Annotated in this window: 49 protein-coding genes and 1 riboswitch (2 of these 50 only partly in view); of the genes, 28 read left to right on the top strand and 21 right to left on the bottom strand. The window is 50.5% G+C overall.

Annotated features, from left to right (window positions below; all coding sequences use genetic code 11):
* Both M2277_RS10870 and M2277_RS10865 read left to right on the top strand, forming a co-directional pair.
* A protein-coding gene (locus tag M2277_RS10870) for a TetR/AcrR family transcriptional regulator (protein ID WP_036643796.1) crosses the window boundary here: on the top strand, positions 1-533 show its 3' portion. The gene continues 43 nt to the left of window position 1, outside the view; only the last 533 of its 576 coding nucleotides appear in the window; its start codon lies beyond the left edge, outside the window; the stop codon is at positions 531-533.
* A 107-nt stretch (positions 534-640) separates the two neighbouring features.
* Entirely contained in the window at positions 641-1,132 is a 492-nt protein-coding gene (locus tag M2277_RS10865; RefSeq protein ID WP_006207982.1) for a cytochrome c biogenesis protein CcdC, read from the top strand.
* 150 nt (positions 1,133-1,282) lie between these two features.
* Here the strand turns inward: M2277_RS10865 and M2277_RS10860 are convergent, their stop codons facing one another.
* Both M2277_RS10860 and M2277_RS10855 read right to left on the bottom strand, forming a co-directional pair.
* Positions 1,283-2,296 (bottom strand): NADP-dependent oxidoreductase, encoded by a 1,014-nt coding sequence (locus tag M2277_RS10860; protein ID WP_063478490.1) that lies wholly within the window; start codon positions 2,294-2,296, stop codon positions 1,283-1,285.
* 60 nt (positions 2,297-2,356) lie between these two features.
* Positions 2,357-2,617 (bottom strand): metal-sensitive transcriptional regulator, encoded by a 261-nt coding sequence (locus M2277_RS10855; protein WP_036643802.1) that lies wholly within the window; start codon positions 2,615-2,617, stop codon positions 2,357-2,359.
* A 328-nt stretch (positions 2,618-2,945) separates the two neighbouring features.
* Between M2277_RS10855 and M2277_RS10850 the strand changes: the two genes are divergently transcribed.
* Complete coding sequence (locus M2277_RS10850; protein ID WP_280754755.1) at positions 2,946-4,694, top strand: alpha-glycosidase; 1,749 nt, start codon at positions 2,946-2,948, stop codon at positions 4,692-4,694.
* A 67-nt stretch (positions 4,695-4,761) separates the two neighbouring features.
* Here the strand turns inward: M2277_RS10850 and M2277_RS10845 are convergent, their stop codons facing one another.
* From M2277_RS10845 to M2277_RS10835, 3 genes are read right to left on the bottom strand one after another with little or no spacing between them, the layout of a single operon-like run.
* Positions 4,762-5,634 carry a UbiA-like polyprenyltransferase gene (locus M2277_RS10845; protein ID WP_006207978.1) on the bottom strand — a complete coding sequence of 291 codons (873 nt, stop codon included), beginning with the start codon at positions 5,632-5,634 and terminating at the stop codon, positions 4,762-4,764.
* 21 nt (positions 5,635-5,655) lie between these two features.
* On the bottom strand, positions 5,656-6,954 hold the full coding sequence (locus M2277_RS10840) for an aspartate aminotransferase family protein (protein ID WP_036643805.1): 1,299 nt from the start codon (positions 6,952-6,954) through the stop codon (positions 5,656-5,658).
* Positions 6,944-8,953 carry a peptidase U32 family protein gene (locus M2277_RS10835; RefSeq protein WP_280754754.1) on the bottom strand — a complete coding sequence of 670 codons (2,010 nt, stop codon included), beginning with the start codon at positions 8,951-8,953 and terminating at the stop codon, positions 6,944-6,946. Before M2277_RS10835 ends, M2277_RS10840 begins: the two co-directional genes overlap by 11 nt.
* Positions 8,954-9,193: 240 nt before the next feature.
* On the opposite strand from M2277_RS10835, the gene M2277_RS10830 reads away from it, so the two are divergent.
* The 5 genes from M2277_RS10830 (at position 9,194) to M2277_RS10810 (ending at position 13,843) form a co-directional block, all read left to right on the top strand.
* A complete protein-coding gene (locus M2277_RS10830) occupies positions 9,194-9,943 on the top strand; it encodes an alpha/beta fold hydrolase (protein WP_063478488.1) in 750 nt (249 codons plus the stop codon).
* A gap of 7 nt (positions 9,944-9,950) precedes the next feature.
* Positions 9,951-10,535, top strand: coding sequence for a TetR/AcrR family transcriptional regulator (locus M2277_RS10825; protein ID WP_063478487.1), 585 nt, complete (start codon positions 9,951-9,953; stop codon positions 10,533-10,535).
* A gap of 252 nt (positions 10,536-10,787) precedes the next feature.
* Positions 10,788-11,735 carry a helix-turn-helix domain-containing protein gene (locus M2277_RS10820; protein WP_280754753.1) on the top strand — a complete coding sequence of 316 codons (948 nt, stop codon included), beginning with the start codon at positions 10,788-10,790 and terminating at the stop codon, positions 11,733-11,735.
* A gap of 151 nt (positions 11,736-11,886) precedes the next feature.
* Positions 11,887-12,969 carry a Gfo/Idh/MocA family protein gene (locus M2277_RS10815; RefSeq protein ID WP_280754752.1) on the top strand — a complete coding sequence of 361 codons (1,083 nt, stop codon included), beginning with the start codon at positions 11,887-11,889 and terminating at the stop codon, positions 12,967-12,969.
* 34 nt (positions 12,970-13,003) lie between these two features.
* Complete coding sequence (locus M2277_RS10810) at positions 13,004-13,843, top strand: Gfo/Idh/MocA family oxidoreductase (protein WP_280754751.1); 840 nt, start codon at positions 13,004-13,006, stop codon at positions 13,841-13,843.
* A gap of 135 nt (positions 13,844-13,978) precedes the next feature.
* On the opposite strand, the gene M2277_RS10805 is transcribed toward M2277_RS10810, so the two are convergent.
* From M2277_RS10805 to M2277_RS10780, 6 genes are all read right to left on the bottom strand, one after another.
* The gene (locus M2277_RS10805; RefSeq protein ID WP_280754750.1) at positions 13,979-14,713 is read right to left on the bottom strand and encodes an ABC transporter permease; all 735 of its coding nucleotides are present in this window, start codon (positions 14,711-14,713) and stop codon (positions 13,979-13,981) included.
* 2 nt (positions 14,714-14,715) lie between these two features.
* Positions 14,716-15,432, bottom strand: a complete 717-nt coding sequence (locus M2277_RS10800; protein ID WP_076151173.1) for an ABC transporter permease — start codon at positions 15,430-15,432, stop codon at positions 14,716-14,718.
* A complete protein-coding gene (locus M2277_RS10795) occupies positions 15,429-16,343 on the bottom strand; it encodes an ABC transporter ATP-binding protein (RefSeq protein ID WP_280754773.1) in 915 nt (304 codons plus the stop codon). Before M2277_RS10795 ends, M2277_RS10800 begins: the two co-directional genes overlap by 4 nt.
* 737 nt (positions 16,344-17,080) lie before the next feature.
* Positions 17,081-18,469 carry a sensor histidine kinase gene (locus M2277_RS10790; protein WP_280754749.1) on the bottom strand — a complete coding sequence of 463 codons (1,389 nt, stop codon included), beginning with the start codon at positions 18,467-18,469 and terminating at the stop codon, positions 17,081-17,083.
* Positions 18,466-19,140 carry a response regulator transcription factor gene (locus tag M2277_RS10785; protein WP_006207966.1) on the bottom strand — a complete coding sequence of 225 codons (675 nt, stop codon included), beginning with the start codon at positions 19,138-19,140 and terminating at the stop codon, positions 18,466-18,468. The genes M2277_RS10790 and M2277_RS10785 overlap by 4 nt, the downstream gene beginning before the upstream one ends.
* Before the next feature lie 308 nt (positions 19,141-19,448).
* Positions 19,449-21,143 (bottom strand): alpha-amylase family glycosyl hydrolase, encoded by a 1,695-nt coding sequence (locus M2277_RS10780; RefSeq protein WP_280754748.1) that lies wholly within the window; start codon positions 21,141-21,143, stop codon positions 19,449-19,451.
* Between the two features lie 589 nt (positions 21,144-21,732).
* Between M2277_RS10780 and M2277_RS10775 the strand changes: the two genes are divergently transcribed.
* The 3 genes from M2277_RS10775 (at position 21,733) to M2277_RS10765 (ending at position 25,940) form a co-directional block, all read left to right on the top strand.
* A complete protein-coding gene (locus M2277_RS10775) occupies positions 21,733-22,767 on the top strand; it encodes a LacI family DNA-binding transcriptional regulator (protein WP_006207964.1) in 1,035 nt (344 codons plus the stop codon).
* Positions 22,768-22,893: 126 nt separating this feature from the next.
* Positions 22,894-23,544, top strand: coding sequence for a beta-phosphoglucomutase (gene pgmB / locus M2277_RS10770; protein ID WP_076151177.1), 651 nt, complete (start codon positions 22,894-22,896; stop codon positions 23,542-23,544).
* Positions 23,545-23,636: 92 nt separating this feature from the next.
* Complete coding sequence (locus M2277_RS10765) at positions 23,637-25,940, top strand: glycoside hydrolase family 65 protein (RefSeq protein ID WP_280754747.1); 2,304 nt, start codon at positions 23,637-23,639, stop codon at positions 25,938-25,940.
* Between the two features lie 239 nt (positions 25,941-26,179).
* Here the strand turns inward: M2277_RS10765 and M2277_RS10760 are convergent, their stop codons facing one another.
* Together M2277_RS10760 and M2277_RS10755 are read right to left on the bottom strand one after the other, a co-directional pair.
* A complete protein-coding gene (locus M2277_RS10760; RefSeq protein ID WP_036643831.1) occupies positions 26,180-27,226 on the bottom strand; it encodes an EAL domain-containing protein in 1,047 nt (348 codons plus the stop codon).
* A gap of 209 nt (positions 27,227-27,435) precedes the next feature.
* Entirely contained in the window at positions 27,436-28,965 is a 1,530-nt protein-coding gene (locus M2277_RS10755) for a GGDEF domain-containing protein (protein ID WP_006207959.1), read from the bottom strand.
* Between the two features lie 320 nt (positions 28,966-29,285).
* Here M2277_RS10755 and M2277_RS10750 point away from each other — a divergent pair, with 320 nt between their 5' ends.
* The 6 genes from M2277_RS10750 to M2277_RS10725 all read left to right on the top strand — a co-directional run bounded on the left by M2277_RS10750 (position 29,286) and on the right by M2277_RS10725 (position 34,045).
* Positions 29,286-29,675: a VOC family protein gene (locus M2277_RS10750; protein ID WP_036644123.1), complete on the top strand. Its 390-nt coding sequence runs from the start codon at positions 29,286-29,288 to the stop codon at positions 29,673-29,675.
* 173 nt (positions 29,676-29,848) lie between these two features.
* A riboswitch (TPP riboswitch) is annotated at positions 29,849-29,960 on the top strand.
* 113 nt (positions 29,961-30,073) lie between these two features.
* Positions 30,074-31,105, top strand: coding sequence for an ABC transporter substrate-binding protein (locus M2277_RS10745; RefSeq protein ID WP_006207957.1), 1,032 nt, complete (start codon positions 30,074-30,076; stop codon positions 31,103-31,105).
* Positions 31,106-31,192: 87 nt separating this feature from the next.
* Positions 31,193-31,486 carry a thiamine-binding protein gene (locus tag M2277_RS10740; protein ID WP_006207956.1) on the top strand — a complete coding sequence of 98 codons (294 nt, stop codon included), beginning with the start codon at positions 31,193-31,195 and terminating at the stop codon, positions 31,484-31,486.
* Complete coding sequence (locus M2277_RS10735; protein ID WP_006207955.1) at positions 31,483-32,238, top strand: ABC transporter permease; 756 nt, start codon at positions 31,483-31,485, stop codon at positions 32,236-32,238. Before M2277_RS10740 ends, M2277_RS10735 begins: the two co-directional genes overlap by 4 nt.
* Positions 32,239-32,296: 58 nt before the next feature.
* Complete coding sequence (locus M2277_RS10730) at positions 32,297-33,136, top strand: ABC transporter ATP-binding protein (RefSeq protein ID WP_006207954.1); 840 nt, start codon at positions 32,297-32,299, stop codon at positions 33,134-33,136.
* 93 nt (positions 33,137-33,229) lie between these two features.
* Positions 33,230-34,045, top strand: a complete 816-nt coding sequence (locus M2277_RS10725; RefSeq protein WP_006207953.1) for a TatD family hydrolase — start codon at positions 33,230-33,232, stop codon at positions 34,043-34,045.
* Positions 34,046-34,075: 30 nt separating this feature from the next.
* On the opposite strand, the gene M2277_RS10720 is transcribed toward M2277_RS10725, so the two are convergent.
* The 4 genes from M2277_RS10720 to M2277_RS10705 all read right to left on the bottom strand — a co-directional run bounded on the left by M2277_RS10720 (position 34,076) and on the right by M2277_RS10705 (position 37,957).
* Complete coding sequence (locus M2277_RS10720) at positions 34,076-34,252, bottom strand: aspartyl-phosphate phosphatase Spo0E family protein (RefSeq protein ID WP_006207952.1); 177 nt, start codon at positions 34,250-34,252, stop codon at positions 34,076-34,078.
* 184 nt (positions 34,253-34,436) lie between these two features.
* Positions 34,437-35,990: an extracellular solute-binding protein gene (locus M2277_RS10715; protein ID WP_280754746.1), complete on the bottom strand. Its 1,554-nt coding sequence runs from the start codon at positions 35,988-35,990 to the stop codon at positions 34,437-34,439.
* A gap of 71 nt (positions 35,991-36,061) precedes the next feature.
* Positions 36,062-36,946 (bottom strand): carbohydrate ABC transporter permease, encoded by an 885-nt coding sequence (locus tag M2277_RS10710; protein WP_006207950.1) that lies wholly within the window; start codon positions 36,944-36,946, stop codon positions 36,062-36,064.
* Positions 36,947-36,976: 30 nt separating this feature from the next.
* A complete protein-coding gene (locus M2277_RS10705; RefSeq protein WP_036643842.1) occupies positions 36,977-37,957 on the bottom strand; it encodes an ABC transporter permease in 981 nt (326 codons plus the stop codon).
* Between the two features lie 354 nt (positions 37,958-38,311).
* Here M2277_RS10705 and M2277_RS10700 point away from each other — a divergent pair, with 354 nt between their 5' ends.
* Positions 38,312-40,630 (top strand): helix-turn-helix domain-containing protein, encoded by a 2,319-nt coding sequence (locus M2277_RS10700; protein ID WP_280754745.1) that lies wholly within the window; start codon positions 38,312-38,314, stop codon positions 40,628-40,630.
* 103 nt (positions 40,631-40,733) lie between these two features.
* Here M2277_RS10700 and nfsA read toward each other — a convergent pair whose 3' ends face one another.
* The gene (gene nfsA / locus M2277_RS10695) at positions 40,734-41,474 is read right to left on the bottom strand and encodes an oxygen-insensitive NADPH nitroreductase (RefSeq protein WP_036643848.1); all 741 of its coding nucleotides are present in this window, start codon (positions 41,472-41,474) and stop codon (positions 40,734-40,736) included.
* A 177-nt stretch (positions 41,475-41,651) separates the two neighbouring features.
* Entirely contained in the window at positions 41,652-41,855 is a 204-nt protein-coding gene (locus M2277_RS10690; protein WP_006207945.1) for a cation transporter, read from the bottom strand.
* A 302-nt stretch (positions 41,856-42,157) separates the two neighbouring features.
* Here M2277_RS10690 and M2277_RS10685 point away from each other — a divergent pair, with 302 nt between their 5' ends.
* The 9 genes from M2277_RS10685 to M2277_RS10645 all read left to right on the top strand — a co-directional run bounded on the left by M2277_RS10685 (position 42,158) and on the right by M2277_RS10645 (position 53,161).
* Positions 42,158-42,775, top strand: coding sequence for a DUF5317 domain-containing protein (locus M2277_RS10685; protein ID WP_006207944.1), 618 nt, complete (start codon positions 42,158-42,160; stop codon positions 42,773-42,775).
* 264 nt (positions 42,776-43,039) lie between these two features.
* Positions 43,040-44,896 (top strand): bifunctional diguanylate cyclase/phosphohydrolase, encoded by a 1,857-nt coding sequence (locus M2277_RS10680; RefSeq protein ID WP_040680197.1) that lies wholly within the window; start codon positions 43,040-43,042, stop codon positions 44,894-44,896.
* 129 nt (positions 44,897-45,025) lie between these two features.
* Positions 45,026-45,256: a hypothetical protein gene (locus M2277_RS10675; protein WP_006207941.1), complete on the top strand. Its 231-nt coding sequence runs from the start codon at positions 45,026-45,028 to the stop codon at positions 45,254-45,256.
* Between the two features lie 148 nt (positions 45,257-45,404).
* Positions 45,405-46,532, top strand: a complete 1,128-nt coding sequence (locus M2277_RS10670; protein ID WP_006207940.1) for an ArnT family glycosyltransferase — start codon at positions 45,405-45,407, stop codon at positions 46,530-46,532.
* 167 nt (positions 46,533-46,699) lie between these two features.
* Positions 46,700-47,326 (top strand): SurA N-terminal domain-containing protein, encoded by a 627-nt coding sequence (locus M2277_RS10665; RefSeq protein WP_280754744.1) that lies wholly within the window; start codon positions 46,700-46,702, stop codon positions 47,324-47,326.
* A 55-nt stretch (positions 47,327-47,381) separates the two neighbouring features.
* A complete protein-coding gene (locus M2277_RS10660) occupies positions 47,382-48,143 on the top strand; it encodes a stalk domain-containing protein (protein ID WP_280754743.1) in 762 nt (253 codons plus the stop codon).
* Between the two features lie 273 nt (positions 48,144-48,416).
* Positions 48,417-48,917, top strand: coding sequence for a sigma-70 family RNA polymerase sigma factor (locus M2277_RS10655; RefSeq protein WP_006207937.1), 501 nt, complete (start codon positions 48,417-48,419; stop codon positions 48,915-48,917).
* Complete coding sequence (locus M2277_RS10650) at positions 48,914-50,167, top strand: anti sigma factor C-terminal domain-containing protein (RefSeq protein WP_280754742.1); 1,254 nt, start codon at positions 48,914-48,916, stop codon at positions 50,165-50,167. The genes M2277_RS10655 and M2277_RS10650 overlap by 4 nt, the downstream gene beginning before the upstream one ends.
* A gap of 534 nt (positions 50,168-50,701) precedes the next feature.
* Positions 50,702-53,161, top strand: a complete 2,460-nt coding sequence (locus M2277_RS10645; protein ID WP_280754741.1) for a UvrD-helicase domain-containing protein — start codon at positions 50,702-50,704, stop codon at positions 53,159-53,161.
* Between the two features lie 86 nt (positions 53,162-53,247).
* On the opposite strand, the gene M2277_RS10640 is transcribed toward M2277_RS10645, so the two are convergent.
* Positions 53,248-54,975 carry a phospho-sugar mutase gene (locus M2277_RS10640; RefSeq protein WP_051449343.1) on the bottom strand — a complete coding sequence of 576 codons (1,728 nt, stop codon included), beginning with the start codon at positions 54,973-54,975 and terminating at the stop codon, positions 53,248-53,250.
* Positions 54,976-55,018: 43 nt separating this feature from the next.
* Positions 55,019-56,050: a LacI family DNA-binding transcriptional regulator gene (locus M2277_RS10635; protein ID WP_228029888.1), complete on the bottom strand. Its 1,032-nt coding sequence runs from the start codon at positions 56,048-56,050 to the stop codon at positions 55,019-55,021.
* A gap of 353 nt (positions 56,051-56,403) precedes the next feature.
* Between M2277_RS10635 and M2277_RS10630 the strand changes: the two genes are divergently transcribed.
* Positions 56,404-57,671: the 5' portion of an ABC transporter substrate-binding protein gene (locus M2277_RS10630; RefSeq protein ID WP_280754740.1), read on the top strand. It continues 52 nt past the right edge of the window; only the first 1,268 of its 1,320 coding nucleotides appear in the window; its start codon is at positions 56,404-56,406; the stop codon falls past the right edge of the window.

Here is a 57,671-nt window from a genome sequence, read left to right as displayed (position 1 = left end):
CCGCGGCCGAGCTCGCGGATCAGGGTGGGCTTCACGCTGTGACCTTGGCTGCACTTGCGGGTAAGCTTGGGGTTCGATCCCCTTCCCTGTATAATCATGTAGACGGACTTTCAGGTCTGCATGCCGCTCTGACGCTGCATGGACTGCAGACCCTCCACGAACAAATGCTGAAAGCTGTCGCCGGCCGCTCAGGTGAAGACGCGCTGCGTTTCGTATGCCTTACCTATGTTGACTTTGCAAGATCCCACCCCGGATTGTATGAAGCTGCGCTGCAGCCTCTACGCCCGGACCAGCAAGAGACGCAGCGCGTAGGGAATCAGATTGTGGAGCTGCTGCTGCGGATATTGACTCCTTACCAGCTTAGTGAGCCGGAGGCTCTGCATACGGTACGAACACTTCGCAGCCTTTGTCATGGCTTTTCCTCTCTGGAACGTTCCGGTCAATTCGCACTCGATCTGGATCTGGATGACAGCCTGAATTTCATGATCCGGATATTCATTGACGGGCTCCATCAACAGAACAGCCAGCGATGAAGCGCGGAACCTCCGCATTTGCCTGATTTTGCCTGGCATAAGAATGTGCTATAATCAGAAGAAGCACACTGTCGTGTCATCTTATTTATGGAAAGAGGTTCTGAATTGTGGTTGACTTCGATTCCCCAATTCTTCAAATAGGCTCTACGATCGCCATGCTGGTTATGGCCGTGACCGTGATTTTCATTCGGATGAAAGCGAGTCATCGTCCCGTAACCGTTAAGAAGATTATCATTCCGCCGGTTGCGATGAGCACCGGATTTCTGATGTTTGTAGAGCAGCAGGTCCGCATCCCCTTATGGTGGGCAGGAGCAGCCTTTTTGGTAGGCTGGTTCATCTTCTCCTATCCCCTGATCCGAAGCACGAAATTCGAGAAGGTCGAGGGACAGATCTTCATGCAGAAGTCGAAAAGCTTCGTCTACATCCTGCTTGGTCTGCTGGCTGTCCGGCTCCTGCTGCATGGATATATTGAGCAGCATATTTCCATCCCGCAGACAGCGGCGCTGTTCTTCATGCTGGCTTACGGGATGATTGTCCACTGGCGCATCTCCATGTATCGCCAGTATCAGCAATTCTCGACCCCGGAGGCTGCGATGTAACACGCTCTTCCAACACCATGACAGCAAAAAAAGAGTGCCGAATCACACTGAAGGAAGGCCAATGCCTTCTGGCCCCAAACTCCGTCTTGAGGAGTTTCCTGCAGGCCCCATGTGAATCTGGCACTCTTTTATATTGTAAAACAGAGGTTCCTACTTCTGTTCTTTGCTTACTTTCACCAGCTGTTTTCCCAGGTTCTCGCCTGTGAATAGCCCCAGAAACGCCTCCAGGGTCTTATCAAAGCCATCGACCACATTTTCGGCGTGTTTGATTCTGCCGTCTCTCAGCCATTCGGCCAGCTCATGCAGTCCCTCATTGTACCGGCTGGCGTAATCGCCAACCAGGAACCCTTTCATCAGCGCGGTATTGGTAAGCAGCAAGCTCTGAATTCTCGGACCTGTGTCCGGTTTCTCCAGATTATAAAGTGCGATTTGCCCGCAGATCGGGATCCGCGCGTTTTTGTTAATCAAGCGCAGGACCTGATCGGAAACGTCACCACCCACATTGTCAAAATAGACGTCAACCCCTTCGGGACAAGCCTCGACTAGAGCTGCCTTCAGATCATCCGTCCGATAATTGATCGCCGCGTCGAAACCAAGCTCCTCGGTCAGATACGTTGTCTTCTCATCCGAACCGGCAATACCGACCACCCGGGCTCCCTTGATCTTGGCAATCTGCCCCACAATCATGCCAACGGCACCTGCACCGCCAGATACAACCACCGTTTCACCAGCCTGCGGCTGGCCGATATCGAGCAGTCCAAAGTAAGCTGTCAGCCCCGTCATCCCGAGTACACCGAGTGCTGTCGATACGGGTGCGAGATCCGGGTTGACCTTACGCAGCGTCCCGGTGCTCACAGCGGCAAAGCGCTGCCATCCCCAGCTGCCTGTGACAAAATCGCCCTCCCGATAGGTCGGATCCGTCGATTCCATCACCTGCCCTACTGCGCCGCCTGCAATCACCTGTCCGACCTCATAGGGTTTGGCATAACTTTTGGCATCACTCATTCTGCCCCGCATATATGGATCAACCGATAAGTATACGGTCCGTACGAGTACTTCTCCCGCCTGCGGGACAGGCAAAGGCTGTTCCTCAAACGCAAAATCAGACTCATCCGGCATACCTTGCGGCCGCTTGGCTAGAATAATTCGTTCATTTACCGACATTTGAGTACCCTCCTTAAAAAAGCCGTTATCATACCTTTACCCATTTTGCCCGTTCACAAATTACCTGCTCTTTACAAGCAAATTCACGGCCTCCAGCACAAGCTTCTCCGTATCCTCACCGTTCTCCTCGGCCTTGCGTACACAATCCACCAGATTTGAGCTCACAACAACGCCAATGGTCCGGTCAATCGCCGTGCGTGAAGCGGATAATTGTGTGATGACTTCCCGGCAATCCTTGTTCTCTTCCATCATCTTCAATATCCCGCGAAGCTGTCCTTCAATCCGCTTGATCCGGTTTTTCATCTGATCATCGTACTGCATTTAATTTCCTCCTAAAATACCTGTCTCCATGTTCAGGCCTGTCCTTGTCTCTCCATTATACAACAAACCTCCGCTCTTTCCTCACAAGCCTATCGCTCCAGCCGGACCTCCGGTATCATTCGTTGTCATTCTTCTTGAATGTCCTACGAGGGGCTTGTATACGCTCACAGCCCATGGTATATTTTTAAAGAGCAAATGAAATCATCGACACCTGAGATTCCAAATTCATAATCTAAAGGCAATGTTATCTTACAAAGGTACAACCTCGGCTATTCATAGTCCTGGCTGTGCCTTTTTTTATTTTACTTAATCTAAGGAGGAATTATCGATGTTCTTGGAAGCCATCTATCACCGTCCGCGCAAAAACTGGTCTTATGCTTACGACGGAACGACCATCCATCTCAGAATCCGCACCAAAAAAGATGATATTACCGAGGTGTACGCGCTTGCTGGCGACAAATATTTATGGGATCAGACGATGGAATACATTCCGATGACCAAGCTGTCCTCGGATGAGATGTTCGATTATTGGGAGTGCGAGGCAACCCCTCCCTATCGCCGCCTGAAATACGGCTTTCTGCTCCAGCAGGGCCAGGAAAAGCGCTGGATGACCGAATATGATTTTCTGACGGAGCCGCCGGCCAATCCGGACCGCCTGTTCGAGTATCCGTTCATCAATCCGGATGACGTTTTCCAGCCGCCGGCATGGGTGAAGGACGCCATTTTCTATCAGATTTTCCCGGAACGCTTCGCAAACGGCGACACGAGCAATGATCCGGAAGGCGCCTTGCCTTGGGGCAGCGCAGAGCCAACACCGAAGAACTTCTTCGGCGGTGACCTTCAGGGTGTAATCGACCACCTGGATTATATTAGTGAGCTTGGGGTTAACGCGATTTACTTCACGCCGCTGTTCACGGCAACCACAAACCATAAATACGATACCGAGGATTATCTCGAAATCGATCCGCAGTTCGGCGACAAAGACACGCTGAAGAAACTCGTGGACCTGTGCCATGCGCGCGGAATCCGCGTCCTGCTGGATGCGGTATTCAATCATTCCGGCAAAACGTTTGCCCCATTCGTTGACGTGCAGAAGAACGGCATGAACTCCAAATATAAAGATTGGTTCTACGTTCGTTCCTTGCCGCTGGAAGTCGTGGACGGCATTCCGACTTATGATACCTTTGCATTCGAACCGCTGATGCCGAAGCTGAATACGGAGAATCCGGAAGTCCGGGCTTATCTGCTGAAGGCGGCAGAGTACTGGATTAAGGAAACCGGCATTGACGGCTGGCGCCTGGACGTAGCCAACGAGGTGGGACACAGCTTCTGGCGCGAATTCCGTCAGGTTGTCAAGAAGGCCAACCCGGATGCTTACATCCTAGGCGAGGTATGGCATGAATCCTCGATCTGGCTCGAAGGCGACCAGTTTGACGCTGTCATGAACTATCCGTTCACCAACGCTGTTCTGGACTTCTTCATCAACCGCACCGCAGATGCGGAGAAGTTCTCCTTCATGCTTGGCAAGCAGCTTGCGGGATATCCAAGACAAGCCAGCGAAGTGATGTTCAACCTGCTGGACAGTCATGACACCGCCAGACTGTTAACGCAAGCCAGCGGCGACAAACGTCTGATGAAACTCGCCGCCATGTTCCAGTTCACGTATTTCGGCACGCCATGCATCTATTACGGCGACGAAATCGGCATGGACGGCGGGCACGACCCGGGCTGCCGCAAATGCATGGAATGGGATGAGACGAAACACGACAAGGACCTGTTTACGTTCTACCAAACGCTCATCAAGCTGCGCAAAGAGCATTCTGCCCTTCGGACCGGCAGCTTTAAATTCTTGCATGCCGAGAAGAACGGCGGCAAAATCGCTTACCTGCGTGAGGACGACAACGAAACGATCCTCATTGCCATCAACAACGATAAGGCCGGCAACACGATTACCGTCCCTGTACTGGATCCATCCTGGACCAACCTGTGGAACGGCGAGAGCCTTAATGCGAAGCAAGGCCAGCTGACCGTCAAGCTGCCAGCTTACGGCTTCGCTATTCTGAAAGCCGGGAAGTAATAACAAAACTCCCTTTGATGCCATAACCCGATGTACGGGCTGGCAGTCAAAGGGAGTTTTTTTACTATCACAGCAGAAACTGATCAGCCAATGTAAAGAACAGAATCGTCATACTGATCACCTGATTCAGGTTGTAGGAGGCCAGATTCATCACCTTGCGGCTGGAGGGCTTTATGATACGATGCTCCGTGGCAAGCAGCAGCATGGAGATGATAATTCCTGTCAGATAGAGCCAGCCCAAGCCTTGGATAACATAAAGAGAGACCAGCAGCATAACCATAATGCCATGCAGCGACCTGGAAATGAGGAGAGCCCCTTTTAATCCAAACACGCCAGGGATACTGAACAAACCTGTATTACGATCGAACTCGATATCCTGTGTCGCGTAAATAATGTCAAAGCCTGCAATCCACAGCATCACAACCGTACCGATGATGAACGGGATTATGGCGAATTGCCCCGTTACGGCAAACCATGCCCCGATCGGAGCCGAAGCAATCGTAAAGCCCAGGTACAGATGGCACAACCACGTAAAGCGTTTTGTGTACGAATACGAGCAGATCAGTACAACCGCTACCGGCGACAGCACCAGACACAGCAGATTCAGCATGCCTGCTGCAAGGATGAAGATTGCAAAGTTAACGATGACAAACACATGAACCTCACGAGACAACAGGAGTTTTCTTGGCATGTGGCGGTTAGCCGTTCTCGGATTCGCAGCATCAAACTTCAAGTCGGCGATGCGGTTGAAGGCATTGGCCCCATTACGGGCAGCAACGAGTGCAACGAGTGACCACAGCATGACGCGCCAAGACGGGATGCCACCCGCTGCCCAGATCATGGAAATGATCGCAAAAGGCAGCGAGAACAGCGTATGGGAGAACATCACCAGCTCTCCGAACATTTTAGTCTTATGAACGAACTTATTGATCATCTGCATTAGGATATCACCCTCATCTGTTCACTTCTGGGATAACCCTGCAAGCGCGCTATCCAAGGAGATCAGCATCGCTTCGATTTCCTTCTCCGGGGTAACCATCGCCGGCTGAAAAGCAAGTACGTTTCGGCCCACGCCATTTTTGCCGATGATAAATCCTTCCTCCTTCATACGCTCCAGAAGCATATCCGTCCATGCTGCACTTTCCTGGTCCGACGCGCCGTGGATTTCGGCTCCCGCCATAAGACCCTTGCCTCGAACATCGGCGATAACGCCATATTTGTTCTGTAAGTCCTTCAAACCTTCGATGAGCCGGCTGCCGACTCGGCCGGACCGTTCAACCAAACCCTCCTGCTCGATGTAATCCAAGACAGCAAGCGCTGTTGCGGATGACACCGGATTGCCTCCGAAGGTCGATGCAGAAGGCCGATTCAGACTGGCGGCGATCTCATCCGTTGTGGAGAAGGCGCCGATAGGCACGCCATTGCCCAATGCCTTCGCCATGGTGAGAATGTCAGGCACAATGCCATAATGCTCGATCCCGAACATCCGTCCCGTACGACCGCAGCCTGTCTGAATCTCATCGGCAATCAGCAGAATGCCGTGCTGCTCCAGCATCGCCTTCAACTCGCGGAAATACCAATCCGGCGGCACGATCATTCCCCCGTTGCCTTGGATCGGCTCCACGATCATTGCCGCGAACGTGCCCCCCTTCTCCGCCAATACACTCGCTAATGTATCCAGAGAACGGCGTGCGGCAGCTTCCTGATCCATGTCAGGATCATAGGGACGCGGAATAAACGTAGTCACATCTCCATCCAGGAAGTCGTCGGTACGCCACATGGGGATACCTGTCACATTCATGGTCAGGAAGGTGCGGCCATGAAGGCCGTATTCCAGTGCCAGGAAGTGGCGACGCTTCGTATGCAAACGTGCGACAAGCAGGGCGCCTTCATTCGCCTCGGACCCGCTGTTCACGAAGAACGTTCGCTTCAGATTCCCAGGCAAAATGCCGTCTGCCAACCGCTCCGCCAGCTCCACCATGGGCTGGGTCAGGTAGATGGTTGACGTATGCTGCAGCTTCTGGAGCTGCTCGATCGTACGGGCGGTAATGGCTTCATTGCAGTGACCGCAAGCAACCACCGACACCCCCGTAAAGAAGTCGACATACGATTTGCCATCATGACCGTAGAGCATATGCATTTTGCCACCGACAATCTGAGGCGGCTCCTTGTAGAAATTAGCGGTGCACGGGTAGCCGTACTGCCGACGCTTCGCCACGATAGCTTCCGGGCCGATATATGCTTGGTCCTCATGCGCCATGGAAACTCACCTCTTCGGATGGTTTCCGTTCTCCCTCACGCTGCATAACCGTGCCGAATTGCAGCGAACCCAGGGTATATCCGGCATAGATCGGCGTCATGCCTTCGAACAGCTTGCCGCATAAATTCAGATTCCGCGCAGCCTGGCAATACAACCGCACCAGACCGCGAAGCTGCTCTGTCGTATACGTCTTCCCTTCAATGCGGAAATGATTCACACCTGCTTCATGCAGTTCCTGCAGGAATGGCATGTAGCACAGCTCCTTCGCCATAGCCAAGTGGTTCCGACCAGCGGCATCGCGGTATACAGGATTCTCTCCTTTATCGGTAAGCAGCACGAGATGATTGTTATCGACATACTTGTTATCTTCTTCCGCAATATACTCCATCTCTTCCGCATTAGCGTATAGATCATGCTCAAGATACATCACGATGGGCGATCCGTGAACGATGATCTCGGTTGTAAATTCCGGATGCCGGAGCAGTTTCGTCAGATCGTTAAGCTGAAGCTCCAGCGACGGATGGATTCTGGTGATGCCAAAATGCTTCTGATAGAACGAAGCCGCCATATGGTTGTAAATGTTCAAGCTGAAATCGGCCATCATCGGCAGCTCCAGGGATTGGAACTTGTGCATGGCACCGATGTTGGAGACAAGCAAACCATCCAGCCCATAATGATTGTGCTCTTTGCCCTGCTTCAGAAAATGAGCATACTGCTCCATATGCAGCTCATCCATCATACGGGGCATGCCAAGGATAATCTTGGCGCTGCCTTTGTCCGCCGTTAAGGCTTCGATATCCTCACGGCCAAATGGAATATCCGACTGGAACACATCGCCTGCCAGGTAAATGGAACTTGCTCCTTCTTCCAATGCCGCGCGAGCCTGCTCCATATTGTTCACATGCACTGTAATTTCCGGAATCGCGGCGCTCTGCCGTTCCCGCTTCGCATATCGAAGCGATTCCTTCACTTGGATCAACCGCTCCTCCTTCATCTCACGTTCGGCGGTTGGCGTACTGAAAACCTTCCCCGTGCTGTAGAACTTGCCTGTCCCCTCATAACGGCGATTAATGAAATCGAGCCCCGGCTTGCCGAAGGCATATGCCGTCGTGAAATCGCGCTTTCGGTTCTTATGCAGCGTATCCGATCCCTCCTCGCGGTTGTAGCCCAGCGGATCCGCAATATAGCGATCGATTGCATCTCCGTAGGAATTAACGACCATTAGCAAGAAATCAATATCTCTCATCCGACCTTCAATCTTGAAGGACGTAATGCCGGACTTGATCAGCTCCGGAATATGCTCGTACATGTACATATCCTTCGCTGCAAGCGGATATTCAGTTGGATAGACGTAACCATCCTTCTTCACCCGGTAATCCCAGCGGCATGGCTTCATGCAGCGTCCGCGGCTGGAGCTGTTGCCGAACAGCATCGAGCTGTACAAGCAGTTCGCACCGTGGACCGTGCACATATCGCCGTGAATAAAATATTCGAATTCCATCCCGCTCTTGGCATGCAGCACTTCCGCTGTCTTCAGATCCATCTCCCGGGAAGCAACGATACGTGAAACCCCCAACGCTTTAACGGCTTCGATCATGTCCAGATTATGAACGTTCATCATCACTGAAGAATGAACCGGAATATTCGCATAGTTCATCTCTTGAATCAGAGGAAACACGGCCAGGTCCTGTGCAATGATTGCATCGGGGCCGATCTCGTTCAGGAAAGCAAAATAACGCTTCGCTTCCTCCAAATCCTCTTCATCCAACAGGTTATTCACGGTGATATAGGCACGCTTCCCGCGATCATGAGCCATTTGGACAGCTTCTCTGACCTCTTCGTAACTCAGGTTATATCCCTTGCGCATCATGCGCATGTTCAGGGAGGGTCCCCCGAAATAAACAGCGTCACAGTTTGCGTCAATGACGGTCTTGAATATCTCGAATGTTCCGGCAGGTGCCAACAGTTCCACTTCTTTACCGCTAAAATATCGAGCCACAGTCCGTTCCCCCTTAGGCTTTACATTTAATTTTCTCGATTGTAACATAATTCACATTCCATATAAGTGAATTAATTCACAGCGATATTCCATACTCAATGCTTCCTGAGCAGCACCTGAATCGGGTGCGTAACTCCTGATTATGTATTTCCATTTTTATATTGACCGACCGTTCATTCAATAATAAAATAAACCTATCAAGACAGTAGAATAAATGTAAATCAACTGGAGGATATTCTAATGGATCTGCATTACGAAGTGTATGGAAATGGAAAGCCTGTCGTCCTTATTCACAGCGGTGGAGCGGATATGAGGGATTGGAGCTCGGTTGTGCCTCTATTATCGGAGGACTTTCATGTTATTGCCTTTGACGGTCGCGGAGCCGGCCGATCTCCTTCCCCCATCGAACCTGCCAATTACGTGCAGGATTTGTTATCTCTCCTTGATCACCTGAATATTCCTCAAGCTGCGGTTGTTGGTCATTCCATGGGCGGGCAGATTGCAACAGAGTTCGCGATCCAATATCCTGAAAGAGTGTCGGAACTGATTCTCATTGCACCTGGCCTGTCCGGTTTTCCCTACTCTGAGGAAATGCAAGCTTACATGCTGCGGGTAAGCGCAGCCGCCCCAGATATCGAGAAAATGATCGAACTGTGCATAGAGCCCCCTTCCTATGAGATAACGAGAAACCATGCCGAGCGGGGGCTTATGATCCAGATGCTGCGCCACCATTTTGAGCATACCTTTACCTGGGCTACCTTTGACTCGGTTTGGCCGGAACCGCCGGCGATGGAGCGTTTAGAAGATATCTTTGCCAAAACGCTCTTTATCATAGGCGATCATGAAATGTCCGATAACCGGCAGGTAGGAGAACAATTTCGGAGGGTTCCGGGCGCTCGCTTTGTCACTATCTCAGAGGCCGACCATATGCTCACACTAACGCATCCGAATGAATTATCCCGACATATCATCCAATTTGTGAAGGACTGAAGGTTTCATGCCACGTACACCAAGCGAGAACGAACGCATACGCCAAATCGCGAAGGATAGGATTCAGGAAGCCGCCATGGATTTATTCATACATCAAGGCTACCATGCGACTTCCATCAGCGATGTAGCCAAACATGCGGCAATATCCAAGGGACTGCTCTATAACTATTTTTCAGGAAAGGAAGCGCTGCTGGCCGCCATGGTTGAGGATCGCGTTGCAGGTGTGGCCAAGGTTATGGAGGATGCCGCTTCGCTTAAAACTCCTGCAGAACAGCTGAGGTTCATCATTGAGCATGCGATCGACAACGTCTATCAGCAGCCGGAAGTCTTCCGATTCTACCTGCATCTTCAAACCCAGCCCGAGGCCGACCAAGAGTTGATACCTTACGGCAAGCGTCTTGTGGAAGAAGCCGCCCGGCAATTTGAGATTCAATGCGGAATCTTCCAGATGCTAAGGGTCCCCGAGCCGCGTAAACGTTCCATGTATTTTTCTTCTACACTTCAAGGCATTATGCTCATGATATCCACCTATCCCCAGCAATTCCCTATAGAAGAAGTGAAGGAGCAGATGCTGAAGGAGTTTTGCTCGTAAAGGAAAAGAGCCGCGGATTTCCCGTATTTTTGGAATCCGGGCTCTTTATCATGAAGCTATAGCTCCTCATCTACTTTCGCCAGCCCACACTTTCTCAAAATCCTCATCGTATCCTCACCTCTAAACATTCAGACGCATCACTCTGACCACAGGAATCCGCTAACTTTTTCAACTTTTCCTCTTCCTTCATGTAATGAATCAGTTATGCTATGAATAACAGGATCTTACACGAGCGCGGGGAGGGAACGAATCATGGCTATTCACTGGCTGGAACCGGATATCGCCGAATGTACCCGGCAAGGTATCGCCTACTTTACATCGGAGCTGGAAATGACAAACGGCCTGCCTTGCAAAATGTACCGAATTACCGAGAAGTTCGGGAGTTTGTCCGATCATATGCACGATTATCTCCAGATCTGGTATGTCAGCAAAGGTGAATTCATCCACACCCTCTATGGACAGAAATACCGAATGGTCCAGGGAAACATATTCGTTCTTCCTCCATATAGCGTCCATCGCGTGGAGATGATACCAGGGAAAGAGCTGGAGGTGCTCGGCTGCGAATTCATGCCTGCCTTCATTAATGAACGACTCGACGGGAAGCCAGCTGAGCCGAATCTGTTTGACCTCTCCTTCATCGAGCGTTTTATAACTACGGAAGACAGCGTTCCGCTCAAGATTACCTTGACCGGCAGCAGCGATCTGGCCGTGAAGGAACTGCTTACCGAAATGCTGGCCGAGTACGGAAGCCGGGGTCCATTCTTTGATATTTTGCTAAAAGCCAATCTGCTGAAGCTGCTGGCGATCTTGAACCGCGAGCATGCCGACCAGGGCAAGCTTAAATCGTCAAGCTCGAGCAGCGACCCGTACCGGGAGCCCATCCTGGAATCGGTCCAGTATATTCATGACCATTATGACCAGCCCCTGTGGCTGGAGGAACTGTGTGCCCGGACGATGATGTCCCGGACGAATTTTTGTCGCCGGTTCAAGGAAGTTACCGGCCGGACCTTCAGTCAGTACCTGGCCAATTACCGGATACGAATGGCGATGCGGCTGCTGACGGAGCCCGAACTGACGATAACCGATGTATGTTTCAAGGTCGGTTTTAACGAGCTTTCCTACTTCTGCCGCATTTTCAAGAAGTATACGGGAACGACTCCTGCTTACTACAAAAAGAACGCATTTAAAACCGTTGACTAGCGCCCTCGGTACGATAATCCAATAAATAAACACGATAGTGAAATCGAATAGATCGTTCCCATGCTATACTCTGGGCAAGCAAGAACGAAGAATCGAGTGACAAGTCCCTGTAATCACTGCATCATCAATCCACGATTTTGGAGGAGAACCGATGAACAAAATTACAATTGCCGTGATTGGCTGCGGTACGATTGCAAACAGCGCCCATATTCCCGCCTACATAGCCAACAAAGACGCCGAAATCAAGTATTTCTGCGATATCGCGAAGGAACGGGCCGATGCTGCCGTAACGAAATACGAGTGCGGCCAGGCCATTGAGGATTACAACCAGATCCTGAATGATCCCGAAGTGGATGCCGTATCGATCTGTACGCCGAATGATGTGCATGCATCCATCGCCATGGATTGTCTGCGGGCAGGCAAACATGTGTTATGCGAAAAGCCCGCCGCCCGTACCTACAACGAAGCTCTGGAAATGCAAAAGGTTCAGCACGAAACCGGCAAAACCCTCAATATTGGGGTGGTCAACCGCTACAATGAAAGCGTAAACAGAATCAAGAAAATGATTCAGAACGGTGATCTCGGCGAGCTGTATCACGTATATGCCAGCTTCCGCTCCCACCGCTCGATTCCGGGTCTCGGCGGGGCCTTCACAACCAAGGCCATCGCCGGCGGCGGCGCGCTGATCGATTGGGGCGTTCACTTCCTCGATGTCGTGATGTACTGCACAGGCGACCCGAAGCCGAAGACCGTGTCCGGGCAGGCTTACTGCAAGCTGGGCAAGGATATGGAGAACTACACCTTCCTCAAAATGTGGGCAGGTCCGCCGAAATATGAAGGCACCTATGATGTCGACGATTTTGTCACCGCTCTGGTCCGCACCGAGGGCCCAACCATTTCCCTGAACGGCGCATGGGCGCAAAACATCGGCGCCGAAGAGATGTTCATCGACTTCCTCGGGGACAAAGGCGGCATACGGTTGAAGTATGGCGCAGACTTTACCTTCTACACCACGGAGGACGGTGCCTTGATTGAGACAACGCCAAAATTCAACCTCGGCAGCATGTTCCAGAATGAGATCGATAGCTTCATTCAGTGCATTCAAACCGGGGAAAAACAGCCGTCGCATATCGATACCGTCATCCTGTCCTCCCAGATTATCCAGGCGATCTACGATTCGTCCGACCAAGGGGCGGAAGTTTCGCTGCAACCCGTAGCCCAGAACAGCCATTAACCTATAGTTCGAAGCCAGGGAGGCCTATTTTACCATGAAAAAAATCGGATTCATCGACCTGCATCTGGACCAATTCCATGCGAATAAATATCCTGGATGGATCGATCAGGCTACAGGAAGTGCCATGAAGGTCGTTTACGCTTACGGCAAAAGAGATAAAGAGAACGGGCTCACAAACGCAGCCTGGTGCAAGGAGAATGAAATTGAGCTGCTGCCCGCTATCGAGGACGTGGTGGAGCGCAGTGATTACCTGATCGTGCTGTCCCCGGATAACCCGGAGTTCCATGAGGAGCTGTCCCGGCTTCCGCTGCAATCCGGCAAACCGACCTATATCGATAAAACGTTCGCTCCTGACCGAAAGACAGCGATCCGAATGTTCGATCTGGCGACAGCCCACGGAACGCCGATGTATTCAACGTCTGCCCTTCGTTTTGCCAGTGAGTACACGGAGCTGGACCGGAGCGGCATTCAGACCATTAGCAGCTGGGGGCCCGGCGGATTCGCCAACTATTCGATCCATCAAATCGAACCCGTGGTCCGTTTGATGGGAGCAGATCCGAAGAGGGTCATGTTCGTTGGTACACCCGACTCTCCTGCCCTGCTCATCGATTACGGTAACGGACGACAAGCTGCCGTGAATCATCTTGGGGAGAATTGCCCTTTTACTCTAGGCATTAAAAATGAAGACGGCAGCTTCAAGCAGGTCACCGCCCATTCAAATTTCTTTGCCTTGTTCATCGAGAATCTGGTAAATTTCTTCGAAACGGGCAAGCCTGCCGTTGACCCGGCTGAAACGATTGCCGTCATTACCATCATCGAATACGGATTAAAGGCAGCCGCCACCCCTTATGCGTGGGTAGAGCTGCCGAATTAGCAAGGGTTCGCTTCAACCATAGCAAGATAGCGTAAAGAGCTGCTCCAGCAGGCCATCAAGGACCTGGGGCAGCTCTTTTATCATTGGTGAACGCTTCTTATCGGAATGCATCCGCTGCACTCCGGTTAGGAGTAATCACACTTCCTTGCGCTGAAAATAGATGAATCCTCCGAGGAAAAATAACAGAAACCCGCCAACAATCACGATCATAAGGCTCTCAAACGGAATATTGAAGGCGCCGAAATCGGCTTGACCCGCTGGCATCATCGCAAGAAACGGCTGTGTCCACGGATAATAAGGGGCATACGTCTGCGAGTTAGCCACCAAGATGTTTGGGATGGTGAATACAACGTTTAATGCCAGCGGTGCGGCAAAGCTGCTCCAGGCCGTGGAAACACCAAGCTGAAGCGCGGCAAGCGGCAGACAAGCAACCCAGCCACCCACCAGGCTGCGCAGCAGCATCTCCCAAGGAATCGGAGCCTCGATCCTATGGAACCATCCAGCTCCCATGACAGCACCCAGGAACAACACTTGCACAGCAGCAAGCAAGATAGCCACCACCGTGAATTTGGCAGAATAGACGACACCACGCGACACCGGCAGGACCAGCAGCTGCTTCCATCCCCCACCGGTATGCTCGTAGCGACACACCATTGCACTGAAAATCCCGGTCATGATCGGGAGCAGCAGCATCGCATGCAGAAAACACATCATGGATAGCAAATACTCCCATGGGGCTTCCTGGATCGGATTGCCACCTAGAATCCCCAGCATCAAAACCAGTACCCCATTCAGCAGAATCTGCGGCCATAATTTGGACTTCGACAGCTTGAGCCACTCTGCTGATATTGCTCTTGTATAAGACGCCATCTCTAGTCCACGTCCTTCCGGTTGAAATGTATGAGTCCAGCTGCAGCAATGACCGCCCCAAGCAGTAAACCCGCTCCTATAAATGTCGCTTTTTCAGGACCGATGTAAGCGAGCAGCGGCCATTTCAGCGGCACCCAATCCGGGAACTCCATGGCAAACATGGATACTACCGAAGCGGTGATGCCTATCGCCGAGGATATCCCTTGATTCTTGAGCGTCAGGCTTAGCCATAACTGAAAAGCCAAGACCGGCAGCGCGGCGAACATAGGCAAGAACCCAATACGCATCAGATCCATATACGGCATGCGATCCGCACCCATTCCTAGCAGCATGCCAAGCACGGCGACACTTACCGTCAGCAGGATACAGGATACGCAGAGTATCAAGAAGGCCTGCACGAATTTTGCACTGAATACAGCGGTTCTTGAAATGGGTAATGCCAGCAGCTGCTTCCACGAGCTGAGCTGATGCTCCACGTTGGCCATCAGCGAGCAGATCAGCGTAATGCCCAGGAACAGGGCGATGGGAACAAAAAACGTAACATTCTCCAGCAGCCCGCCCCAGGGATCTGCCGCATACGTTTTCATCAGATAATCATACCGAAGTCCAAAGTTCAGCCCTTGCATCGCCGCCAGTCCGATGGGACCGAGCGCCGCGAGAAACCAGATGCCTTTGCCCCTTATTTTCAGCCAATCGGCGGACAGCGCACGGAACATCATATCCGGCTTCCCTCCCTTACGATCTGCATGAAAATATCCTCGAGTGACCTCCGCTGCTCCTCGACACGGTACACGGCATGCTGATTCTCAACGAGCCGCTTCACGAGCAGGGCGACCTTGGCATCCTGCATACTTTCCAGCTCCAGCATATGGTCTCGCAGCACCCCTTGGCAGCCCAGGTCCAGCGCCAGTCCGAGCGCAGCCTCCGGCTCCGATACCGACAATCGGAACCCGCTGGATGCGGTGGATACCAGATGGTCAATGGTATCCTGGAACACCATCCGGCCGTCACGGATGATGCCGACTTTATCGGCCATCTGCTCCACCTCGCCCAGCAGGTGACTGGATACCAGCACGGTAATGCCGTATTGACGCGGCATGTTTTTGATCAGCTCCCGGATTTCATGAATGCCGGATGGATCAAGACCGTTGGTCGGCTCATCCAGGATAAGCAGCTCCGGATTGTTGAACAAAGCGGCTGCAATGCCAAGACGCTGCTTCATCCCAAGGGAGTATCCCTTGACCGGTCGCTTGGCTTCCTTCGTCAGGGAGACAATCTCCAGTACTTCCGCGATGCGGGACTTCGGCCCGCCGGTGATCCGGCGAATCGCCTCCAGATTCTCAATGGCCGTCAGATGACCGTAATAGGATGGGTATTCCACGAGAGATCCTGTACGCTGCAAAATGTTCATTTTCTCGCGCTTCAAATCCTTGCCGAACAAATGAATCGCCCCGCGCGTGGGCTGGATCAGTCCAAGCAGCATGCGAATGGTCGTTGTTTTCCCTGCGCCATTCGGTCCCAGGAAGCCGTAGATATCGCCGCGGGCAATCTCCAGGTTCAAATCCACGACTGCCGCGCGTTTTTTATATATTTTATATAAGCCTTTCGTTTGAATGACGAGTTCCGTCACGTTCATCACCTCAGGTATACATCCTACATGGCCAAGGTTAAATGCCGGTCGACCTGAAGTTTAAATTTAATTTAAAAAAAGTTATGCATGAGTGATTGCGTGCTGTTCAAACCGCTCCGGGACCGGACCGCTGTTAAATCCGGGAAGCTGAATCTGTCCAGAGGTAGTTTACCGGATTTAAAGGCGAACGCTTCGCTTCTCCAGCAATAATTCCGTTCCCTACGCCGATGCTTTTGCGCTTTTGCACAAATACAAGAGGCACTTCACTAAGCAGCGCTCATTAGTAATCCTGCATCCATGCCCAACGACTCGGAAATACTATCAGCGAGTGCCCGAATATGATATAATCACTTTGCCGAAACGCTGATTGCGTCCGTACAGGGGGGCTACCTGACGCTGATGATGGCATGCCAATCACTCTGCTCTCTCATAGGTAGATTAATCATTACGATGGGGGCGTGGTTAACTATGGATATGAATGTACTGGTACATGTGGATCTCAAAATGGACTTCTCTCTCAGTCTAGCAACTGTAGCCTGCCTTGCTTATGAACCAAGTTCACTGACGAGCTCGTGAAACTCGAGCGAAAAGCAATTGTGCGAAGACACCCTGGAAGGGTGTCTTTCTTGTTAGTAACGCAAAAAAAGAACCAGCCAACACGCCGGTTCCCCATTTTCAATTTGCCTACACCCTTTCACCATCCGAGCACGATTCTTATATCCTCGATACCTGAAACCTCACCGCCTCCAGATGCTGATCCTCGTGCCTTCATCCGAGCTTTCCACATGGCAGCCCAGGCCCATTTCCCTTGTCAAGTGATCCACGATAGCCAGGCCAATGCCCGTGCCTTTGTTCTGTGAGTCGCTTCCGACTCCCGGTCCGCGATCCGAAATGACAAGCATGCCCTCAAGCCCTTCTCTCTCTTCCGTATGAATACCGATATACTGTCCTGACTTGGCGTGACGGACGACATTTTGGAACAGATTATCCAGAAGCCTGCGGAACCACAGCACATCCACATTCCAATTGAGCGGCTCGTCGCGCACTTGGATATCGGGCTCGATTCCCGCCTTCTCCCATACCGGATACCAAGCAGCTGCACTTTCCTTGACCGTCCGCAGAACGTCCGTCGGTTCCATGTTCAGTTTCACTTTGCCGCTGGCCAGCAGATTGTAGGACAACATATTATCGATCAGTCCGCCCAAGTCCGCGATTTTCGACTCGATGAGGGACAATGATTCCTTCCCTTTCTCACTCAGCGGCTCCCGCTCCATGGAGAAAATATGGCTTCGAATCACCGTCAGCGGCGTTCTCAGATCATGTGACAGATTAGCAATCAGCGACTTGCGCAGCTCCTCCTCCTCACGCTGCCGGCGCTGCCCCTCCTCTAACTGGATGACCATATGGTTATAGCCCTCTTCCAGCTGCCCGATCTCGTCAAGCTTGGTTAAGGCGACCGGCTGCGGTAAACCTGTCACGGTGTGAGGGGAGGTCATAGCAGAACGAAGTCGCAGCAGCCGCTTGCGGATGCGCACGAAGAACAGCCAGGAGACCACAATAAACAGAACCGACATCAAGGTTATAAAGAGGCCATACATCGCCGTTTCGCTGGCGATTGGCTGCTGGACACTGATATATTTTCTCGGTATTTGCATCACTATGAAGCCTTCCCCCGATGCCTCTCCACCGATAAAGGCCACCGAAGTGAACGGGTCTCCGTCCACGGCATTCTTCATGAATTGAACGGTGTAGGGTGCGCTCCATACCTCGGGGAGGCTTGGCTGCACCGGCATCTGCAGCCTCGTCTCATTGCTGCCGTCCACCCAGAACATCGAGATCTCCGGATACTCCAGCTGAATTGCATGCAGCCTTCGCTCTATGGCTTCTGGCGAAGCCCCGCTTAATGTTGCTGCCTCCTCGTGCCACATCTTCTCTAACACAGCACCGCTTGTATACTTCTCGACAGGTACAGCCGGTTTCTCCGAGAACGTATCGTTCACGAACCAGTAGAGAATCGAGGCTAACGGAAACATAATCGGCATGAAAATCATGGCCAGCGAGATTAACAGCAAATACCGGTTGGTCAACGATTTGCGGAACCTTCCTCTGTTCCTTTTCCATTTCATGCTCTCACCCGATAGCCCAGCCCGCGCACAGTCTCAATAATCTCCGGTGTGGCGGGGTCCCGCTCCAGCTTCTCGCGAAGATAGCGGATGTGAACCATCAGCGTTTTATCCCCTTCGATATAGGACTCGCCCCAGACCGATTCATAAATCTGCTCCTTGGTCATCACACGCCCCTGATGCTGGAGCAGGTACATAAATATCTGATACTGTTTACCGGTCAGGAGTGTCTCCTCGCCGGTATCCTCGTTCACAATCCGATTCTCGGCCTCATACACGGATAAGTGCTTCACTCTCAAAGGCTCTGCAGACTTGACGACGGACCGCCGAAGCAGCACCTCAAGACGGGCAGCCAGCTCGTCCGGATGGAAAGGCTTCGTCAGATAGTCATCGGCAAATTCCAGCCCCTGCAGCTTATCGTCAATGGCAGTTCTGGCCGAGAGCATCAGGATAGGCAGACCGGGATATGCTTTCTTGATTCGCTGTCCGATCGTAAAGCCGTCAAGTCCCGGAAGCATGACGTCCAGAATGACGACGGCACATGCCACCGCTTCCTCTACAGCCTTCTCCCCGCTGAGCTGCCACCGCACCTCATAACCCTTGTCTTTAAGAAATTCACTGACCCAACCGCCGATTTCATGGTCGTCCTCGATATATAGAATGCTTGCGCTCATCGTAAATCTTCCTTTCGATGCAAATGTTCAATGTCTGCCAGGTGCTGCAACAGCCGCAAAAAGTGATTGCAGTCCATTGTATGCATGCACTGTGCTCCATCATTTGTCATTCATTGTAACACGGGATATCCGAAGTTCGGATATCGGATTGGGTATCCTCGTTCCAGTCAGCATCCTGCCTCATCACCATAAGGCACCTGTCCCCTCCCGACCTCATGAAAGTCCCTTCCCCAAAAAAAAACCCCGAGCACGCCTCCTTCCAGGGGCTCGGGGTCCTTGTTATGTTTCACTATAGGAATGAACGCAGCCTACTCCATTACAACGGTTGTATACGGCGGCAGCGTTAAGCTGCTGCCGTTTAATGCCGCACTGTCGTCCGTTGTTCTCAACAGTGATGAGAACCCGCTCTCTCCATTCTTCGATGCCACATCCACCGTCTGTTCCTTGCCGGACAGATTATGGACCACAAGCGCTTGGTTGTCGTTGGTACGGCGGAAGTAAGCCATGACCTGTGCATTCCCGGAAGCATAGGATTCAATGGTTCCGTTCTGAAGCGCAGGCATTTCATTGCGCCAGCTGATTAGCGTGCGGTAACGGGACAGCAGGGAATTCGCATCCCCCATCTGCTGCTCCACACCCTGCACGGCATCGCCCCGGTTATGCTTCAAGGGCTCCCATGTCGTCTGGCCCTTATCACTGCCCGTGTTGGACCAGATCATCGGCTCCCGGATCTGCTCATCCGGCTTCGCCCCCTTCATGCCGATCTCTTCCCCATAATAGATAAATGGATTGCCCGGCATCGTCAGCAGGATGCCAGCAGCCATTTTGGCATGATTCTCATCATTGTTCAGCTGAGACATCACACGATTCATATCATGGTTTGTCAGGAATGTCGCATCCGTGAACTTGCCACCGGATACTTGACTGAATAAGCCGTACATCCGCTCCAGCGTGAAGGCAAGGTTGTTATCCTTCTCGTTGAGCGCTGCACCCACGATGCTCTCGCCCAATCCAAAGTTGAAGCCGGAATCGAAGGCGTTATCCAGGTACGGCGCAATAACGGCAGCGGAGTTATCCCAAATCTCACCCACGATATAAGCGTCCGGGTCCACCTCATTCATGCTGGTGCGGAATTCCTGCCACCAGGCCGTATTCTTTGCCGTGGTTGCCTCACCCTTGTCAGACATCAGATCCTCGTAGATATGCTTGGCGGCATCAATTCGGAAACCATCCACGCCGAGCTCCAGCCAGAACTTGCCGATATCCTTCATCTCCTCGCGTACCTTGGGGTTATCGAAGTTCAGATCCGGCATTCCGCCCCAGAATGTGCCCATGTAATGGGCACCGTTCATCTCGTGCCACGGGGAGCCGCTGCCGGCTGCGCTGGAACCGGAAGGTGCTTTACCCTGATCCTCAGCCCAGATATACCAATCCCGGATCGTGGAAGCTTGATCAGCCGCGGACTCTTTGAACCACGGGTGCTCCGTACTTGTGTGATTGACAACCAAATCCATGATAATCTTGATTCCACGCTTATCCGCTTCCGCAAGCAGCGTCTTAAAGTCCTCCAGCGTCCCGTAATCCGGATGTATGGAGCGATAGTCCGTTACATCATAGCCATGATAGCTTGGTGAAGGATTAATGGGCATCAGCCAAATACCGGTCACGCCAAGATCATCCGATGTATCCGGATTTCCGTCATTCAGGTAATCCAGCTTCTCGATGACACCCTTCAAATCACCGATTCCATCCCCATCGGAATCATAGAATGAACGTACAAAGATTTCGTAATAAACATCGGATGGCTGCTCATCCACCTTATTTTCCTGCGGAGCAGGTGCCGGGGTGTCAGGCTGCTTGCTTTCCTGTGTGGCCTTCGGCTCAGCTTCCTCTTGTGGTGGAGTCGCGCCGCCGCTGCAGCCGGCAAGCAAACCTCCCGCAAGTGCGAAACTTGCCAGCCATAGAGGCACAGCCTTACGTGTACTCCTTTTTTTATGCACCATACCTATTACCCCCTGTTGGATATATATTAAGTTCACTGAAATCCGCCTTGCTATGCTTGTAATTCGCCATCATCAGCGCAAACGTTTGAATAATATTAAACGAAATTTAGAAATAAAACGGTTACATAATACAGCATGTCTTGAATTCCATCTCAGATTCCCGGTATCCCTGGTTATTTAACCCAACTATATCATAACCCACTCTTCCATTTTGTTAAATCGTTTGCACAAGGCCGTATTAAGTTATTTTCCGGTTTTTTCACGTGATAATACCCGCCTTTCTCCTGATTTCTAATCCTTTCTTCTTTTTTAGTGCATTTGTGAATAATTGCGCTCAGCTGACTTGGATACGTATTTACAAGCATTTCGATAAACGTTAATATAGCAGTGTGAAACCGTTTAACATACTGTACCTATATAGCTTTAGATCTGCCTGTATCAAGTATACTCGGGGCCTGACAGACCCACAATTAAATAAAGAACAACGGACCGCGCTCTAGCGGAAGTTATTCTGGTGAAATAAGGGAGAATCCAGTAGTCGCTTTCTTATTTTCAAAAAAACGCAAACGGTTCCACTGGAGGTCCTACTATGTCTGTAACGATTAAAGATGTCGCAAAACGAGCGGGCGTATCCCCCTCCACCGTCTCACGGGTGCTTTCCAATCATCCGAGAATCAGCCGCGAAACCTCGCGCAAAGTGAAAGAGATTATGGAGGAAATGGGCTACCATCCCAATATTATGGCCAAGAGCCTGGTTTCCAAAACGACAGAAAGCATATGCGTCATCCTGCCAAAACCAGCGGAAGAGCTGTTCCTCAACTTGTTCTTCATGGAGCTGATCCGCGGTATTGTCACACAGGCGAACCGTTCCGGATACGATGTGTTAATCAGCTCGGGCGGCAACGAGAAGGAAGAGGTCGAAGCCGTATCCAGGCTTCTTAACGGTCGGCGTGTCGATGGTGCGATCTTGCTGTACTCCAGGCAGGATGACCAGGTCGTCGATTTTCTCAAGTCTAACAACTACCCGTTCGTGCTTGTCGGCCGAAGTGAGAAATATCCTGACTTGTTATCCGTCGATACCGATAATGTGCAGGCAGCCTATGACGCAACCAAGCATTTGATCTCCCTCGGGCATAAACGAATCGGCTTTGTCAGCGGTCCGCCTAACCTGATCGTGTCTCAGGACCGGATGAAGGGTTATGGAAAAGCACTCGCCGATGCGGGGCTTGAGATGAGAAAAGAATGGATCGTCGAAGGTGAATTCCTTCAGGAAAGCGGCTATCGCGCCATGTCCTTTTTCATGAACCTGCCCGAGCGCCCGACTGCACTCGTCATTGTAGATGATATTGTATCCTTCGGCGTGCTGCGCGGACTTCACGAGCTCGGTTACAAGGTACCCGAAGACGTATCCATTATCAGCTTCAACAACATCTCGCTGACCGAACTGTCGACCCCGCCGCTGAGCAGTGTGGACATCGGCATTTACAACCTGGGTTACACTGCTTCCCAAGCACTGATCCAGACTGTTCGTAACGATGACAAGACGGTACTGCCGCACCGTTACATCATTCCGCACCGGTTGATGATCCGCGAATCCTCGATGTATTCGCTGCCCAAATCCTAGACTCGCCTGGTGGAATGGAAATGATAACGACGCAAAGTACTTCAAAATAAAGAAGCATCGTGGTGCTTCCTTTATTTTTGCTGCTTGGTTCAAACGTTTGCACTAATATTCTTAAGGAGGATTATCATGTCATCCATAACCGCTTGTTTATTCGATCTTGACGGCGTTCTGGTGGATACCGCCAAGTATCACTACATTGCATGGAAGCGTCTTGCCGGGGAGCTTGGTTTTGATTTCACCGAGCAGGACAATGAGCGCTTGAAGGGAGTCAGCCGGATGGCTTCCCTCGATATTCTGCTTGAAATCGGCGGAATGACGCTTGATGAAGACGCGAAGCTGGCACTTGCGGAGAAGAAAAACGCCTGGTACGTCGAGTATATTTCCAAAATGGATGAATCCGAGATTTTGCCCGGAGCCCTCGACTTTATCCAGGCTCTCAAAGCCCGCGGCATTAAGGTTGCTCTGGGCTCGGCCAGCAAGAACGCCATGCTGATCTTGAACAATACCGGCCTCACCCCTTATTTCGATGCCATTATCGACGGAACGAAGACCAGCCAAGCGAAGCCGGATCCGGAGGTTTTCACCATGGGGGCCCATGAACTTGGCGTTCAGCCTGATACCTGTGTCGTATTCGAGGATGCAGAAGCCGGAATCGAAGCTGCCACTCGCGCCGGTATGCGCAGTGTCGGCATTGGATCCCCTGAAACCTTGGGACGCGCCAGCATCGTTCTATCCTCCCTGGAAGAGTTCACGGTGGACCGTCTGCTGGAATTGTAGAAGCATGAGCTCATACGCTTTGGGCAACTCTAGCAGCATCATCCCATATAGATATGCAACCATTTTCCCTACTTATAAAGGAGCCGATGATTGTGAAACAATATTTAAAGCTAGATGAATGGTCAATTATTGAAGAGGGCTTTGATCCTCATACGCATGAAATCTCGGAAAGTGTATTCAGTATCGGTAACGGATTTATGGGCCAGCGTGCCAACTTTGAGGAAGCCTACAGCGGTTCATCGCTGCAAGGAAGCTACATGGCCGGTGTCTACTATCCGGACAAAACCCGTGTAGGCTGGTGGAAGAACGGTTACCCTGAATATTTTGCCAAAGTGCTGAACAGCACCAACTGGATTGGCATTGGCATCGAAATCAACGGTGCGCCGCTTGATTTGGCGAAATGCACAGTGAAGAACTTTGTCCGTGAGCTGAATATGAAGGAAGGTTATCTCTCTCGCAGCTTTACCGCTGTCATGGAAGACGGCAAGGAGCTTAAAGTCGAAGCCATCCGCTTTGTGAGCATTGTGCGCCATGAGATCGGAGCCATCCGTTATGCTGTGACCCCGCTTAATTTTGCTGGTGAGCTGACCATCACGCCTTATCTTGATGGCGATGTGAAGAACAAAGACTCCAACTATGACGAGAAGTTCTGGCTGGAAGTGTTCAAGGAAGCGGCTCAAGGATCAGCTTCCTTAACTGTAAAAACCAAGAAACTCGATTTTCATGTGACGTCCGTGATGTCCTACAACATCGTGAAGAACGGCGAAAAGCTTGATGTGCAAGCAGAGCTGATAGAACAAGAGAAATATGCCGCCAACCGTGCAAGTGTATCCGTATCGGAAGGTGAGGTCATCACCGTCTATAAATATGTCGCCAACGTCACTTCCCGCAATCATGGCCTGGGCGAACTGGTGAACGCAGCGCGTGCGGTGCTGGAGCCGGCCGTCGAAACCGGATTTGAGCTGCTTTTGAAGGAGCAAGCTGCAGCTTGGGGCGACAAATGGAAGGAAAGCGATATCGTTATCGAAGGCGATGTGGCAGCCCAGCAGGCGATCCGCTTCAACATTTTCCAGCTCAACCAGACCTACAGCGGCGAGGACGACCGCCTGAACATCGGACCGAAGGGCTTTACCGGGGAGAAATACGGCGGCAGCACCTATTGGGACACCGAGGCTTACTGCTTGCCATTCTATCTGAGCACCGCAGATGCCAGTATCTCCCGCAACCTGCTCATCTACCGCTATAAACACCTGGAAAAAGCGAAGGAAAATGCCAGGAAGCTTGGTTTCACCAAAGGTGCGCTCTACCCTATGGTGACGATGAACGGTGAGGAATGCCATAACGAATGGGAAATTACGTTCGAAGAAATTCACCGTAACGGCGCCATTGCGTACGCCATCTATAACTATGTTAACTATACCGGCGATTTCTCTTATCTTGGTCAATACGGACTGGAAGTGCTCGTGGAAATTTCCCGTTTCTGGGAAGAGCGCGTGAATTATGTCCCCGCGAAGGATCAGTATATGATGCTGGGTGTAACCGGACCGAACGAGTACGAGAACAATGTGAACAATAACTGGTATACCAACCGGATTGCCAGCTGGACGATGGAATACACCCTTGATGTGCTGGAATATTTGAAAGAGAACGAGGATTCCCGCTATGCAGAGCTTACGGCGAAGCTCGAGCTGCAAGAGGTAGAAACGGACAAGTGGCAGGATATCATCAGCAAAATGTACTATCCGGAAGATGCGGAGCTCGGCGTATTCCTGCAGCAGGATGGTTTCCTCAACAAGGAACTTGTTCCCGTTAAGGAATTGGACCCTGTACATCTGCCGCTGAATCAGAACTGGTCCTGGGACCGCATTCTGCGTTCGGTATATATCAAACAGGCTGACGTATTGCAAGGATTGTTCTTCCTGGGCGACCAGTTCGATCTGGCAACGAAAAAACGCAACTTCGACTTCTATGAACCGTTCACGGTACATGAGTCCTCCCTCTCTCCTTGCGTACACTCCATTCTCGCATGCGAGCTTGGATATCAGGAGAAAGCGTACGAGATGTACCTTCGTACAGCTCGCCTGGACCTCGACAACTATAACAACGATACCGAGGACGGCTGTCATACAACCAGCATGGCAGGAACCTGGATGTCCGTTGTGCACGGCTTCGGCGGCCTGCGTGTAAAAGACGGCGTATTGCACCTGAATCCGTTCATTCCGGGTCACTGGTCTTCCTTCTCCTTCAAGGTCATGTTCCGTGGATCCCGACTGAAGGTCAACGTGAAAGGCAGCGAGACCATCATCGTGAACGAGACGGATACACCTGCTGTCCTGAACGTGAACGGCAAAGAATACAGTATTAGCGGACTTGGAGAGGTAAAAGCTGCAAGATAAGCGGTACGGGGACAACGGGGACATCATGTCCCTTCCCCTCCCATAAACAAGAGCCCTGGATATTATTCCAGGGCTCTTGTTTGTATATAGAGAATGGGCCCCTCAAACATCCCTTCTCATTATGAAGGGGCCCATTCTCATCCTTGGCAGGTATCTGTATTTGCAGGGTCCAGCCAAGGCTTCACCAATCAGCTGCGAGCTTCATTCTCACTTTGGCAGGTATTTACCGATTATGTAGGCTATGAATAGATCAGTTGAGAATGCGGATCACGCGGAGGGCGCTCGGATGGTTTACCGAACAGATACCCCTGCGAGAGCTCGATCCCGATATCTCGGCAAAAATGAAACTCCTCCCGTCTCTCAATGCCTTCAGCCAGCACCATAGCCCCGAAATCATGAGCCATGTTCGTGATCATTTCAAGCTGCTTCTGCTGGGCGGCATTTCGATCGCAATGGTCGATAAGACTCCGGTCGATCTTCACATAATCCGGCTTAAGCCTGATCATCTGCTCCAACGTGGAATAGCCCGCCCCTACGTCGTCCATGGCTACCGAGATCCCGTGACTGCGATAAACCTCGAATATCGATTGGAGGTGCTTCACATCATCGATCTTCTCGGTCTCCACAACCTCAAACACGAAATCCCTCGGATCCAAATGGAGCCTGTCGATGGTATTAAAAGTATGACTGAGACACATCTGAGGATCATATATCGACGATGGCAGGAAGTTTACGAAACGTTTCACACCTAAAGGAAGCCACTCTGCGCTGGTTTCAATTGCACAGGTTCGTGCCGCTCGGTCCAGAAAAGAATGCAGTCCGGTTTTTCGGGCAGTCTCAAACAGCTCATACGGTTGGAACGCGACTCCCCCCTCTATCGGACGAAGCAAAAACTCATATGCAACGATCTGCTCAAAGTGATCTACAATGGGCTGCATATAGCTCGTAAACTGCTTATGTAAAATGACATTGACCATATCGTAATGCTCCATCTGCAGCTCGAACTTCTGCATAGGGGTCCACGTATGCCGGATCTGTGGAGCTTCTCCACCGGTAACACAGAAGGACAGCTCTTGACGAATCTTCAGCGGAAGGGGTTGCAGACACTTTATCATGGAGATTAGTTCCGCAAGTTCCTTATAGTTCACAGCACAACCCTCATTGTTCTCTTGTACCGTGTAGCCGTTCAGTGCAAGCAAGCCAATAAGCTCACCGCTTGCAGGCTTCATATGAACGGTCCCCTGGTCCTCAATCGGTTCAAAGGTGCTGCAATTGTCGCAAATCATGTTCGTCCTCCTTGGCAAGCTAGCTCTCACTATGCTTCTTATCGGCATTTTGAATATGATTTCTTTGCATTTTATGGATTTTATATCGAAGTTATGACCTGTTTTATGAGAAATGCGCAAGATTCGTGCAATGATAGGGTTTTAATCTACAAAAATCGACTTATATTGCTTTTAACAACGCATTGTCGATATTTCTGGTTATCCATCCCTTATTCAATCTTCTGATCCAAAAGCTGCAGCTGCATCGTCCGGTCCACATCGAAGTGCCAGCGGGCATTCCGCTCCTTCGCGGCATACATCGCTGCATCCGCACGGCCAATGAGCTCCTGATCGTTCCGGGCATGATCGGGATACACGGCAATACCGATACTCGGCGACGTTCTAACTTCATATCCCTCCAGTTCATAAGGCTCGCTGAGCAGCATCCAAATCTCCTCCGCCATCCAGATCAGCTCCTGATCCTCCCCGGCCGACTGGATCATCACGGTGAATTCATCTCCCCCTAGACGGGACACCAGAATCCCTTTGGATTCCAGCGACTGAAGGCGGCATGCAACCTTGCGGATCAACAGATCTCCGGCACGGTGGCCATAACGATCATTCACCTTTTTGAAACGATTCATGTCCATGTAGAGAAGCCCTACCCGCGATCCTGTCCGATCGGCCTCTAACAAGGAGCTGGACAGTCTTGCGTTGAAGTAACGACGATTATACAATCCCGTCAGATCATCCCGGTGAGCAAGCGATTCGCTCTGCCTCAGACTTTCATGCAGTCGATGTAACAAGCGGTCATTCTCATACTGGATCAGGATCTGGCGGAACAGAATCAGAATGACGCACAGGGATAGACCGGTAAACAGACCGTTCCAGCCACCGAACCGCTGCGCCATGAGGGCAAACATTCCGCCCAGCACGCCATATGGAAGCAAATATCTGACAATCAAGGTTCCTACAGGACGCGGTTCCCTCTCTTTCACCGTTTGATTTCCGGTATCGGGAGCGGGCTGTGCACCTGCAGAAGCAATGAAAAACACAGATAACGTATGTAAAGGATCAAGATATGCACGAACTTCGAGATTCACGAAATGGACGAGATAAAAGTGCAGAGCATCACCCATAATATAAGCGCTTCCGCCAAGACTTAATGAAATGACCGCCCATTTCCCTAATTGCCTGGTATTAAAATACAACACCACGGTAAAGAAAATAAGTACCATTCCGCACAGCGGAAACAGCATATCCACCCATACGCTTCCCGTCCCCCCCGAATACGTACTGTCCTGAAGTTCGGGCTTGATTAAATACTCCCAGCCCACCGTCATGAACGTTACGCCAACGATGACGATATCCAGCATAAACCGCAGCCCCCTTAGCGGGCCTTGAACATGCCGGAACAAATAGATGAGGCAGCTGGCGAACAGGATCACTTCCAATCCCCAGAAATAGCTGGATATCTGGAAAGCGCTCTCTTTCCCGAACCCGAAAAAAAAGGAGGAGACGATCCGGGCCGCTGCATCGGCCATCAGTCCGATACTTACCATAAACCAAAACCTGCGAAGATGTGCCTTATAACGCCGGCTGACCCGAATTAAATACACGGAGGCGGCCATAGGAGCAATAATGACTAGCACACGCTGAAGCGATAAAGCATCAGGCATCCACAGAACAGTCATTATCTGAATAAATGCATATATAATGGCGAGTCGAATCCACAGATGATCTGCTGGAGTTGGACTCATAAGCACTCCCCCTTGGCAAAAAGGTAAGCTTGTACACGATGGATGATTTAGGTCTTTTGAATTAAGCTCTCTATTCCTCATGATACTTTTTACCCATCCAAAAGTAAAGACGAGGAAATCAAAGAAAAATCATCTATCCGGCACATCGCTAGAAGATCTATATAATGAAGTTTTTCTACTGGACGGGTGTACTTCAAATGCAAGGACTACACTCAATTAAACACGTGAAAACCTGAAAAGTTACTATATCAATCACCTACTTGACGTATAGGAATCATATGATATTATTCTTCATATCTTATACGAACCGGAAAGGGTGTATGGCAGTGTCACAGAAACGATTGGATCATGTTGGTATTGTAGTCCGAAACCTGGAAGCCACGATAGCGTTTTACACGTCGGTAGTCGGCCTTGAACTAAAGAATCGCCTGACTCATACCAATGGGGTCATTCAACTCGCGTTCCTCGGATTTAATGGAAGTGACGAAACGGAAGTCGAACTTATCCAGGGTTACAGCGACTCGCTGCCTTCGGAAGGAACGGTGCACCATTTTGCAGTCAGTACGGATGATATTGAAGAAGAGTATGCACGCGTCCAAGGACTTGAAGTTCCTCATCTGGACGAGGAAATCGTCACTCTCCCGAACGGCTATCGTTATTTCTTCGTGCATGGTCCCGAAGGGGAATGGATCGAGTTCTTCCAGCGTTAACCCGCACGCAGCACGGTATCCAACATTTCATCTCTTAAAATGTTCATATGCTGAACTCTTGGGCTGCCTAAACGCGGTTCCCTACATAAGGCCTGTCCTGTTCATGACCTTTTTCGAAAACTAGACAGGTCTTGGTGTTAGGACTATAATAACGGATGTACTGATCGAAACTTCATAAATATCGGGGGAGCTGGAATTTAGCCGGCTGAGAGTGTATCCGCTTTGATACTGACCCTTACACCTGATCTGGGTAATGCCAGCGTAGGAAGCCAATGTTTGCGGCAGCCATATTTGCCGTACTATACACTTACGCCGTCATGCGTCCTGAGATTATCGGGGCGCTTTTTTTGTGGAGTTGCGAGGTAATAGAAATAGAACTCATAAGGAGAGAAGACACGATGAAGAAGGGAAGATGGGTCCCCCTGCTTCTCGCTTGTGTCCTGCTGATGGTTGCGGCCGGATGCGGTACAGGCGGACAGAACAAGAACACAGGCGCTGAAGGAGAAGACGCCAAGAGTCCTGGGAAACTCCGTGACGTGCAGCTGATGCTCGATTGGTCCGCCAATACCAATCACACGGGTCTGTATGCAGCGAAGGAGCTCGGATATTATGAGGAGGAAGGGCTCAACGTCCAGATCGTCCAGCCGGGAGCCGGTGGAACGGATACGCTGGTCGCATCCGGTAACGTGCCGTTCGGCATAAGCTATCAGGAAGGGGTAACCCTCGCCAGAACGCAAGGCTTGCCGCTCGTCTCCATTGCGGCGATCATTCAGCATAATACATCCGGCTTTGCCGCTCCCAAGGACAAAGGGATCGTGAAGGCTGGAGATTTCGAAGGTAAATCCTATGGCGGCTGGGGCTCCCCCGTTGAGGAAGCTGTCATGAAATCCATCATGGAGATCGACGGTGCCGATGTCAGCAAAGTCAATATGGTCAACATGGGCGATGCCGATTATTTTACTGCCGTCAAACGCGACATTGATTTCGCCTGGATATTCTACGCCTGGACGGGCATCGAAGCCGAGCTCCGCAATGAGCCGCTTGATATGATCTATGTGAAGGACTACTCTGACCAGCTCGATTATTATACGCCGGTCATCGTGACCAACGAGAAGCTGATCCAAGAGGACCCTGAGCTTGTCAAAGCCTTCATGCGGGCTACTTCCAAAGGATACAACCATGCTATTGAGCATCCTGAGGATGCAGCAGCGCTGCTCTCGAAGGCCGTGCCTGATCTGGATGCCGAGCTGGTTCTGGCCAGCCAGAAATGGCTGAGTCCCCGCTATCAGGATGACGCGCCTCGTTGGGGTGAACAGAAAGCCGAAGTATGGTCGGGGTATGCCGACTGGATGTTTGAGCGCAAACTGCTGGAGAAAGAGCTTGATGCAGACCGCGCGTTCACCAATGATTTTTTACCGGAACAACCATAAGGTCTTTTCTATCAAGAAGAGAGTCGGCCTGACAGCAGGCTGTCTCTCTTTCATAATCATATCGCTGCACGAAAGGATGGATTATATATGGCGAACACCCTCTTGAGCATTCAAGTGATACCCCGGACGCCGGGTGGACGGGACAGCATCCCTTATGTGGATGAAGCGATCAAGGTTATTGAGGATTCGGGTGTGAAGTACGAGGTCCATGCACTGGAGACAACCATGGAAGGAGAACTCTCCGAGCTGCTAAAGATCGTCGAGCGCATGCATGAGGCGCTGGTGAATGCGGGAAGTCCCAGCATCATATCCCAGGTCAAAATTGCACATCATCCGAGCGGCATCAGCATGGATAAGCTGACTGAGAAATATCGTCCATGAGAAGCTGGTGGAGCTCCGTCTGGCCGCCTGTTGTGGCGGTCCTCTTCTTTTTGCTGGTATGGCAGGCGGCGGTATCGATCTTCGATATCGAAAAATTTATTCTGCCTGCGCCAACGGCGATCGGATCCGAGGCAGTTACCGGTGCTGCCGGTCTTTTCCAGCATACATTAGCCACCCTGCAGCTAACCTTGATCGGGTTTATCATCGGAACAGCAATCGGACTTGTGATTTCACTGGCTCTGCATATGGTGCCTTTTCTCAAAACAGCTCTTTATCCGCTTCTGATTCTTAGCCAGAATGTACCGACTATCGCCCTTGCGCCGCTCCTCATGATCTGGTTCGGCTTCGGCATGCTGCCCAAGGTTATTGTGATTACCCTGGTCTGCTTCTTCCCGGTGGCCGTTGCGGCTCTGGACGGGCTCGCCCGAACCGATCGCACCATGATGAATTACATGCAGATGGCGGGGGCTACATCATGGCAAATCTTTACCAAGCTGGAGCTGCCTCATGCCCTTCCCTCCATCTTCTCCGGGATTCGGATCGCGGCCACCTATTCCGTCATGGGTGCGGTCATCGGAGAATGGATCGGCTCCGACCGGGGAATCGGTTACTACATGATGCTGCAAAAATCCGGCTACCGCACGGATCGGGTATTCGTTGCGATTCTGGTCATCGTCCTGCTCAGCCTGCTGATGGTTCTGCTTATCACCCTGCTGGAGAAACGGCTGATCCGTTGGAACCGGAAAAGCTAATGCCCAGCAGTCATGGGCCAATACACGATCATCCTTAATGAAGGAGGTATTTCGCGATATGACACAACAAGTTGCTCCGCCGGTCCAGGGTGGGCTTAATCCCCCCTCCGTGGAAGCCTCTCGAACGCCTGCGCTGGAGGTACGAAACCTTCGGAAAACCTTCCGCGACCGACGCAGCGAGGTTCATGTGCTGGATGACCTTGCGCTTCAGGTACAGCCCGGTGAATTCGTCTCGATTATCGGGCCGTCAGGCAGCGGAAAAAGCACACTTTTCCACATCATCGGTGGCTTAACGGCTCCTGATTCCGGCTCAGTCTTCATGGATGGTCGTGACGTAACGGGAAAAAAAGGGCTCATTGCCTACATGCCTCAGCAGCCTGCCCTGTTCCCTTGGCGAACGGTGGAGGACAACGTGCTGCTTCCCGAGGAGCTCAGAGGAACCCAGAAGGCCGTCGCCAGGGCAAATGCCCGGCGCTGGATGGAACGGGCCGGACTTGCCGGCTTCGAGAAGGCGTATCCGCATACCCTCTCAGGAGGGATGCAGCAGCGGGCCGCCTTCCTGCGCGCATTGATGAGCCCGCAGGAAGTGATGTGTCTGGATGAGCCCTTCAGCGCACTCGATGCACTGACACGCAGTGATATGCAGCGCTGGCTGCTCGATATATGGGAGGAGACGCGCCGTTCGGTGCTGATGATTACCCATCATATTGAGGAAGCACTTCTGCTCTCCGACAGCATCTATATTCTGTCGGCGCGGCCTGGGGCCATTTTAAAACGAATCGAGGTCCCGTTCCCCCGTCCACGCCGTGAGGAAATTCTGCTGGATCCATCCTTCATCACGCTGAAAACCGAAATATCCGCCATGATGCGGGAGGAGCAGCAAGAACGCGGACAGTAACAACGTGAACCGTAAACAGAATAATCATTCATCATCCAGCTTCCATCAATGCCACAGAGCTTCGAGAAAGCTTGGTAGAAAGGGTATGTAACGATGAAATCACTAACGCAAACAGGGGCCGGAGCTCCACTGTTAGACACCCACATTCATCTGGACCGTTATTCGTTATCCGATCAGGAAGCGATTGTGGCGGATATCCGGCATAGCGAGGTTCAGAGCATCATCTCTGTCTCTATGGATCTGGCTTCCTGCAAACGGAATCTGGAGCTGTCCCGGCTGTACGGAACAATGGTACGGGCTGCATTCGGTTATCATCCGGAGCAGCCTGTCCCCTCCTCTGCTGAAACGAAGGCGCTGCTGGACTGGATGGAAGAACATGCCGATGACATGATTGCCGTCGGTGAGGTGGGTCTCCCCTATTATGCAAAATTAGAAGCTGAATCCGAGGGCCGTTCGTGGGATAACCGTCCATATGAATATCTACTGGAACAATTTATTCTTTTTGCGAAAAAGCATCATAAACCTGTGATTCTGCATGCTGTATATGAAGATGCGGAAACCGCATGTCGCTTGCTCGAAAAATATGGCGTCACCCGTGCCCATTTCCATTGGTTTAAGGGCTCTCGTGACACCTTGCTGCGGATGGCGGGTAACGGATATTATATCTCCTTTACGCCTGATATCCTGTATGAAGATGAAATTCGTGAAATTGCTCGCCTATACCCCGATCATCTTGTTATGACCGAGACCGATGGACCTTGGCCGTTCGAAGGTCCCTTTGCCGGGCAGATGACCCACCCTCGGATGACCTCCGCCGTTGCCGCTGCCTGGGCAGAGCTTCAAGGGGTATCCGTGCTTGCGGCGCGGGAGCGGTTATACGAGAATGCCGTACGCTTATACGGCCTATAAGAAAAGCTATCCATACGCCAAGTCGATTGTTCAAGCAATCGGCTTGTTCTCTCTAAGGACTCGATTATATTGATTAATCAGTTCGTCGAGCACAATCGATTGTCTGAGGACTTTGGGATGATTAAAATCACGATACCGCTGCTTTATCTTGTGAAGCTTGTGCCGCTCTCGCTCGATATCAAACTTTATGCCTTCCTTCGTTTCCATGACTTTATGTCCTCCCCTCATGTAATATTTTATACTTTAATGTAAAATTATAGGATGTATGATATTAGACATCAAAGACTTAACATGAGGGGCTGTTTTCGATATTCATGCCTCTAGAAAAACACCCGCGAAAAACCCCGCAATGCGTGAATTCACACGCATTGCGGGGTTTGGGATCACTCCATTATTTTGCAAACTTCTCTTGATATACCTTCGTCATCTCTTCCGTAATTTCCGCCATTTTCGGATCATTTTTTATCGTCTCAATCAATTTATCGTACGACTCAACCGGTTCTTTCCCGGTGATGACCATGACACGCATATCCTCCACTTTCTTGGAGATTTCTGGATAGTATTTGTTATAGGCTTCCGAATACAACTCTCCCGAAGGATTCGGAACCTGCACCGTCTTGCGCTCCGTGACGATGTCTACGTTCCGTGTGTATACTTCATCCGGCATCCCTACCGCGTTGATGGCCATGTCGTCACTTACAAGGTGAATGAAATTGTTCAGGTTGCCGTCACCTGTCTTATCCTTGACGGCCTGCGGCGTTGCAACCTTCTTCCCGTTCTCGACCGTGTAATGGACGCCTTCAATCCCGTAGGTCAGCATCTCATTTCCTTCCGGGCTGTAGCCATAGTCGAAGAGCTCCAGAATTTTTTTCACTTTTGCCTCCGGCACTTTCTTCGGAATCAGGTACACTCCATAGTACGGAGATCCTGAAGGCGTATACTTCACTCCGTTTGGATTCTCCAAGTAGGCAAGCGGCATCAAATCAGCCTTGGGATCCACATTTTTCACCGCTTCGCCAGTTACCCACGCATGGTTCATGGACATGCCGCCTACCCCTGCCTTGGCACTTCGCATCGTATCCATCACCTGCGAGAACTTCATGATCGCAAAATCTTTGGGGAACAATCCTTCTTCATAGGCCTTTTTGATCCACAACATGGCCTCCTTGGACTCGTCCGACGTAAGGATAGGAGACAGCGTATTATCGGCCTCCAGCTTCCATGCCCCTTGCGTTTCATTAAAGAGATTATAAATGTAAGCAAGTGCGCCGGGATTCGCCGCATATGGAATTTCATCAGCCTGTCCGTTACCATTCGGGTCCTGAGCTTTGAAAGCTTTTAACACATTATGAAACTCATCCAGAGTCTTGGGCGTTTCCAGCTCAAGGGCATCCAGCCAGTCCTTGCGGATCATCGGGAACACACCGCCGCCATAGCTTGGATAGTATCGCGGAATGACAATGTTCTTGCCGTCCACCTTGGTGATCTCCCACATGTCCTTCAACTCTTCGCGATTTAAATTCGGGTAGTCTTTAAGAAAAGGCGTCAAATCCCAGAACACCCCCTGCTTCAGCATCTTCTGAAGCTGAGGGTTCTGCATCGTTTCCACAAAAGTAACCTCTGGAAGATCACCGGATGCGAGCATGACATTGATCTTCTCTTCAGCCGTGGATGGGGACAGCCACGTAATGTTCAGTTTGGTATTGGTGTGTTTCTCCAGCTCCTTCCAAAGCGGATTGGTGTTGTCAATAAATTCGGTGGCATAGTTCAAGGTCTGGATCGTAATGCTGGTAGGTTCACTGCTGTCTGTTCCTCCCACGTTATCGCTCGAGGCGCTACCAGCCCCGCTGCCGCAAGCACTAAGCAAGAGCGAACTTGCCAAGAGCAGCAGCCCTGTCATTTTTAAAAACGGCTTACCTGACTTTGGTTCCATGTTGTTCATCATTAGACCTTCTCCCTTATTTAGAATTATTCGACCTGACTGATCATGGTGGCAAAAACAGACCGTATATCGACTCATTCCTTGACGGAGCCCACCATCGCCCCTTTGGCGAAGTGTTTCTGCAGGAATGGATACACTAACATGATTGGAACGGTTGCAATAACAACCGCTGCCATCTTCAACGTTTCCGTTGGAACGGGGCGGTTCACTTGGAAGGCGAATCCTCCGCCACTGCCCGAACCCATTGTGGTTGGATCTACAAGCATATTCTGCAGCAGCACCTGCAGCGGCCACATTTTCTGGTCATTAATAAACATCAGTGCGTTGAAGTAGGTGTTCCAATAACCGACCGCAAAGAACAACCCGAAGGCTACCAGCGCAGGCAGCGACAACGGCAGGATAATCCGCCAAAATACCCCGATATCATTGGAGCCGTCGATCATCGCGGCTTCCTCCAGACTTTCCGGGATGCTGTCGAAGAATCCCTTCATGAGCAGCACGTACCACGCACTGGTCAAGCTGGGCAGGATAAGCGACCAAATGCTGTCAATGAGTCCCACGTTACGGACGACCAGGTACAGCGGAACCAGCCCTGGCGTAAAGAGAAAGGTGATTAATACCATAACCATCATGGCCTTGCGAAATCGAAGGCGTTTACGGGACACCGCGTAAGCCAGGCCCCCGGTCACGAGCAGGCTGAGCAGCGTGCCCACCGTAGCCAGAAACACGCTAACGGAGATCGAAGTGACAAACAAGCCGTTGGACAGCAGATGCTTATAAGCATCCAGCGTCCAAACGCGCGGCCACAGAATCAGGCTTCGTTGATAATACTCCACGGGATCGGTAAACGACAAAATAACGGTATAGTAAATGGGAAATATCGTTGCCAAACCGATGATCAGCAGCAGACTGTTATTTACAAGACCAAACAGCCTTGTTTTCCATCCTTTCTCATGCATGCTTTACTCCTCCTTGTCTTCGCCGATCTGTTAGTACAAGCTTTCTTGACCGTATCGCCTTGCCAATCGGTTGGCCGTAACCACCATAATGACACCGACAATCGATTTGAATAATCCGATAGCTGTACTGTAACTGAACTCACCCTGACGAATCCCGACCCGGTACACATAAGTATCGAACACTTCGGCTACATTGGTGACAGGTGCATTCATCATCAGATAGATCTGTTCGAATCCCGTATCGAGGATCGTGCCCAGGCGCAGAATCAACAGAATCAGGATCACGTTACGCATCGCGGGCAGGGTAATGTGCCACATCCGTCTCATCCGTCCCGCACCGTCCATGACCGACGCTTCATATAATTGCGGATCCACTCCGGCAATGGCGGCGAGGAAGATGATCGTTCCCCATCCAATCTCCTTCCAGATGGACTGCGCCGTCAGCATGCCCCAGAAGTAGTTCGGGTTGGAGAGAATATCAACCGTCTGCCAGTCCATGGAGATTAACCACTTATTGAACAGGCCCTCCGATTGCGAGAACATCAGGTAGGTCAGGCCATAGATCAATACCCACGACAAAAAGTGGGGGATATACACCAGAGATTGAATGGTCCTCTTATAGATGGAGCTTCGTACTTCGTTCAGCATCAAGGATAGAATGATCGGTGCCGGAAAAAAGAAAATCAGGCTCAGGAAGCTGATCGCTAACGTATTTCGCAGCAGCATCCAGAAGTCATGATTGGAGAAAAACCGGGTGAAATGCTCAAACCCTACCCAAGGGCTTCCGAACACCCCAAAGTAGGGAGAATACTCTTGGAAGGCTATGACGAGATTCGTAATCGGAATATATTTGAAAATGATAAAAAAGATAAGGCCCGGCAAAGCCAGCACATACAAATACTTGTCACGCGCAACATCCGACCATATTCGTCCCCATTTTGTTTTGGATTTCAATGGAATGGGCGGCCTCCTGTTTCCTTTTGCCGACCGAACGGTTTCTTGTGCTTTCATCGTTACTCCCTCACTTTCAGCCTTGTCGTGTCGTCCAACATACCGTTCTCGGAACGTAACCTTAATGTAAACGGTTGCAAAATTACCTGCAATTCCACTTTTTTTCCGCAGGGCCTTGAATCCGGCTCCGGTCGATACAGTGCACGGCGAGTGCTGATTCTGCAAGGCATCTCTTATGTTCCATTTCCTTGGATTGCACTTTTTTTCCTGGGTGAATAAACAGCTTCTCACCAACACCAATAGGAAAATATGATCTTTTCAACCGATCCGCTCATTCGCTATGATAGTATTTAATCATTTCCGGCTTTCTACGATTTAGCCTTGAATTGTCTATGCCAACAGGGGGTTAAAGTAATGAGGCAGCAGAATCCTGAATCCGGTTTCAAAGGTATTATGTATTGGAGAAGCATCGCGCTTGCCGTGCTGTTGACATGCCTCCCCATCTCAGCCATAACCGCCGTTTACCTGTATGTGGGGAACCAGCATATGATCAACCAGTATCAGCAGCGCAACGAGGAAGCTCTGGTTGACGCCGCGAGACAAGTGGACGAGCAATTCACCCAGTTGGTCCATTATGCGCTCAATATGGTCGTGAAGCCGCATTTTAAGCCCTCCTTGTCCGACATGGACTTTGTATCGAATATCGAGGAGACAAACGAGCTGTTTAATACACTGAACCTCGTGGAAAACGCCGATCCCCTGGTGGATCAGGTCTATCTCTACATCAAAAAACAAAATAAAATCATGGAGCCCGACCTCGGGCTTCGAACGCTGGATCAGGCTCAGGATGCGTTAAACTTTAACAAACTCATGGAAGGGGATTCGGATATGTTCTGGGTCCATGACCTGGAGCGGCCTTTCAATAAGGAGAGGTCCTCACACGCACTCGTCATGAGACTTCCGTTCAACGGTCATACACCCTACGGCGCGATTGTCATCTACATCGATCCGTCGAAGCTGCATGTGATCCGCAATAGCGAGAATCTCTCGTTCCTGCTGGATGACCAGGGCCATATCATCGGGGAATCCGGAATGAGCCGCAATATGCCAAAAGCGATGAGTGCGATTCTGGAACAGCTGAAGCTGCCTCAGAATGCCCAACACACAAATCATTTGCGGATGAAGGTTCCAGTCGATCAGGATGTACTGCTGGTGAATACCGTTCAATTTGAGAAAATGCAGCAGAATTGGACCTATGTGTCCGGAACGCCGCAATCCAACATCATCGCTCCCACGAAGCCTTATACCCATATCATTCTGATCTGTTTTGCCTTTGCGCTTGCGGCTTCCCTGGGCGCAAGCTGGTTCGCCTCCAAGAGCATGTACCGTCCGATCCGCAAGATGCTGAATATCGTTGGCGGCGATCAGACCAAGCAGAACTCGCGATACAATGAACTGGATTATATTGAACATGAGTGGAAACAGTACCGATTCTCGCATGATACACTGCAAAATCAATGGAAGCGATCCTTGCCCTCGATCAGAGAGGCTTATATCAATCAATTTCTGAGCGGACAAGCCTCTCACCTGACGGAGCCCGAGTATGTGGTCAAGCTGCAAGAGATGGAGCTTGATATTACCCATAAACATTTCTCCGCGATGGTGCTGCAGCAGCATACTCACGGGGAGGACCGCGCGCCTCTAACGGAAAACGATCAGCATCTACTTACCTATGCCGCATTGAACGTTATCCAGGAGCTGGCCGAGGACATAAGCGCGTATATGCATCCCATCAATTTCTTCGACGGCTCCTTCGGTGTCATCTTGATCGTTCCAGACTCCCACACAGCCGACGAGCAGATGCACAGGATGAAGCTGCTGTGCGATCAGATCATACGGGCACTGCGCGATACACTCCGCATGTCGGCAACCATCGTATTAGGGGGACCGAGCTCAACCTGGACCGATGTTCCTCATATTCTCGAGCAGGCCAAAAGGGCGCTGCATTACCGCTCCTTCGATGCAGGCAGCCAGCTGCTGGAAGCAGACACGGTGCTTTCCCAGAAAAATGACTGGATCGACTATCCGCTGGAATTGGAGCAGGATTTCATTCATGCCTTGAATCTCGGACTTCAGAGGGATGCGCTTCGATCCCTAAGCCGCTTCGTAACGTCGCTTCAGGCCGGAGGAGGCTCGGAGTGGCATGTCCATCATGGGCTCATGCGTTTAATCACAAGCGTTCACCGGTCTATGCTGCAGGCCGGTTTAAATCCGTATCAGGTGTATAATTTCTCCAATCTGCAGGAACAGATGTCCCTGCTTCGGGACCCGAAGGCCTGTGTGGACTGGTTCCAACGCGAAATCATCGAGCCCTACCTCGAGCAGCTGACCAAGAACTTCAGCAGCTCCATGAAATCGCTAGTCGAAAACGTGCTGGAGCAAATCGAGCAGAACGGGATGCAGGACCTCTCCCTGGATGTCATGGCGATGGAGGCCGGCGTCAGCGCATCCCAATTGAGCAAAGCATTCAAGCAGATGACGGGCACCAATTATATCGACTATCTGACAACGTTCCGAATGAACCGCTGCAAAGAGCTGCTGCTGACCACGGATCTTCGCATTCATGAGATTGCGGAAGCCGCGGGGTATCAGCCCCCTTATTTCAATCGGATGTTCAAAAAACTCGAAGGAATCACGCCCGGCCAATACCGTCAGCAGGGAATTGGCAAATGATATGGCACAGGCATTATGAAGAACCGCTCTCCATATAGGGAAACATTGAAAAAGCCGCTTTAGGGTTGCGGGAAGCAACCCTAAAGCGGCTCTGTTCATTATATTAACGCTTCATAAAACCCTTCCCGTTTAGAAAGTCCTTCATGTGCAGTCTTACCGGCTCCGCCAAGCGTTTGGCCATAAGTTCAGACCACGGCGTGCTGTTCTTGCCTGCTGTCCGCTTGGATAGATAATCCGCGGAAACCTGATCATAACTTCTTACTTCCTCAATGGCTCCCGGATTGTAGCTGTCCCGGTGCAGGACCGCTTCTACCGGAAGGCGTGGACGAAGCCCCGGATCCTGGTCCGGGTAGCCGAGGCACATGCCAAATACCGGATAGACCAGGTCCGGCAGCTCCAATGCCTCGGAGAAATCAGCTATCGAGTTGCGGACCCCTCCGATGTACACAATGCCAAGACCCAGCGATTCCGCAGCGATCGCGGCATTCTGCGCAGCCAAAGCGGCATCCACGGTGGCCACAATGAAATTCTCGGTGGAATCTTCATACGTCTCCTTGTCACCCGAATGCGCCTCAGTACTTTTTTTCAAACGATACAGATCTGCGCACCACACAAGGAATACGGGGCACTCTATAATATAAGCCTGATTACCGGCCAAGCCGGCCAGCCGCCGCTTCTTCTCCTGATCGGTAACCGCAATGATGCTGTAGGCTTGAACATTACTGGATGTGGATGCCATCTGGCCTGCTGCCACAACGGCCCTAAGCTGCTCCTCCGACACCGGCTTGTCCAAGTATTTGCGAATCGATCGATGATTCATCAGCAGTGACAATGTATCGTTCATCGGGTACTCACTCCTTCATGTTCTATAAGAATGGTTCCATCTATTATGAAACTTCAAATCTGGCTGCGCAAGCTCACACAGCCTGTGACTTTACAGCAAAAAAACCGGAATGCCAGTATCCGGCATCCGGTTTCATATTCAGCCAAGGCTCTCAGCTTTGGAATTTAATGGGCTCCATCAGGATACGATATCATACCCTTGCTCTTCAATCGCTTCTTTCAGTGCTTCAAGGCTAATCTTGCTCTCGTCATATTCGACAGCCACTGTATTGGATGCAAGATCGACCTTGCCTGACGCTCCCGCACTCTTCAGCGCGCCTTCAACCGAGTTCACGCAATGATTGCAAGACATGCCCTCCACTGTCAATGTCACCTGTTTCATGATGTTGTCCTCCTATTTACATGATATTCGTTACACTTTAACTGTACTATACCCCCCATAGGTATGTAAAGTTCATGAATTTGCTTCTTTCTGCAATAGAAACACGAAAAAAGTAGGAAGATTTATCCTTTTAATCTGTTATAATGTATATAAACTCTTAGATTCAAACATAAAGGGACAAGCTTTTTAAATAATTCTCCGAAATTTTTCCATAAAATTTGAATCTGGTTGCAGGAATTACCACTTCGCTGTCGAACTATCTTATTACAGAGATACTGAACTATGAAAGTAGGAATTCTATCATGGTATTTGACGGCATTATACTAGGGTTAATTGTCGGACTGATACGAGGCGGACTCCGCCACGGACTGCTGCAATTCAGCAAGATACGTCTGAAGGGCGGCTTAATCTTCCCAATTCTCCTGATCGTACAGCTGCTCATATTCCGTTTTCAAGAGAATTCTGATTGGCTGGCAGCCGCAAGTGGATATATTTTTATGCTCATCTATGTTGCCGGCATGATCTTCCTCTGGATGAACCGGGATCAGAAAGGTTTCGGCAGTATATTAGCCGGTGTCTTCCTCAACTTTCTCGTCATGGCGGTCAATGGTGGCAGAATGCCCGTATCCATGAGTGCCGCTTCTGTTCTTGATCCAATATACGTGGACATGCTCATGGATGCGACAGCTACAACCAAACATTATTTAATGGATGCTTCCACTCGCCTGTCTCTTCTTGGTGATATCATACCGTTATCCCCACCCTATCCAAGAACGCAGGTAATCAGTATCGGCGATATTATTATGAACATTGGTATTTTTCTCTACATCGTGCATCTCATGACTTCCGGCAAGAATACCACCGTTCAAAATATAATTCGAAAATCCGATACTACTGAACAAGTTGAACCACAAAATTAATAATACATCATACCATCTGGAAAGGAGGGAGAACTATGAAGAAAACTGATAAAATCAAGTATAACCGCATCGTTTTGAATGCAATCATCGTTGCTTCCGTTGTTGTCGCTCTGACTTCCGGTTATAGATTGGGATAATAAGACTTATTTCAAAAAAACAGGCTGAGAACTCCAGCCTGTTTTTTTATATCTTTTTCGTTGTTTTGCGACGCATTATATCTTAAAATGTGGAGAATACACCATGCTTTTTTGAGGAGAAACCGTTATGTCCATATTTAAGCGTCCTAAGATTTCTCGAGAACTTCCAGGACAGCTGTATTTTGTGTTTATTTCACTTATGGGCTGTTTAACCTTTCTACTAGTACATCGAGGAGAATTTTTATATTACTCCCCTTCACAGTGGGTATGGGTTTATGCAATGTTAGGTGCCGCCCTAATATTAAATTACTTCACCTTTCAGCTACCGCCTGAGGGTAATTTGCAATCCATGGATTCGTCTGTTTATTTGGCTTGCATTTTCATATACGGAGCACCATTCGCTCTTTCTGTCATTCTGTTTAACACTCTGGCAATAGCACTATATGACAGAAAAATTCCATTCTGGAAGCATTTCGTAAACTTCTCTATATATACACTTATGATCGTCGGATCCTCCCTTGTGTTCAACGCTGCAGGAGGTCAGACAGGACCTATTCTAAACAATCATTTTGGAGCTTACCTCGGCGCCTTGCTCGTATATTTTATAATTAACGTGTTTCTCCTTGGTTTCTACTATTATTTGCTATATCGGGGATCTTTATATGACATCCTTAAATCCTTCATAAAAGACACCCTGCTTGTCTATTTAAGCACGCTCATCCTGTCCATGGTTCTTTCCGTTCTTATCGTTCATAATGGCGTGTTCGGCTTAACTTTGTTCATAGGTTTGAGTATTATGCTCTCCTATTCCTTCAAACAATTATTCTCCATGTACAATGAAGTTCAAGAAAAAGCAATCAAAGATCAGCGAACAGGATTATATAATCACAGCTATTTCGAAAATTTGCTTGAAGACGAAATCAAGAAAGCCAAGGCAAATGATACACCACTGTCTTTGGCCATGATTGATATTGACGATTTCAAGAAGTACAACGATCAGTTCGGGCATTTGAAGGGAGACATGCTCCTTGGGTTCCTTGGCAATTACCTAAAGGTGGAATCCGAAGTGGCAGAGGTAGTAGCCTCTCGCTTCGGCGGTGAAGAATTCACCATCCTCATGCCAGGCTATGATGAGAACAAAGCCCGTTCCTTCATTAACAGACTCCGCAAAAAGCTGAACGATACCTATTTCGAAGGGGTCGAAATTTTCCCGTCCGGTTGTCTCTCCTACTCTGCCGGCATTGCCACGTACCGGATTGACATCCACGACAAGTCACAGCTTGTCGAGCTTGCCGATCAGGCGCTGTACTACGCCAAGAAGCAGGGTAAAAACAACGTGCATGTATACGGCAGCGGTGCCAATAAAGAATCCGAGATTGACTTCGCGGATGACGTCCGCGATATCGAGCAGCAGCTTAAACTCTTTTTGTATAAAGACGTGGATACGTTCAAGCACTCCAAGCGCGTCTTTCGCTACGCCATGGATATGAGTGAAGTGCTCGGACTCGATAGTGTCGAGCGGCGCAATTTCGTACTCGGCGCACTCATTCACGATATTGGCAAGCTTGAAATCCCTTGGGGTATTTTAAACAAACGGGACAAGCTCACTGCCGGGGAATGGGAAACCGTAAAACGACATGTCAGCTGGGGTAAACGGATTGCGGAAACCAACGAGAAGTTCAAGGAACTGGTTCCTTATATTGAATTGCATCATGAACGTTACGACGGCGGCGGATATCCGCACGGGTTCAAGGGCATTCAAATCCCCAAGCTGTGCCGCATGCTGACTATTATTGATTCTTTTGATGCGATGACAACGGAACGCCCATACCAGAAAACCAAAACCTTCGAAGAAGGGATTGAGGAACTGCACCGATGCTCCGGCACACAATTTGATCCGGAACTTGTTGAACTGTTTGTTCATTATCTCAGGCTTAAAGCCGAAACACAGCAGCAGCCCGCAGCTGGTTTAGAGACATCATAAAGTGGATACTTTGAGTGATCTCCTGTGATCTCCTGAGTGGACCATCCCCCTCCCTCCGTCATTCCGATGTTTGATGCTTCCTCAAATAAGGTATAAAGGTAGTATCACAATGATAGTGAGGTGAGATCAGTGGCTGATAAAAAGAAGGATCTACCGCTTGATAACGGTCCCGGCAACATGGATCACCCTGAACAATATCCAACGGAAAAAGAAAGCCTGTTCGATAAATTTGAGAGCGAGCAGCATGTGGACCCGATTCCGATGGAAGATGCCAGGCTGGAGCGCCAGGAAGAGAAGCAGCGGGACGGCACATCGAAGAAACGATCTTCCAGCGCCGATAAATATCACAGCGGCTTCTAGAATGGGACAGATCCTGGTTAAATCGAACGTCATTTGAACTTATGGCTCCGTTTTTTGCGGAGCCTTTTTATTTCCTTGAATTTTCTTTAATATATAAGGGTATGTATGTGATTAACCTACAGATTATATAAAGAGTGGAGTGGAGCCTTTGTTTTCCATATGGACGTTAAACCGTGTGCAGCGAAGGTTGCTGCTGATACTGATTGCAGCGGTTCTGGTGATGTCCTGTCTGCTGGTGCTGACTGGCCGACATGAACCCTCACCGAGCATTAGCAGTGTAATCGAAGAACGATATATCCAAAGTGCGGCCATGATCAGCCACCCCGGTGGAGACCTTGAAGACCATTCCTCCAGCGTCATGCCCGGTGTGCCGCTTATGATTGCCGGACTTGCTGCCCTATTCGGCAGCATGGATGCTGCTCTGGTCGCGTACCAGCTGCTCCAATGCATCTTTCATGCCTTTTCCGTTTACTTGGTATTTGTGCTGTCCCGCTACATGTTCAATACGCGAATCGCCTTTCTGTCGTGCTTCATCTATGCTCTGTTCTGGCCGGCTTACGGCGCAGTGCGCCTGATCCTGCCGGATATTACGATGCAAACCTTAATGCTGCTTCTGGCCTGCGCTGTAATTGGAGCGCTTGAATTGAGGCAGGCTGGCTGGTATGCCGCTGCCGGTGCACTTACCGCTCTTATGGCTTGTTACAATCTGCAGGCACTGCTGTACCCGGTATTGTTCATTCCCTTCTGGATCAAGTACCGCAGCCCGGTCAAAATCGTAACCGGAGGTATTATTCTGATTAGTGCCGGTTACTTGCTCATCCTGTCTCCATGGTGGCTGAACATCCCGCTTTTTAATCGGTTGAGGTATATGTCCGGGCCGTGGAACCTCGCCTCACTGTGGCTGGAATCCCGATATATTGAAGGCAACCCCTTGGTTCATCTCTTCCGAAGCATATTTGCCGGCCGCACCTCCAAGTATGCGGCTGCCATAGGTAATGAGGAAGCAAGAAGAGTCGTACAATCCGCATTGGATGCCGTACGCCTCGTTATGCTGTTCGCCGGGGTTGCCGGCGTGATCTGGTCTGTGTGGAAATACCGCCTGAAACGGCAGCTGCCGGTGCTGCTGACACTGCTGTATTTCATTGCCGCCGAATGGTTCGTTCCAAGCCTGGACGGAACCGGCTTTCCTTATTCGGTCTTTCTGCTTCTATACGCTGCATTTCTGGCAGACAAAGCGATCATATACGCGCATAGATCCCGCCTGCTCCGCAAATAGGCATCAATACGAAGCCGATCCTATCACAGCGGCCACCTACGCCTGAAAGCACTTTTGATTTCGTGCCTTCAGGCGTTTTTCCATAGTTTTGCATAACCTTTCAGGTTGATGAAACGTCTATATTAGTATTAAAACTGCTATTTATTCATGCCAGGAGGATTGACAGCATGAAATTAAACCGTAAATTCGTCACCATTCTCAGTGTCGCCGTAGCAAGCGTTCTGACGATAAGCACCATCCTGTGCTTTACCGATGCTTCCGATCGCTCCGGCCAGAAACATCGCATGCGCGAAGACCTGAATGGACAGACGTTGATTCAAGTCGACTCCACCTACATCACGCGTACAGATTTATCCGCCTATAAGAATAACCTCACACAGAGCGACACGCCGCTGCCTGATGACTCCACACTCCTCAGAGAGATGGCAACAAAGGAATTGATGCTGCAGCTGGCTGACGACGAGGGCGTTGCAGCAAGCCTTCAGGATGGAGTTAAAAGAGCAAGGCAGCTTCGAAAGACGCTTGAGAGCCAGCCGCGGCAGGTGCAAGAGCAGCACTTGCGCATGCTGGATACGATGGGCATCAGCGAAGATCAATACTGGGAAGACTACTCCCCGCCTGAATATCGGGATATGTTATCAATCGAACGATTAGTGAATAAACTGACGACGGAGATGAAGACAAACCAGCCTGACACCATTACCAGTAAGGAACAGCTGAAGGCTGATCTGTTGACAATGGCTTTGGATGAACAGAGAATCGTCGTCTTTGATCCAGACATTCAATTGAGATAATACTGGATTGGTATATAATGGTGTAAAAGTCCATAAACCACCGTGGGAGGATATTATGAAAAAACGTTTCTCTTCTGTTCCTGCTTTTGCACTAGGCGCGATTGTCGGTGTGACGCTGACAGCGGGTACCGCCGTTGGCGCTGCTGTATATCTGAAAGCCGTCCCATCCCCTGCTAAAATTGTCGTGAACAGCTCGGAAGTCAAGCTGTCCGAACCTCCCGTTGTCATTCAGAACAAGCTTTATGTCCCTGTGCGGGACTTCTCGGAAGCGCTTGGGTATCAGGTCGGCTCTGTCGGTACCGAGGGGGTACGAATTATTCCAAAATCCTCGAACGGAGAGGCCATCCCGGTTGGCCCAACTGCACCTTCCGAGTCTGAAGGAGCACCTGCCCAAGAACGCCATTTGGTGAAAAATCTCGGGAAGCTGATCCAGGTCAACGGCGAATTGAATATGCAAAGGATTTATATTGTTATTGCTGCCGGGGAAGCCAGACTGTATTCCCAGGATGAAACAACCGGCAACGGGCTGCTGCACTATTTGATCGAAGACGGCGATTCCTCCCTATACGACCCGTTTGTTCAGATGGATGGGAAAGCCGGAGAGCTTGATTATAACCTGCGAAATTTCGACGGTCAGACACCGCTTCACCTGGCCGTCATCAACAAAAATGACTTTTACATCGACAAGCTGCTGAACCAGCACCATGTGGATGCCTCAATCCAAGATGCGTCCGGTAAAACGGCGCTGGACTATGCCGAAAAGGACAGCAAGCAGTACAAAGCGCTGACAGCTTACCAAGACAAGAACAGTAAGTGATACAAGGCGCTAATTGCTTGCCTAATGATACATGGATGCTGAATATCGCTTGCTTGAGCCCACTGCTTCTGGTGCTCAGGCACACTCCCTTGTCGTACCTATAGTTTTATACAAAGAGCCCGCTCAACTTGGCGGGCTTTTGCTTTTGCTCATTTGCTTTTACTTTTGCCTTTGGCTTTGCCTTTGCGCTTTTCGAGCTTGGGCCTGCCTCCATTTTTATATCCCTTGTAACATTTTGCTCCGGTTATACGTGTTTCATATAGAGAGGAGGACATAAAACTGAACAGTCTGGAGTCGATTTATCAACATTATGTGAAAGACGTTTACCGTTACTTGTACTCCCTCTCTTATGACCACCATACGGCAGAGGACCTGGTTCAGGAAACCTTCTACCGAGCTTATCTGTATCTGGAGGATTGGAAGGAAGAACGAATCAAGCCATGGCTATTTCGGGTTGCCCATAATGCTTATGTAGATTATCAACGCAAAGCCAGCCGCAGTACCGTGAAGGAAGCTGTTTTTTTCGAACAGGTGGTTGACCGTGATACGCCGGAGAACACCCTCCTACAGCAAGAAGTCCGGCATGAAATCGGCCAGATGCTGACGGCTATTCCGGAGAATCAGCGCCAGGCGATTATCTTGGTGGATTTTCATCAATTCACCTACCAGGAGGCGGCGGATATTATGGGCATCACCTTATCCCATATCAAGATTTTGCTATTTCGGGCCAGACAGCGGCTGCGAGACATGAAACGAAAGGAAGAGACGTTATGAGCGAAGAATTCAAGCAGCGACTGAAGGATTACGCAGACGGCCGTTTGAGTAACGAGGAAAAATTCGAAGTCGAGCGGGAAATGGAAAAGCTGGAAGAATACCAGGCTTTCCTGGATCAATGGATGGATAATACAGGCTCTAATAATGCTATGCCCAAGCGCCCCGACGATCAAAGCGCCCTCTCCCCCAAAAAAGAAAAGCGGATCGTCCGCCGAGGCAAATGGAGAGCACGGGTCTCCAACACGCTGACGGTATTATCCTTGCTTCTGATTGTTACGGTCATTAGTTCCATTGTAACGGCGCTATTTTATAGTGCTGGCGACCCGGACCGAACCGATAAATACCGGGATGCCATTGCTTCCGCCATCTCGATCTCCAAACCTAACATAGATGTTTCGCTAAGCAGTCAGGGCAAAACCTTCTTCAGTCAGGAAATGTCCGGGGACATGCTCAAAAAAGTGGGGAGTGAACGGGTTGCAGTGGGTCAATACACCGTCAACTTCCTGTTTGGACTGCCGTCGGTCGAAATGGATTGGAGAGATGGCAGCTCGGGTTCGTCACAGATTTTCTATCGTCCAAAATATAGCTCAGAGACTTCTTCTGCAGGCGAAGAGGAAGCTGAACGAGAAAAGCTTGAGGAACCAAAGAGCGGTGACTCTTCCACCAAGAGCGGTGACTGGTCCCGGCTTGAAAAACTGCCGGAGGGTACTGTAGCCGAGGCCTATGTTTCATTTAACCGTTTCTTCACAACCGACGAGCTGCTGAAGCAATTTGAGAACCGGAATATGGAGGCCGTCTGGTTTGCGGTTGACAACGGACCGGATACCCGATTCGGTGGGGAAGACGAAGTAATCTCGAATCCCATCGGCTTCCCGGCTTACCCTGTCTGGCATCATGACGACTTGACCGTGACCTCCTATGAGGAAGAAAAAAGAGGTTGGTTCGGCAAAGTCGTGTCCAGTGGCGGACACTATCCTTCAGTAGAAACCTACGGTGACGGGGAACTTCGGAATGAGCATTTCAAGAAATCGCTGCGGCTTCTGCAGGAGTACGAACTGATTGCCGAGCGGGTTGCTCCGTTCGTAGACGTAGACGCTTCCTTAGCTTATGTGGAGCAAAACGGCGTTCACCTCTATGGCGCTGTTGTAACCGGCCCCGTCAAGGAACTGCTCACCCTCCGGGAGGTCTCCTGGGTGCGTGACCTGCGGGTCGGGGAAGTACAGCTGTGGAATTGGAGCGATGCACAGTGAATGATGACTATCCTGTTACAGGAATTAGGATGAAATGACAGATCATATATCATCGTTACCTCATCCCGGGTCTCCCGCTTCTGAGAGGAAATCCGGGATTTTTTATTATTCTCCTTAATGATTAAGATCATAAAGGATCTTCGCCCTTATCGCTGTTCTCATGCGACAATGCCTCCATTCGCTGCTGCTTCTCCCGCTCCTCCCGCACTTTACGATCTCTCTCCATCGCTTCAGCAATGTAATCGCGCGGTTTAAGTTTGCCGTTTATGTTCAGCAGAATGCCGATGATAATGAGCTGTAATATTACAATAACAACCTACATGGGGCCCCTCCTTTAGCTTTTTGCTTGTTAAACTTTTCTCCATCAATATAACACTTTCCGACCCTATAAAGTTAGTCCTATTCACAGTATCAAGCTCCCTTTCAATGGCTGCCAGCCCATGTCTCATCCATATCCTGCGCTTTGCCAGACTTGCGAGAATCCGGTAAACTGGTTAAGACTATAACCGAAATACGAAATGATTGGTGAATTTCATGAAATCCATACCCTTTTATAAACGCCCGTACGGCGGTGAGCGTCAGGATATTCCGTTTGCCAAGCTGGCTTCCTTCGAGAACAGCCAGGACCTGATCAGCGATGACGCGCCGGATGCGGCTTTTTTTCGCGGCTTGGAATCGCAGGGGCTGCTGCTGAACCGAGCCCAGATCCAGGCCGTACGACATACGCAAGGACCGCTGCTCACGCTTGCCGGAGCCGGCTCCGGCAAGACTTCCGTGCTGGTAAGCCGGACAGGCTACCTCATCGCTGCCCAGAGGGTCGATCCTGCTTCCATCCTGCTGGTCACCTTCTCATCCAAGGCAGCAGCCGAGATGAAGGAGCGTATTATGGCGCTTCCCGGCCTAAGAGCTAATGAAACCGCCAAGGTAACGGCAAGAACTTTTCACTCCTTCTTCCTGTACCTGCTGCGAACGCGAGGTTACAAACAAGAAATTCTCAGCAACTCCAGGCATCAGCAATTCATTATGAAGCGAATCCTGCGGGAAATGGGATTACAGGACAGCTACGAGGCGGAAACCCTGCTCTCGCTGTGGTCCGCTTACAGGATGAGTTTGACCGGTCTTGACGACTTGTCCGTGAAAACCCCTGCCGAAGTGGAGCAAAGACAAATCTTCGCCCGATATGAAGCATGGAAGGAAGATCATGGCCAGATGGATTTTGACGATATTCTGGTCTTGTCCTACCGTCTGCTGTCTAATGACCCCGGACTTCTTGCCTCCCTTCAGCGGCGGTATCGTTATGTCATGGTCGACGAGTTTCAGGATACAGGACTGCTGCCTTATGAGCTGCTGAAGAAAATCGTCGCTCCCCACCGCAACCTGATGGTGGTCGGTGACGATGACCAGACCATATACGGCTTCAACGGCGCGCGCAACGAATTCATTCTGGAATTCGACCAGACGTTCCCCGGGGCCAAGGTGGTGACGCTGGATATTAATTATCGCTCCCTCTCCTCGATTGTCGGGCTCGGGAATGAAATAATTCGCGTCAATGAACGCCGCCGGCCCAAGCAGCTTCAGTCCACCCGCAAGAGCAGCGGCGTGCCGCTGTATCTTCGTCCCGGCGATCCCGACCAAGAAGCGGAGCTGCTCCTGACCCATATCACCGCGCAGGTTCAGGAGCATGGGAAGCCATATCGTGATCATGCGATTCTGTACCGGACCGCGAATAACAGCCGAGCGATCTTCGAGCAGCTCGTGATGCGGGAGATTCCGTTCATTCATTACGAGAACGGAGATCTGTTCTATGAGCAGTGGATTGTCAAACCGCTCATGGACCATCTGCGGCTGTCGCTGGACCGCCGCAATTTCACGGCGATGGAGGGTATGCTCCACACCCTTTACATCAACCGGGACAAGGGCATGGCCTTCATCCGGCAGCAGGATGCTCCGCGTCCCAAGAAAGGTCCTCTTTCCCACCTGCTCACGTTTCCCGGTCTTAAGGATTTTCAGATCGAGAATATAAGGACGCGCTCCAAGCTCATCAAGGGACTTAAGGCGATGGAGCCCCTTCAAGCCGTGCAGGAAATGAGGCGGCAATTCTACGACAAATTTCTGGAGGCGGACGAGCGTCAGGAGATGACCCTCCATAAGGAATTTATACAGGAGGGACTCGATGAACTGGAGGCTTCGGCAAAGCGCTTCAGCGAAATCAGCGAATTCGTCGAGTTTGTCGACCGGCTGATCATCGTTCATAAGGAAATGGCGGCTATGAAACGGGACGAGCACGCAGATGCGGTCCGGTTAATGACCATCCATAAATCCAAGGGGCTGGAGTTTCCCTCGGTCTGTCTCATCGGGGCAAGCGAAGGCATCCTCCCGCATACGTCGGCTCTGGATGCCGAGCGCAGGGACGATCAGCGCCCTCTATCGGGCAAAGAGGATAAGGCGCTTGACGCGCTGGAAGAAGAGCGGAGATTGGCTTATGTAGCCATCACAAGAGCACGGGATGAATTGATTATCAGTTCACCCGGCTTTTATCGGGGACGGAAAGCGGAGGTTTCCCGCTTCTTCCGGGATGTGTTCCTCACAGATGAACAGAGCAAGCAAGGCAATAGCATACCTGGCAAGGTCGGTGGATCGATGGCCCGCCCATCCTTTACGGCTAAACGGACGATTAGCATAGAAGCCTCGGCCAAGCACTCATCCCTATCCCCTTCTACCAGACCAGCCCTTGCGAGTGCTGCTGGCCATAGAAACCAGAGCTCGCGCTCGGTTTCGGCTTCCAGCTCGCTCAGTCAGACTGCCAGCGTTGCTACAGAGATCGTTGATGTGTGGCTGTGCACCAGCCCAAACTGTAAGGGCTGGCAGCGGGTCAGCACCCCTACCTCTGCTAACATACGAGACCGGGAGAACAAGTCCTGTCCCCTATGCCAATCGCCTATGAAACGGGGGCAAAAAGAGGTCCCGGTGCATCAAAGGCGCCCAAATTCGTAATGTTGGAAAAACATCATGATCAAAAAAGACTGAGCCTTCCCCGTTCTTCATCGAACGGTCAGGTTCAGTCCTTTATTCTACTTTCTCTATTTCTGAAACGGCTCGATATAGGCATCAATTCGAGCCATGACATCTTGAGTAAGCGCAGCGATCCTCGCCTGTGCCTCCTCATTGGTGCTTCCCTGAGCTGCAAAATACATCTTGATCTTCGGTTCCGTGCCGGATGGGCGAAGACAGAACCAGCTTCCATCTGCGAGACGGAACTTCAGCACATTCTCTTGCGGCAGATCATACAGTCCCAGGCTGAAATCCTCGATTTGACTAAGCTCGATACCCCCTACTTCATTTGGTGCCGATTCGCGCCAAGCGCTCATGATGCCCCCAATCAGCTGTACGCCTTGAATGCCCTTAAGCGTTCTGGTCTCCAGCTTCTCGGCAAAATAGCCATAGGTATCGTAGAGTTCCTGGAGCACTTCATATAAGGACTTGCCCTGCGCTTTATAATAAGCGCCAGCCTCCGCAATGAGCATTGCGGCAACGACAGCGTCCTTGTCACGGGCATAATTACCGGCAAGATAGCCGTAACTCTCCTCATAGCCAAAAATACATTCAAATTCTCCGGTTTTCTCAAACTGCGTCATTTTCTCACCAATATATTTAAACCCGGTCAGCGTATTAAATACGGACATTCCATAAGCTGCTGCTATGGCAGCTCCCATCTCACTGGTTACAATCGTTTTGATGATAGCACCGTTCTCCGGCAGCGTTCCTTTTTGCTTCATGGATTCTAGCAAGTAGTGCAACATGATAGCGCCCGACTGATTACCGCTGAGGATAAAATACTCCTCTTGATCGTCTTGAATCACAGCGCCCATACGGTCGGCATCCGGATCGGTACCGAGGATGAGGTCGGCGCCGCACGCCTTAGCCTGGGTGATGGCCAACTCAAACGCGGCATGCTCTTCCGGATTAGGCGATTGTACGGTTGAGAAATCGGCATCCGGCTGCTCTTGTTCGGGCACGATATCCACATGCTGAAATCCAAGATGCTGCAGCACTGCACGTACGGGAACATTACCAGTTCCGTGCAGGGGCGTAAATACAATCCGGTAATCGCCGCTCGCTTCACGAATGATTTCGGGATTTTGGCTCACACCTGCAACAGCAAGGGTATACGCATCATCAATCTCTTGGCCGAGCCATACGAGCAAGCCCTGGGCTTCGGCCTCTACCCGATCCAGCTTAACGATCTCCTCGAAAGAGCCGATGCGTCCGATCGCTTCGATTACCCTGGAGGCCGTATCGGGTGTGATCTGCCCGCCATCCGCACCGAACACTTTATATCCGTTGTATTCCGGTGGATTGTGGCTGGCCGTAATGACTATTCCCGCCTCCGCATTCAGATGCCGAACCGCATACGACAGCTCAGGTGTCGGACGAAGTGAATCGAATACATAAGCCTTAACGCCATTCCCGGCAAACACCAAAGCGGCTTCAAGCGCAAACTCCGGTGAGAAATGCCGGGAGTCGTAAGCGATTACTGCTGAAGGCGATTCATACTCCTCTTGCAGCACAGCAGCAAGTCCTTGCGTCGCTTTTCCCACGGTATAAATGTTGATTCGATTAGTGCCTGCGCCGATGACTCCCCGGAGTCCCCCGGTTCCGAATTCCAGATCCTTATAGAAACGATCTACGATTTCATTCTCGTTATGCGTTAATTCGCGAAGCTCGTCCTTGGACCCTTCGTCAATTACCCGGCTGCTCAGCCATTGTTCGTAAGCCTGTATCGCTCGTTCTTGAGTTTGAATGGTCATGCTAAACTCAGCCTCCATCTTGGGAATCATCCGTTCATTATAGTCAATCGCGCGGGGCTGCCGTTGAATCGCGCTCAATGAGTGTTGTCGGCAGCAGCAGCTCCATGTGCGGCGCATCGGGCTGCTTCATTCGCCAGAACAGCTGCCGGATCGCTGTTTTACCGAACAGACCGAGATCTACCCCCATGGTGGTGGTCTTCGGCGTAGCCAATCTGGATAGCTGGCCATTATCAAAGCTGATAATCGAAATATCGGCCGGAATATGATAACCCATATTACGAATGGTGGAATTCACGATAAAACCAAGACCGTCATTCACACAGAACCACGCGGTTGGCTGTTCATCCAGCTCCTGCAGCCGCTTCTCCATAAACTCCTGATCTTCCTGCGCATCGCTAAGAATCCAATTCGGTTGGAGTTCCATCCCAAGTTCATAGTGGGCAAGTCTGAATCCTTCAAGGCGTTCGTAATAGCTTGGAGAGAAGGACGTATTTCCAACAAAACCAATGTCTCTATGTCCGAGCTCGTAGAGATGTTTAACGACATGATAGGCACTGAACCGGTTGTTCGTAAGAATAGCATCGGCCTGCACTTCGGGATGGTGATGATCGATAAGCACGGTAGGAATCCCCGTGTCGATTAGCGTGTTCATATATTCGGTACTGAGATGCGAGAGGATCAGAATCCCGTCCACTTCTCTTCCCTCAATAAAAGGGGGGAGCGTCTGATCCTTCATCATCTGCTGGGAAATGGATTGAATGAGCAGCTTCTTCCCTCTCTTCTGCACTTCATTTTCTATCGTAAGGTAGATTTCCCCGAAAAAGCCCCGCATCGAGAAGGCAAAATCCGTTGCTACAAGAGCAATACTGCCTGTAGATTCTTCCTTGTCCTCCTGGTCCGGGAATCGTTTGCGATTACCCGTATAGACATAGCCTAACTCATCCGCCGCTTGAATGATGAGCTTGCGCGTCTCCTCGCTGACACCGCCTTTACCTGATAGTGCTTGCGAAACCGAGTTCTTGGAGATTTGCAAGTGGTCTGCGATATCCTGCATCGTAATTTTTGGCTTAGTCAAGGATAACGTTCCTTTCTCTTTATAGTAAGAATAGTTGTATAGGGTGAATGGATTCTCATCATACTATACCGAAAACCATCAGAGATTTGAAAGCTTCTTGGCTTAACATTACAAACATTATTTTAACATTACAAGTTTAATGTGTAAAGTGATATATTTGTGTAATTTACCTCACAGGAATTAATTGTTTGTTGTATTCCACATGATAAAGCGTTGACAAAAGCATGATTCATGAATAATAATGTTGATATAACGCTTTCAGTAATGAGTAATTATATTTTGTAACGTTACAAAGATAGCGATTTAAACTTCCGTTAATGGAAGACACATTGCATTTGGGAGGAAGGGTCAACATGAAAAAATCAAGAGTTTCTTTGCTTCTGGCAATTACATTGGTAGGTGGAACGGTCCTCGCAGCTTGTGGTAATGGCGGCGGCAGCGGGGGGCAAAGCGCTGATGGTGTAACTACCGTTGAGTTCTGGGCCGCTCCTAACCCGCCGCAGCAAGCATTTTGGCAAGAGATGGCCAAAGAATACGAAGCTGTGAATCCGGACGTAAAGGTTAACGTTAGCGCCATTAAAGAATCACCAAGTTCCGAAGCGAGTATTCAGGCTGCCATTGCTGGCGGGAATGCACCGACGGTAGCAGAGAATATCAATCGTGGATTCGCTGCGCAGCTATCCAACAGTAAAGCGCTGGTCGCTCTTGATGAACTGCCGCAATTTAAAGAGATGGTAGAGTCCCGTAACATGGCGGAAACGATTGCCCCTTGGGAATTTGCAGACGGCCATCAATATGTACTGCCGATCTACTCTAACCCGATGCTCATTGGCTGGCGTACCGATTTCCTCAAAGAAATCGGATATAATGAGCCGCCTCAAACCTACAGTGAGGTTCTGGAAGCAACAGCGAAGCTGAAAGCAAAATATCCGGATAAATATATGTGGGCCAAAGGCGCTGACCTTGCGGACCCTACAGCTTGGAAACGCTGGTTTGACTTCTTCCTGCTCTACAATGCAGCTTCAGACGGCAACAAATTCATTGAAGGCCAAAACCTGGTTGCTGACGATAAAGCCGGCGTTGAAATGCTGACTTTTGTCGATGATCTTCGCAAGGCTGGCGGCATATTGGCCCAGAATGCAACCGATCCATTCGAAACCGGCGCCGGTGTGTTCACTGATATCGGTCCTTGGACATTCGATATGTGGGCAACGAAGTATCCTGAACTTAAATATGGAGAGAACTTCACCCTGACCCTGCCTCCGGTTCCGGATCATATGGATCCGGCCAATGCCAAAACCTATGCGGATGCAAAAGGCCTCGTGATTTTCTCCGGTGCTCCTGAAGCGTCGCAGCAAGCTGCTGCCGAATTCTTGAAATGGGTTTATGCCAATGAAGAAAATGACGTGAAATGGTTTAAGCAAACCAACCTGCCGCCGGCACGTGATGATCTGAATGAAGTGGAAGGCTTCAAGCAGATCCTCGCTGAAAAACCGGAGCTGGCTCTGTATGCGGAAACGGTATCCAAAGGCGTTCCTGCCATGGATAATCCAAAATTCAATGAACTGCAAACTTTAATTGGACAAGAGGCCTTCAATAAGGTCATTCGCGGCGAAATCGA

This window comes from Paenibacillus sp. LBL, from assembly GCF_029893715.1.
GTDB classification, from domain to species: domain Bacteria; phylum Bacillota; class Bacilli; order Paenibacillales; family Paenibacillaceae; genus Paenibacillus_AQ; species Paenibacillus_AQ glucanolyticus.
This window is presented reverse-complemented; position numbering and strand designations above follow the sequence as displayed.

Bases quoted from the DNA above. Each gene is read 5' to 3' on its own strand.
- M2277_RS10860 (WP_063478490.1), bottom strand. From the start codon at position 2,296: ATGTCGGTAAATGAACGAATTATTCTAGCCAAGCGGCCGCAAGGTATG.
- M2277_RS10855 (WP_036643802.1), bottom strand. From the start codon at position 2,617: ATGCAGTACGATGATCAGATGAAAAACCGGATCAAGCGGATTGAAGGA.
- M2277_RS10850 (WP_280754755.1), top strand. From the start codon at position 2,946: ATGTTCTTGGAAGCCATCTATCACCGTCCGCGCAAAAACTGGTCTTAT.
- M2277_RS10845 (WP_006207978.1), bottom strand. From the start codon at position 5,634: ATGCAGATGATCAATAAGTTCGTTCATAAGACTAAAATGTTCGGAGAG.
- M2277_RS10840 (WP_036643805.1), bottom strand. From the start codon at position 6,954: ATGGCGCATGAGGACCAAGCATATATCGGCCCGGAAGCTATCGTGGCG.
- M2277_RS10830 (WP_063478488.1), top strand. From the start codon at position 9,194: ATGGATCTGCATTACGAAGTGTATGGAAATGGAAAGCCTGTCGTCCTT.
- M2277_RS10825 (WP_063478487.1), top strand. From the start codon at position 9,951: ATGCCACGTACACCAAGCGAGAACGAACGCATACGCCAAATCGCGAAG.
- M2277_RS10820 (WP_280754753.1), top strand. From the start codon at position 10,788: ATGGCTATTCACTGGCTGGAACCGGATATCGCCGAATGTACCCGGCAA.
- M2277_RS10815 (WP_280754752.1), top strand. From the start codon at position 11,887: ATGAACAAAATTACAATTGCCGTGATTGGCTGCGGTACGATTGCAAAC.
- M2277_RS10810 (WP_280754751.1), top strand. From the start codon at position 13,004: ATGAAAAAAATCGGATTCATCGACCTGCATCTGGACCAATTCCATGCG.
- M2277_RS10805 (WP_280754750.1), bottom strand. From the start codon at position 14,713: ATGGCGTCTTATACAAGAGCAATATCAGCAGAGTGGCTCAAGCTGTCG.
- M2277_RS10800 (WP_076151173.1), bottom strand. From the start codon at position 15,432: ATGATGTTCCGTGCGCTGTCCGCCGATTGGCTGAAAATAAGGGGCAAA.
- M2277_RS10790 (WP_280754749.1), bottom strand. From the start codon at position 18,469: ATGAAATGGAAAAGGAACAGAGGAAGGTTCCGCAAATCGTTGACCAAC.
- M2277_RS10785 (WP_006207966.1), bottom strand. From the start codon at position 19,140: ATGAGCGCAAGCATTCTATATATCGAGGACGACCATGAAATCGGCGGT.
- M2277_RS10780 (WP_280754748.1), bottom strand. From the start codon at position 21,143: ATGGTGCATAAAAAAAGGAGTACACGTAAGGCTGTGCCTCTATGGCTG.
- M2277_RS10775 (WP_006207964.1), top strand. From the start codon at position 21,733: ATGTCTGTAACGATTAAAGATGTCGCAAAACGAGCGGGCGTATCCCCC.
- pgmB (WP_076151177.1), top strand. From the start codon at position 22,894: ATGTCATCCATAACCGCTTGTTTATTCGATCTTGACGGCGTTCTGGTG.
- M2277_RS10760 (WP_036643831.1), bottom strand. From the start codon at position 27,226: ATGATTTGCGACAATTGCAGCACCTTTGAACCGATTGAGGACCAGGGG.
- M2277_RS10755 (WP_006207959.1), bottom strand. From the start codon at position 28,965: ATGAGTCCAACTCCAGCAGATCATCTGTGGATTCGACTCGCCATTATA.
- M2277_RS10750 (WP_036644123.1), top strand. From the start codon at position 29,286: ATGGCAGTGTCACAGAAACGATTGGATCATGTTGGTATTGTAGTCCGA.
- M2277_RS10745 (WP_006207957.1), top strand. From the start codon at position 30,074: ATGAAGAAGGGAAGATGGGTCCCCCTGCTTCTCGCTTGTGTCCTGCTG.
- M2277_RS10740 (WP_006207956.1), top strand. From the start codon at position 31,193: ATGGCGAACACCCTCTTGAGCATTCAAGTGATACCCCGGACGCCGGGT.
- M2277_RS10735 (WP_006207955.1), top strand. From the start codon at position 31,483: ATGAGAAGCTGGTGGAGCTCCGTCTGGCCGCCTGTTGTGGCGGTCCTC.
- M2277_RS10730 (WP_006207954.1), top strand. From the start codon at position 32,297: ATGACACAACAAGTTGCTCCGCCGGTCCAGGGTGGGCTTAATCCCCCC.
- M2277_RS10725 (WP_006207953.1), top strand. From the start codon at position 33,230: ATGAAATCACTAACGCAAACAGGGGCCGGAGCTCCACTGTTAGACACC.
- M2277_RS10720 (WP_006207952.1), bottom strand. From the start codon at position 34,252: ATGGAAACGAAGGAAGGCATAAAGTTTGATATCGAGCGAGAGCGGCAC.
- M2277_RS10715 (WP_280754746.1), bottom strand. From the start codon at position 35,990: ATGATGAACAACATGGAACCAAAGTCAGGTAAGCCGTTTTTAAAAATG.
- M2277_RS10710 (WP_006207950.1), bottom strand. From the start codon at position 36,946: ATGCATGAGAAAGGATGGAAAACAAGGCTGTTTGGTCTTGTAAATAAC.
- M2277_RS10705 (WP_036643842.1), bottom strand. From the start codon at position 37,957: ATGAAAGCACAAGAAACCGTTCGGTCGGCAAAAGGAAACAGGAGGCCG.
- M2277_RS10700 (WP_280754745.1), top strand. From the start codon at position 38,312: ATGAGGCAGCAGAATCCTGAATCCGGTTTCAAAGGTATTATGTATTGG.
- nfsA (WP_036643848.1), bottom strand. From the start codon at position 41,474: ATGAACGATACATTGTCACTGCTGATGAATCATCGATCGATTCGCAAA.
- M2277_RS10690 (WP_006207945.1), bottom strand. From the start codon at position 41,855: ATGAAACAGGTGACATTGACAGTGGAGGGCATGTCTTGCAATCATTGC.
- M2277_RS10685 (WP_006207944.1), top strand. From the start codon at position 42,158: ATGGTATTTGACGGCATTATACTAGGGTTAATTGTCGGACTGATACGA.
- M2277_RS10680 (WP_040680197.1), top strand. From the start codon at position 43,040: ATGTCCATATTTAAGCGTCCTAAGATTTCTCGAGAACTTCCAGGACAG.
- M2277_RS10665 (WP_280754744.1), top strand. From the start codon at position 46,700: ATGAAATTAAACCGTAAATTCGTCACCATTCTCAGTGTCGCCGTAGCA.
- M2277_RS10660 (WP_280754743.1), top strand. From the start codon at position 47,382: ATGAAAAAACGTTTCTCTTCTGTTCCTGCTTTTGCACTAGGCGCGATT.
- M2277_RS10650 (WP_280754742.1), top strand. From the start codon at position 48,914: ATGAGCGAAGAATTCAAGCAGCGACTGAAGGATTACGCAGACGGCCGT.
- M2277_RS10645 (WP_280754741.1), top strand. From the start codon at position 50,702: ATGAAATCCATACCCTTTTATAAACGCCCGTACGGCGGTGAGCGTCAG.
- M2277_RS10640 (WP_051449343.1), bottom strand. From the start codon at position 54,975: ATGACCATTCAAACTCAAGAACGAGCGATACAGGCTTACGAACAATGG.